We start from the raw sequence: 57,671 nt of genomic DNA, 5'->3' as shown, positions 1-57,671 counted from the left end.
CCTACAGGTCATCGGGCAGTGGATTCCCGCATTCGCGGGAATGACGGCAGTTTTTATATCACACTAATTTTTAATTATAAAAATTCAAACAATAACACACCCTACGCTGTTTGTGTGAGAATCTGTTTTTCCAGCATTAAGGAATGATAACGATGATTAACCTGTTTGCCCGTTTGGGCGTGCGCCCCGATGCCGATGCCGCAGAAATCCAAAAAGCGATTACCCGCGCCGCCCAAAGACAAAGCGTGCCTTTGGAAGAACTGCAAAAATGCAAAGAATGGCTGCTGAATCCCAAAACCCGCGCGCAATATACGCAAAGACTCTATGCGGAAAATCCCGAAGTGCTGACCGGTTTGATAACCGAAATCGCCCGCGAAGTCGCCACCCAAGCGGTTGCGGAAGCATTGGCACAGCCAAACCAAGTTGAAACGGGTGCATCACGCCGCAGCACCCGCCGCAAAAACAAGCTCTCTGATGATTTGTACTGTGGTTTCCGATTGAAAAAACTGATTATTTTGGGGTTGTCGCTGATTGGTGCCTTGTCTATTTTTCTGCCGTGGTACAGCATGCCGATTGTCGGCAGCTTAAATGGTTCACAAAACAAGCAGGCGTGGTTTTCTTTCGTTGCATTTGCATCAATCGCGCTATCCATGTTTCTTACCCGCGCATCTGCCTTTGACGGACGCACCAAAACCGGCATGGCTGTTTTGGCTTTGTCAAGTTTGGGCGGCAATATTGCGGTGCGCCAAAAAATTTACAGCAAATTTAACGAACACACCGGTTTGGCGGATTTGGGCAATTTGGCTTCCGCGATACTGAAAACCGAATTCGGTTTTTATCTGAATGTCGGCGCGGGCATGGTTATGCTGTTGGTTTTATTTCTGATGAAAGAAGATTGATTTTTTGTTGTCCACCCGAACCACAAGCGTTGTGATAAAAAATACCGTCATTCCCGCGCAGGCGGGAATCCACGTTGAAACCACACAAACATTGTCGGAACACACGCTTGCTGATAAACAGTGATGGATTCCCGCCTGCGCGGGAATGACGGACGGCGGTTTTGCAATCAAGTGATAATATGTTTCAATCAGGCTTGGTCTGCTCCAACTCCGCCGCCGCCGCCAACAGCGACAACCGCGCCAACACGCCGTAAACATACAAACGGTTGCCGATGCTGTCGGGATTTTCCGGGTCGGGGCGCGGAATGCCCATCTCGTCCCATTGCGCGAACACGCGTTGGCAGGCAGCCTGCGTTTCCGCATCGGTGGCGCTGCCCGCCGAAGGAATGCTCTCGTTGAGCGGCACAAAGGTCATGCCGCCCGCGTTCAGGTTTTCATCGTTGCCGCGCCCCTCGTGTACGCGGAAAAATCCGCCGATGACAAACCTGTCCATCATATACACCACCGGTTCGCACACCGCACCGTTTAAAGTTTCGTGGCTGTAAATCCCTTCCTGAACAATCACTTCACTGACTTCCAAACCTTCTTTGACTTTCGCCATTTTATTGCGGTTTTTGCGGTTCAGCCCGCGCACCTCATCGGCGGATTTCACGCTCATCACGCCCATGCCGTAAGTGCCGGCATCGGCTTTGACAATCACAAATGGTTGGTCGCTAATGCCTTTTTCATCGTATTTGGCTTGGATTTTCGCCAACACGCGCCCAACGGCTTCCGCCAGCGCGTCTTCGCCCGCACGCTCGTGGAAATCCAGCCCGGCAATGCGTTCAAAATAAGGATTGATGTCCCACACGTCCACGCCGATGAGTTCGGCAAACTCGGCGGCCACGCCGTCATAAGCGGCAAAATGCGCGGTTTTGCGGCGGGTCGTCCAACCGCCGTGCAGGGGCGGCAGCACGGTTTGGGCGATGCCTTGCAGCATTTCCGGCACGCCGCCCGACAAGTCGTTGTTCAGCAAAACCAAACACGGTGAAAATCCGTCCGCCAGATGCACGCGGTCGCGGGTGCGGCGCACGGGTTCCAGCGTAACGGTGTCGCCCAAAGCGGTGGTCAGTTCGGTCGGTGCGCTGATTTCGGGGTTGAGCGTGCCGATGCGCACGGCAAAACCGGCGTTTTGCAAAATGCCCGCCAAAGCGTGAACATTCTGCAAATAGAAGGTGTTGCGGGTGTGGTTTTCGGGAATCAGCAGCACGGAACGGGCGTTTTCGCAGGCGCGTTCCACCGCGTCTTGGGCGGCGATGGCGGCGAGCGGGATAAAGTTGGGATTGAGGTTGTTGAAGCCGCCCGGAAACAAATTCATGTCAATCGAGGCGAGTTTGTAGCCCGCGTTGCGGATGTCCACCGAGCCGTAAAACGGCGGGCGGTGCGCGTGCCACTTGCGGCGGAACCACGATTCGATTTTGACTTGGTTTTCCAGAACAGTTTGTTCAAAACGGCGCAGTGCGGCGGCGCGTTCGGGGGCGATGTCGGGGAGAATCACGGCGTTTCCTTTCGGGTCGGCAGAAAAGGGCGATTATAGGGCAAATGGGGACGGCGTGGTTTTGATTTGTTAAAACAGTTTGTTATTTGCGATATGACGCTTTGTCGCACTGCGGGGGCAAAAAACGCTGGCATTCGGCTGTTATCTGTTGCAATATTGCCGTTTTGTTCAGCCATCTGGGGCGCGTTATCAATTAACCGAACAACCTTTGCACCGTTATTCCCGCACAATCGGGAAGCCAACGACAAATTGAAACAAACCTTGATAAACCATTGTTTGTCGGTCATTGTGCGGTGGATTCCCGCATTTGCGGGAATGGCGGTATGCTCAATTGATGACACGCTCCAAACCGAATCCCGCCATGACGACACACACCATCTTTATTGACGGCGCGGCCGGCACCACCGGTTTGCGGATTGAAGAACGCTTGGGTGCGGCAGACGACATCACCCTGCTGCGTCTGCCCGAAGCGCGGCGCAAAGACCCCGCCGCCCGCGCCGAAATGATGGCGCAAGCTGATTTGACCTTTTTGTGCCTGCCCGATGCCGCCGCCCGCGAAGCCGTGTCGCTTGCGCCCGCATCGGCACGGATTTGCGACACCTCCACCGCCCACCGCACCGCGCCCGATTGGGTGTACGGCTTCCCCGAACTGCACGGTCGGCGCGAAAAAATCCGTTCCGCCAAGCGCTTGGCAGTACCCGGCTGCCACGCAAGCGGGATTATCGCCCTGTTGAAACCCTTGCGCGAATGCGGTTTGTTGCCCGACACCGCGCAACCCGTCTGCCATTCGCTCACCGGCTATTCGGGCGGCGGCAAAACCATGATTGCCGACTACGCCGCGCCCGACCGCCCCGAAGCCTTGTCCGCGCCGCGCATCTACGGATTATCCTTGCAACACAAACATTTGCCCGAAATCCAAGCGCAATGCGGCTTGTCCGCACCGCCCGTGTTTACGCCCGTTGTGGCGGATTACTATTGCGGCATGTTGGTGAGCATTCCGTTTGCCGTCAAAGATTTGAACGGTGCAAACGGCGAAGCGGCGGCGAAACTGTTTGCCGATTATTACGCGGGCGAAGCAATGGTGCGCGTGCACCCGTTCAACACCGCGCAAGCGGACGGCATGCTCGCCGCCAACGCCCGCGCGGGCGAAGACGGCATGGAAATTTTTGTGTCGGGCAACGATGAACAGGTGCTGCTGTGCGCCCGTTTTGACAATCTCGGCAAGGGCGCATCGGGCGCGGCGGTGCAGTGTATGAATTTGATGCTGGGGCGCGAGGAAACGGCGGAGCTGGTGGTTCAGGCAGCGTGAACTTCTTCCGTCATTCCCGCGCAGGCGGGAATCCAAGTTTGAACCATCAAAACCATTTTTGCCATTGATTGAAATGGATTCCCGCCTGCGCGGGAATGACGACCTGATTAAGGAAAAACATGCTTTCCATATTAACCACTTACACCGCCACCGTGCTGCTGTTTCTGATTATCCCCGGCCCCGTCAATCTGGCGGTGGTGGACGCAGCATCGCGGCGCGGTTTGAAAGGCGCGTTGTGCGCGGTGGCGGGAACGAATGCCGCTTCGCTGTGCCTGATTGCGGCGGCGGGCGCGATGTTGGCGGGCATCGGCAGCGCGAATGCGCGGTTTTTGGATTATTTGGCGTTGGTGGGCAGTATTTATTTGATTTATTACGGTTTCCAACTGTGGCGCACCCGCCGCGACCACCACGCCGCCGCCCGCGCCGCACAGCCCGCACAATACGGTAAAATCTTTGCCAACGCCTTTGCGGTGGGGATTTCCAATCCGAAAGACGTTTTGTTTTTTATGACCTTTTTCCCGCCGTTTGTGAGCCGTTTGCAGATGGATTTGCTGCCTGCGATGCTGGTGCTAACGGCATTGTGGTGCGTGCTGGATTACGCGGTGCTGACCGCCTACGGTTTGGGCATCGCCAAGCTGATGACCCCGCCGCGCCAAACCGCCGTGCAAAGCCTGTGCGCCCTGTTGTTCGGCGGTTTCGGCGCGTATGCGCTGTGGCGCACGTCTGCCACTTTATTTATTGTTTAAAAAGGAAAAACCATGACCCACACCCCCATCAACGGCGGCGTTTGCGCCCCGCAAGGTTTCCGTGCCGCCGGCATTCATTGCGGTATCCGTAAAAATAAAAACAAACGCGATTTGGCTTTGATTGTCAGCGATTGCGCCGCCGCCACCGCCGCCGTTTACACCCGCAACAAAGTTCAGGGCGCACCGCTTGCCTTGACGCGCCGTCATTTGGCGGACGGTTTCAGCCGCGCCGTGCTGTGCAATAGCGGCAATGCCAACACCTGCAATCCCGATGGTTTGCAGATTGCCGAGCAATGTTGCGAACTGGCGGCGCGGGCGTTGGGCGTGCTGCCTGAAGAAATTGTGATTGCCTCAACGGGCGTGATTGGTCAGCCTTTGCCGCTTGCGCCATTTGAACAGGGCATTCCCGCCGCCGTGTCGGTATTGTCGGCAGACGGCGGCGCAGACGCTGCCGAAGCGGTGATGACCACCGACACCCGTCCGAAAAGCCACGCCCTTGCCTTTGATTTGGACGGCACGCCCTGCCGCATCGGCATCATCACCAAAGGAAGCGGCATGATTAACCCGAATATGGCGACCATGCTCACCTTTATCACCACCGATGCCGCCATCACCCCCGCCCTGCTGCAACGCGCCCTGTCCGCCACGGTGGACGATACTCTGAACCAAATCAATATTGACGGCGACACCTCCACCAACGACATGGCGGTGATTCAGGCCAACGGCATGGCGGGCAATGCCGAAATCAACGATGAAAACAGCGCCGCTTATGCCGCGTTTTGCGCCGCTTTGCACGCTGCCTGCGTGTGGGCGTGCCGCGAAATCGCCGCAGACGGCGAAGGCGCCACCAAGCTGCTGGAATGCACCGTGCAGGGCGCGCCCGATGCCCGCAGCGCCCGCGCCGTTGCCAAAAGCATTATTTCCAGCGACCTGCTGAAAGCGGCGATGTTCGGCGAAGATGCCAACTGGGGGCGCGTGTTGTGCGCCATCGGTTACACCGAAGGCGATTTTGCCGCCGACAAAGTGTCTTTAACGCTTGCCAGCGACAAGGGCAGCGTGAAAGTGTGTGAAAACTCGGCGTATTTTCCGTTTAGCGAAGACGAAGCCGCCGAAGTGCTGTCCGCCGCCGAAATCCGCATCAACGTGGATTTGCATGACGGCACGGCATCAGCACAGGCGTGGGGCTGCGATTTGAGCTATGATTATGTGAAGATTAACGGCGACTACCGCAGCTAGTTAATAAATTTAATAAACAAATCATCAAGATGCAACCAAACACCGTTATTCCTGCGCAAACGGAAATCCATTACCGCTTGTCAAAAACCAACGTGGATTCCCACCTGCGCGGGAATGACGGCATTGTTATTGAATGCAAACCCGAAACGCCCCGTTTCCCCCACCCACAGGACAAACACCATGCACCAATCCCAAATCCACGCCCTTGCCCGCGCCATGGGCGAAGCCGCGCCCTACATCAAAAAATACCAAAACCGCACCATCGTGGTGAAATACGGCGGCAACGCCATGATTAACGAAGAACTCAAACAAGCCGTGATGCAGGATTTGCTGCTGCTGAACCAAATCGGCATCCGCGTGGTGCTGGTGCACGGCGGCGGGCCGGAAATCGCGCAAGGCTTGAAACTGATTGGCAAAGAAAGCGTGTTTATTGACGGCTTGCGCGTTACCGACCGCGAAACCATGGACGTGGTGCAGCAGATGTTGGCGGGCAAAGTCAATAAAAGTCTGGTCGCGCTGCTGAAAGGGCGCGGCATCGGTTTGTGCGGCATTGACGGCGGCATGCTGCTGTGCGAAAAACGCACGGGCGCGGCGGATTGGGGCTTTGTGGGCGACATTGTGCGCGTGGACACACATTTGATTGAATTTTCACTGGATTCGGGTTTTATTCCCGTGATTGCCACCATCGGCGCGGACGAACACGGCACGCCCTACAACATCAACGCCGACACCGCCGCCGGACAAATCGCCGTTGCCCTGAACGCCGCCAAACTGGTGAGCATGACCGACACCGCCGGACTGCTGCGCGACCGCCACGATGAAAACACGCTGATGGAGCGCGTGTCGGTAAACGACATCGCCGCGCTCACCGAACAGGGCATTATCGCGGGCGGCATGATTCCGAAAGTGGAATGCTGTGCGGACGCGGTACGCGGCGGCGTGGACGAAGCGGCGATTATTGACGGGCGCGTGGCGCATTCCATTTTGCTGGAAATGTTCAGCCACAAGGGAAGCGGCACGTTGTTTTGCCGTTAAACGGCATTTCGGGCAGCCTGAAACGTCCGCACCGTCATGCCCGCCAATGCGGAAATCCAAAACAAACTCAAGCAAACGCCGCTTAAAACACCGCTTACCAAACATCGGGCAGTGGACTTTCGCATTCGCGGGCATAACGGCATTTTTTATATTTCATGAGCAAAACATACACACCGAAAAGGAATCCCGATGAACTTTGTTTATTATGAACAAGCCACACCGAAAATGATTGAAAAATACCGAATGTATGAAGAAAGGGAGATGACAATAAGCGGAGGTTATTTGTATGGTATTCGTACGGGTTTTACACGCAAATTTGCATTTGGTATCAGGGTGGGTTTCCGCGATATTTTTTTAGATGATGAAGCAGAATGTTATTTCAGAATAGGTTCGGTGCCCGGATATATGGGTGGCAAACACGTTCATAGCTTTTTGTTATATGTTGATGGCAGAAAAATCTTGTTTACCATTCATCAGGAAAATGATGAAGGAGAATATGATGAAGAAAATATTAAATTGGTCTGGATTTGGGACAAAGGGAAAAAAAAGATTGAGGAAATGACTGCTGTTTTGCCGGTAATCAAAGAGGCTGTTCAGGCTTATTTTTTACACGAATGGCTAGAACCAATTAATCTTACTTTTGATTTTTAAATAAGGATTTGTATTATGGAAAATTTAGACGCACGGTCTGCCCGAAACAAACCGAAAAGGAATCCCGATGAACTTTGTTTATTATGAACAAGCCACACCGGAAATGATTGAAAAATACCGAATGTATGAAGAAATGGAGATGAAGAAAAACGGAGGTTATTTGTATGGTGTTTATGTGTTTGGGTATTTTAATAAATTTTTTTCGTTTGGCAGTAGGGGAGGATTTCAAGATATTTTTTTAGATGATGAAGCAGAGTGTTATTTAAGAATGGGCTCTTATCCTGGATACATAGGTGGCAAACACGCCCATAGCTTTTTATTATATGTTGATGGCAGAAAAATCTTGTTTACCATTCATCAAGAAAACGATGACGGGGAATATGATAGGGAAAATATTAAATTGGTCTGGATTTGGGACAAAGGGAGAAAAAAGATTGAGGAAATGACAGCTGTTTTGCCGGTTATCAAAGAGGCTGTTCGTGCTTATTTTTTACACGAATGGCAAGGGCAAATTAATCCAACTTTTGATTTTTAAATAAGGACTCGTGTTATGGAAAATTTAGACGCACGGTCTGCCCGAAACAAACCGAAAAGGAACAAAATGAAAAAAAGTATTTTAACGGCCGTCCTGCTGTTGGCGGCTGCCCTGCCCGCTTGGGCGCACACCGTGCGGGAAACCCTTGCCAACGGCATGACCGTTGTCGTGCGCGAAGACAAACGCGCCCCCGTTGCCACCGTCCAGTTGTGGTACAAAGTCGGCTCGATTGACGAACACGCGGGCAAAAGCGGCTTGAGCCACGCGCTCGAACACATGATGTTCAAAGGCACGCCCGCCGTGCCTTCGGGCGAATTTGCCCGCCGCATCTCGGCAATGGGCGGCAACAACAACGCCTATACCGCCAACGGCGAAACCGTTTACCACCAAACCGTTGCCAAACAACACCTGCCCGAAGTGCTGCGTTTGGAAGCCGACCGCATGCGTAACCTCAACTTCAGCGATACCGAATTTACCAACGAAATGAAAGTAATACGCGAAGAACGCCGTGAACGCATCGACGACAACCCAATGGGCAGCCTCTACGAACAACTGCAATTGCGCGCCTTCGACAAACCCGCCAACCGCACCACCGTCATCGGCACGATGGCAGACCTGCACACCCTCACCGCCAACGACCTGCGCCGTTGGTACGCGCAATGGTATGCGCCCAACAACGCCCTGCTGGTGATTGTCGGCGATGTGGACGCGCACAGCACCATCGCCGAAGTCAAACGGCATTTTGCCGGCATCGCCCCGCGCCCGCTTCCCGCCCGTCATCAATTGGACGAAGCCCAAATCCGCCAAGCCACTTCCGCCCGCACCACCGGCAACACCAAACAGCCCATGTTCATGCTCGGCTACCGCGTCCCCCACTTGCACCAACTGGACGACAAACTGCCCTATGCCCTGAGCATGCTGACCGACATTCTGGACGGACACACCGCCGCCCGCTTCGACAAACACCTGATTCGCGGGCAACAACTGGCATTGGAAATCGCCACATCGTATTCCGTGTTCGGACGGCAACCACAACTGCTGACCATCGCCGCCATGCCTTCCGAACGCGCCACCGTTACCCGACTGCGCCAAGCCATTGAAGCGCAAATCGCCGACATCGCCGCCAACGGCGTGGGAGAAGACGAACTGCAAAGAGCGCGGATTCGCGAAGAATCTGCCGCCGTTTACGCCCGCGACAGCATCGAAGGGCAAGCAGGCTTAATCGCCACCCTCGAACATCACGGCTTCAACCACGCAGACGAACACGAAATCCGCCAACGCATCGCGGCGGTAACTTCCGCCGACATTCAAGCCGCCGCCAAGCTGCTCACCGACCCACGCCGGCAAGTGTTCGTCCGGCTTGACCCGCGCCCCGCCCCCAAAACCAAAAAACGCTAGGGCGTGCCATCAATTAAACTTTTCTACTATAAATCAGCACAATACCAAAACGCCGTCATTTCCGCGAATGCGGGAATCTACTGCCTGATGTTTGTGAAGCAAGCGTAGCTTGGGTTGAAACGAAGTGAAAACCCAACATTTTTCCGAAAATTTATGGATTTTATTGGGTTTGTGCTTCGCGCCAACCCAAGCTACACCTGCGCGGGAATGACGGTGCAGAGGTTTTCCGGTCAATTGACGACACGCCCTAAAGCCCTAAAAAAACACACCATCTGCTTTCAAACAGATGGTGTGCTGATGCAGAACCCCGCAGATGCCGATTCGGCTGAGTCCGCTTGAACCTTGTAAACAAGGCGGTCGTCTCGGGCAGCTTCGGGTACATTCCGCAAGCGGAACGCGCGCACCTGCTGCAGCTCCCGACAACCTGAAGCAAACTTTATTGGTTCAAAGGAATGTATGCCTTCACGAACACCGCAGGGAAAAACTTATTTGAGCGCACTGTCGCACAACTCAATCAGGGCGTCTATTTTACCGCCGATTTGCGTTTCTGCCAACGATTTATTTTCGTTAATCTGCTTGAGCAAATCGTGGGTGAGGTTCAGCGCCGCCATAATCACCACCTTATCGGTTTCCATATTGCGCCCTGCGGTTTGAATCGCCGTGATTTTCTGATTGAGCAAATCCACCGCCTGCAGCAAGGTGCCGCGCTCCGCTTCGGGCGTGCCGATGGTAAAACGGCGGTTCAAAATGGAAACGTTGATTTGTTCGATGTTCATGGCTCACTCCCTTCCGACACGTCGTCTTGCACGGGCAGACGCGCCAGCAACTTGCGGATGTCGCCCGCACTTTGCAAAAGCAGGCTGCGGTATTCCTGATTTTGGGTATTGAGTTTGAGCATTTGCGTTTGCAAAGCGGTTTTTTCGTTTTTAATCTGCTCGTTCAGGCTGCCGATTTGGCGGCTCAGGGTTTGGCTGACCGTGTTCATTTCCTGCTCGTGGCGTTCTTTAAGCTGCGCGGTTTCGCGCTTGTGCCGCTCGGACTGCTCCGCCAAACGCTCGTTCAAACGCGCCTGCTGGTGCTGTGCCTCGTCCAAACGGCGCTGCGTTTTTTCTTCGTGCAATTGCAGCTCGTTTTCTTTTTCTGCCAACTCTTTACGCAGATTGTCCATTTGCTCGCCGTTGCGGTTGAGTTTTTCCGCCCACGCCGTTTCGGTGTCTTTCGCCGCCTGTTGCGCCGCTTTGAGCTCATCGCGCAGCGCCGTCATTTGTTTGTCTGCCGCATCTTTGCTGTCTTGCAGGCGGAAACCGAATTCCTTGCGTTCGTGTTCCAGCAAGTCCTGCGTTTCGAGCAAGTCGTTTTGCAGTTCTTTGACTTTATTTTGCAGCTCTTTGATGTGGCGGTCGGCGGCTTTTTCGGCAACATAAAGCTTGGCTTCAAATTCCTGCGATTCTTTTTCGGCGGTGTGCAGCTTGTCCGCCCATTCTTTGCGCTGCGTTTCCGCTTCGTCGCGGGCGGTTTGCAGCTTGTGTGCCAAATCGCCGATTTCGTGTTCGGCGCGGCTTTCGGTTTCGGAAAGCTGAAGCTGCAGGGATTTCACCCGCTCGTCCGCGTGCTTTTGTGTGGCTTGTAATTGTTTGTGCAGGCGTTCGTTTTCATCGGCGGCATGGTTTTCCACCGTTTTGATTTTTTCGTGCCATTCGCGCAGTTGTTTTTCGGCACGGCGTTCGGCGGCGCGAAGGGCGTCTTCCAATTCGCGGTAGCGGCGTTCGGCTGCCGACTGGCTTTCCGACAGGCGCTCCTGCCACTCGCGTTCCCTGCCTTGCGCGTTCAGGTCGCGCTCGTGTGCCAGTGCTTCCCAGTGCGCTTCTTTTTCCTGAAGCAATTGGGCACTTTCGCGGCAACGGTCGTCCAGTTGTTGGCGTTTGTCTTCCCACGCGCTTTGGGCGTTGTCGAATTTTTGCTGCCAATCTTGTTCGCATTTGTGCAGGTTGTTTTGCAAAAAGGTGATTTGGTCGCGCAAATTGACGCGCTCTTTTTCCAATAATTCAATCTGCTGTTCGTGAAAGGCGAGTTTGTCTTCCAGCTCGCCGATGAATTTTTGGGCGGCGGCGTCGCCCGGTTTTTTCTTGCGCTCGGCTTCCAGTTCGGCAGCTTGTGCCGCCAATTCGCCGTGCAGCCGTCCGACTTCTTCTTGTGCTTGGCGGCGCGATTCGTCCAATTCGCTCGCCAAACGGTCGCAGTCGGCCTGTTTGGTGCCGATTGTGCCAATCAGCTCGCGCAGTTTGTTTTCAAGTTGTTCTAAGTTGCGGTTCATAGTGGCTTTATTTCTCTGAAATTTGTGCGGGGGCGCGGGTGTGTTCGCCGGTGGGTTCGCGCCGCATCAGGCGGGCGGCGATGTCGGCGGCGGCGGTGCGTCCTTCAAACAGGTCAAACAGGGCTTGGCTGACGGGCATGTCGATTCGGTAGTGCCGTGCGGCGCGGCACACTTCGGCAACGGCAGGCACGCCTTCGGCAACGTGTCTGAGCGCGGCAAGCGCCTGCGGCAGGGTTTGCCCTTGTGCCAGCGCCAAGCCCACTTGACGGTTGCGCGAGAGTGCGCCGGTGCAGGTGAGCAGCAAATCGCCCATGCCCGACAAACCCATCATGGTGGTTTCCTGTGCGCCCATCGCCACCGCCAAGCGGTTCATTTCCGCCAAACCGCGCGTCATCAGGGCGGCACGGGCGTTCATGCCCAAGCCCAAGCCGTCGCTCAAGCCGGCGGCAATCGCCATCACGTTTTTGACCGCGCCGCCGACACACACGCCGACAACGTCTTCATTGGCATACAGGCGCATCACGGCGGTATTCAGTTCGGCAGACAGGGCGCGTATCCACGCCGCATCGTTGCCTGCCAAACACACGGCACAAGGCAGTTGCCGCGCCAATTCCTGCGCGAAGCTCGGGCCGGAGAGCACGCCGGTTTTGCCGTTGTCGGGCAACACCTGCGCCAGCACCTGAAACGGCAGCAAACCGCTTTGCGGCTCAAAGCCCTTGCACGCCGCCAGCACGGGAATACCCGCCCCGCCCGCACCGCGTACCGCTTCCATGCAGCCGCGCAACGCCGCCACCGGCACGACCGCCAACAACAATTCGCAACCGCGCAACGCGTCTGCCAACTCGCTGTGCGGCGACAATTGCGCCGGCAGCGCGACATCGGGCAGATAGCGGCGGTTTTCACGGTGCAGACGCATTTGGGCGGCATGCTCGGGATTGCGCGTCCACAAAGCCGTGCGATGACCGTGTACGGCAAAATGCACCGCCAGCGCCGTTCCCCACGCGCCCGCCCCCAAAACGGTGATATTCATGCAGACTCCTTCACGCCGCCGCCCCTTACGGACGGCAAGACGGCAATTCTAACACAACACTTACAAAATGCTAAAAAATATCCGTTTGCACACGCCTTAAGCCGCAAGCTGCGCCACCGCACGGAACGCCTGTTCCACCGCGTCCTGCAAATACGGCTTCCACGCCACGTCCGTCCCCGCCATCACGATATTGCCCACACGCTTTTGCATTTGCGCGGTGGCGCGTGCGGCGGCTTCGTCAGAGTCCCACAACGGCACCTGCTCATAGCTGTAGCCGTGCGACCAACGGTTGAAGGTGATGCCCGCCAGCACATCGTCCAAAGACTCACCCGCCAAACGGTACAGCCCCGCCAACTGCCCGCGCAATTCCGCTTCCAAAGCCGCCAAGTCCTGCCCCGCCAAACGCGCCCGTCCGCCGCGATACATGGCGCGCGCGTCCGCGCCGTCAAAAGCGGTGGCGATGCGGACGGCGTGCAGCACGATGGGTTCGTCCGGCGTGGCGGCGTGGCGGTAGCTGCCGATGTTTACGGGGTCGTCCAGTTGCAGCAAACAATACGGCGCATCGGGCGCATACAGCGAATACACGCCCAATTTTTTGAACGCACGGGCGTTTTTCAGCGCCACTTTGGCATACACCATCGGAATTTTCACATTGCTTTTCATCGCGTTTTGCTGCGCTTGCGGCATTTGCGGCACAATCCGCGCCGCCAAAGCAGCGTGTCCGGCAAACACGCACTGCCGCGCCGACACCCGTTTGAGTGCGCCGTCCTTGCCGACATACAGCGCCGCCACCGCGCCATCGCGGTTTTCCAAATGCACGGCGGTGCTGTTCAAGCGCAAACGGACACGATGCTCGGGCTTGTCCAATTGCGCGTAGTCAAACGGCGCGGTAACGATGTCTTCCATCGTGCTGCCCGAAGCGGCGGCGGGAATCAGCTTGCGTACCAGCAAACGGGCAATCGAAGCATTGCCGTCCGGAAAATGGTAGATGTAGGGTTCTTTCGCTGCTTTTTCCACAGGCAACGCCAGTTTTTGCGTTCCCGGATAGCCGTTTTCCGCCGCTTCGCCCACAGAAACGGCGTTAATGGCATGTCCCCAGTATTCGGAACTGATGTTGGCAAGAAAGCGTAAGGCATGGTGCGGCAGCTTCACCGTGTCGCGCAAAAAAGCATAATAATCGGTTTTTTCGGCAAAATATTGCCTTTGCTTGCGTGATTTGCCGCGCAAATAGTCTTTGGGGCGCGTGTACAGTTCGGTGAGCGCGGCGCGGTCGGCTTCGGGAAGCGGAAAACGCGCAATCGCGGCGGCGGCGGTTGTCGGGTCGTTCAGATCGCCCGCCACCACCATATCTTGCCCGAACGATGCCGCGCCAAACAACACGCCTTTGCTCAAGCCCCATTGTTTCGCATACAAATCTTTTTGAAAATATTGATGAAATTTTCGGTAGTCCACGCCCAATTCTTTCAGCAGCGCGTGGGCGTTTTTGGAAAAGCTGCTTTCGGGCGCGTCCAGCGACTCGCTGCCGCCGTAGGTAATCAGGGTTTTGCCGTCCACCACAAATTCGTTGCGCTTGGCATGGCCGCCGAAATCGTCGTGGTTGTCGAGAATCAGGATTTGGGCATCGGGTTTGGCTTTGCGGTAGAGATAGGCGGCGGTCAGCCCACTGATGCCCGCGCCCACCACCAGCAAATCGCATTGTTCGCCCCCATCTTCGGGCAAAGCATGGCGTTTGCCGCCCAAAGCAACGCCGTGTGCGGCGTGTTGGCTGCCGTCGTGGTCGCCGCGCAAGCCCGACAAAGACGGCGGATAATACGGCAAAGCGGAAGCATCGCTTTCGGGCAAGCGGTAAGCGGCGGGGTTGGTGCAAGACGCCGCCAGCAACGCGGCACTGCCGCCCAAAAAACGGCGGCGGGTAAAACGGACACTCATAAAGTACAACAAAACAACAACTGCAAACACCAAATTATAGACCAAGCCGCCGCCGCCCTGCCGCCAAAACACCACCAAACAAACGGTTTTGTGGCATAATCGCCCCACTCCGCGCCCCGTATTGCCGCGAAAAACCCGATAAATTTCAAACCGCAGCGCATCATTTGCCGTTGCCCCGCAACCCGACACCGCAAGGAAACAGCATGACCGCCACCCCCAAACGCAAAATCCTCGTAACCTCCGCCCTGCCCTACGCCAACGGTTCCATTCACTTGGGACACATGGTCGAGCATATCCAAACCGATATTTGGGTGCGCTTTCAAAAACTGCGCGGCCACACCTGCCACTACTGCTGCGCCGACGACGCGCACGGCACGCCCGTGATGCTCGCCGCCGAAAAACAAGGCATCGCCCCCGAAGACATGATTGCCCGCGTGCGCGAAGAACACTTGGCGGACTTCACCGGCTTCCACATCGGCTACGACAATTATTACAGCACCCACTCCCCTGAAAACAAACAGTTTTCCGAACAGATTTACCGCGCCCTCAAAGCCAACGGCAAAATTGAAAGCCGCGTGATTGAACAACTGTTTGACCCCGAAAAACAAATGTTCCTGCCCGACCGTTTCGTCAAAGGCGAATGCCCCAAATGCCGCGCCCAAGACCAATACGGCGACAACTGCGAAGCCTGCGGCGCGACTTACACCCCCGCCGAACTGATTAACCCCTATTCCGCCGTCTCCGGCGCGAAACCCGAACTGCGCGAATCCGAACATTTCTTTTTCAAATTAGGCGAATGCGCCGACTACCTGCGCGAATGGACGGCAGGCAGCACCACGCTGGCAAACGGGCGCGTGCAAGCCCACCTCCAGCCCGAAGCCCTGAACAAAATGAAAGAATGGTTGGGCGAAAACGGCGACAACACCTTGTCGGATTGGGATATTTCCCGCGATGCGCCCTATTTCGGCTTTGAAATTCCCGATGCGCCCGGCAAATACTTTTATGTGTGGCTGGACGCGCCCGTAGGCTATATGGCTTCGTTTCAAAATCTGTGCGAACGCATCGGCTTGAATTTTGACGATTATTTCCGCGCCGACAGCGATGCGGAAATGTATCATTTCATCGGCAAAGACATTTTGTATTTCCACGCCCTGTTTTGGCCGGCGATGCTGAAATTTAGCGGCCACCGCGCGCCCACCGCCGTGTTTGCACACGGATTTTTGACGGTGGACGGCGCGAAAATGTCCAAATCGCGCGGCACGTTTATCACCGCAAAATCGTATTTGGAACAAGGTCTGAATCCCGAATGGATGCGCTACTACATCGCCGCCAAGCTCAACAGCAAAATTGAAGACATTGATTTGAATTTAAACGATTTTATCGGTCGCGTAAACAGCGATTTGGTCGGCAAATACGTCAATATCGCGGCGCGGGCGGCGGGCTTTGTCGCCAAACGTTTTGACGGGCGTTTGCGGGACGTTTCAGGCAGCCCGTTGATTAATCAACTGGTTGAACAATCGGAACAAATCGCCGCCGATTACGAAAACCGCGAATACGCCAAAGCCATGCGCGACATCATGACGCTGGCGGACGCGGTGAACGAATACACCGATGCCAACAAGCCTTGGGAGCTGGCGAAGCAGCCCGAACAGGCGGCGCGTTTGCACGAGGTGTGCAGCGAATTGATTAACGCTTTTAAAATCTTGTCGGTGTATTTGTCGCCCGTGCTGCCGAAAGTGGCACAACAGGCCGCCGCGTTTTTGAATGTGGACACGCTGACGTGGCAGGATAGCACGCGCACGCTGTCTGAAAACCACATCATCAATCCCTACAAACACTTAATGCACAGAATCGAGGAAAAACAAGTGAACGATTTGATTGAAGCCAACAAAGCCGCCGCGCCCGCGCCCGAACAAAACGAAGCCCAATCATCGGCTTACGAGCCGGTTGCCGCGCAATGTTCGTTTGACGACTTTTTGAAGGTGGATATGCGCGTGGCAAAGGTGCTGAACTGCGAAGCGGTGGAAGGCAGCAGCAAGTTGTTGAAATTCAGCTTGGATTTCGGTTTTGAACAGCGCACGATTTTTTCGGGCATCGCCGCCAGCTATCCCGAACCTGCGGTTTTGATTGGCAAAACGGTGATTGCGGTGGCGAATTTCGCGCCGCGTAAAATGGCGAAATTCGGCGTGTCGGAGGGCATGATTTTGTCGGCGGCGGGCGCGGACGGCAAGTTGCATTTGCTGGAAGCGCACGCGGGGGCGCAGGCGGGCGATAAGGTCGGCTAGGCGTGTCATCATTCAAATTCTTACTGAAAATCAGTGCAATATAAAAATACGCCGTTATGCCCGCGTAGGCGGGAATCCACTGTGCAATGCTTGGCAAGCGATGTTTTATCAAGGTTTGTCGTGCTTTGACTCGGATTCCCGCGCAGGTGGAAATGACAGCACAGCGTTTTTTCAGTCAATTGATGATATATAGTTGATAAAAATAAAAACGAGACAAGGCGGCAACGCCCGCCGTGTACGGGTAGTACATAAGGGCGTTGGCAACGCCGTATCGTTACGATTTTAATCAACTATAGTTGAAATGATTGATTTTTCAGACAAGGCGGCAAGCCGCAGACAGTATGGATAATACGGCAAGGCAAGCCAACGCCGTATGGAAAACCATACGACCCAAGCGCGATGATTCGGGCAGCTTGTGCAGGTGTGCGCGGGCTGCCCGAATTTTTTTGCTACAAGGGCTTGCGCTGCCACCATTTGCGGGGGTGCGCCACACGCCCGATGCCGTCCGCACCAAACACCAGCACCGCCGCGCCGTCGTGGTCGGTACGCAGCAGTTCGATTTGCCGTGCTTCAAGTCTGGCAACCACTTCGGGGTGGGGGTGGCGGAAGGCGTTGGCAAAGCCGTTGGCGGCGATGGCGGTTTCCGGCTCGACCGTGTCCAAAAATGCTTCGGCTGTCGAGGTTTTGCTGCCGTGATGCCCCAACACCAGCACGTTGCTGTAGAGTGCGCTGCCGTATTTTGCCATTATGGCGCGTTCGCCCGCCACGCCCAAGTCGCCGGTAATCAAGATGGCGCGTCCGTTGGCAATCACGCGCAGTACGCAGCTTTTTTCGTTGTCTTTGGCGTTGGCGGCGGGCGGCGGGGTGAGAAATTCAAAGACGGTGCCGCCGCTTTGCCAACGGGTGCCGTCCGCGCAATGCTGCGCCCGCGCTTGGGGATAGTGTTCGGGCTGACCTGCCCACAGTTTTTTGATTTTCAGGGCTTTGGCAAGGGCGGGATAGCCGCCGTCGTGGTCGTCGTCGTGGTGCGACAATATCAGGGCATCGAGTTTACCGATGCCCAAGGCGCGCAGGTTGGGCAGCAGTGCCATTTCGGCGGCGGCGGGCGTGCCGGTGTCGAACAGGACGTTTTGGGACGGGGTTTGCAGCAGTACCGACAGGCCTTGTCCCACGTCCCACACGCGCACGGTCAAAGGGGCTTGCGGTGCGGGCGGGCGGTAGAGCAAAAACACGGCGATGGCACAACACGCCAACGGCCGCCATCTTCCGCCCTGCGGCAGCAGCAGCAAAAATGCGCCCGCCAATGCCGTCAGCAATACCGGCGCAGGTGCTTGTGCCAGTGCCATGTCGGGCAAACGCGCCCCCAGCCACAGCAATGCCGTGCTGACCCATTCGCCCAACACCGCCGCCCAGTCGCGCACAAAATCAAACGGCGACACCGACGACAACAACGCCACCGGCACCAGCACCCACGAAAACAAGGGAATCGCCACCGCGTTCACGGGCAGGCTGAACACGGGCAAAGTGCCGAAAAAATGCGCCGCACCGATACCCCCCACCAAAGTCGCCGCCCATTGTCCGCGCACCGCCTGCCACCATTTGTGTTCGGGCAAGCGGTTTGCCAATGTCCACAACAGCGTTGCCACCAAGCCGAACGACAACCAAAAGCCCGCCGTCAGTACCGCCGCAGGTTGCAGCAGCAGCACGCCCGCCAACGCCGTCCACCACACCTGCCACGCCGTTTGCGTGCCGCGCCGCGCCCATGCCCATGCAAACACGCACAGCATCAACAGGCTGCGCAGGGCGGGAATCTCAAAGCCCGCCAAACCCGTGTACACTGCCGCCGCCGCCACGCCCGCGCCCAACTGCCACAAACGCGGTCGCGCCGGCACGCGCCGCAGCCGCCGCATCAGCCAACGGCACAGCAAACCCGCCATCACCGCCACCATCGAAATGTGCAAACCCGAAATGCTCACCAAATGGTTCAAGCCCAAAGGACGGAACGCCGCCCACACATCGTGCGGCAAGCCCGAACGGTCGCCCACCGACAACGCCCGCATCAAACCCGCCCCGTTGGACACGCCCGCACCGGTGCGCCGCCACGCCGCCGCGATTTTCGCCCGCCAATGCCCGATGTCTGCCCACGCCCACGCACCGGAGGGCAACGCCGTACGCTCCTTTCCCAACGATGCCAAACCGTCAATGCCGTTTGCCAATGCCCACGCTTCGCGGTCAAATCCCGCCGGATTACGCATGCCCAAAGGCGCACGCACCCTTGCCCGCACCCGCCAACGCTCGCCCGTTTGCCACACCCGCCCCGAATAATCGTAAAACAACAAACGGTATTCGCGCCCGTCTTCCGTCCGCGCATCGGCAACAAAACGGCTGCTTTTGTCGGCACGCTCGGGCAAACCGCGCACCCGAATATCCAATTGCACCGACTGCGGCGACTGCGCCACCGCCCATTGCGCGTCCAAAGCAAGCTGCGTGCGCCACAAAGCATACACCATGCCCGACACCGCACAAAACAGCCCCAACATCACCGCCAAACCCGTCCGCCGCCCCGCGTAAAACGCCCATGCCGAACCCGCCGCCGCCGCAAACCACAACCCCGCCCACACCGTCCAACTGCCGCGCACGGGCAGAAAAAACGCCGCCACCGCGCCCGCACAAAATGCCGGCAACACACATCTGCGCCACATATCCGCACCACCTTGTCATCATCAAGCCGCAAAACCGAAAGCAGGTCGGGCAAACACACCCGACCTGCCGTTACAAGCCAACCTTCACATCATGCTTTAGGGCGTGTCGTCATTTACTTATGCGGCGGTATTTTCAGCTAAAATCCGCACCTGCCGTGTTGAAAATCCCTGCAAGGTGTCCGACCTTGCGCGGATTTTCGCCTTGCATCTGCGGATTTTTGCTTGAAAAACCGCTTTGCAAAGCAATTGATGACACGCCCTAAACGTGCGCCGCAAACGACACAATCACCCCGCAGCCCTCTGCCGCCGCATCACGGTAAAAAGCGCACAACTTGCCGAACCAGTCCCGCATTTCCGCCACACGCTCCGGCGCATCGCAAGCTTCAAATTCTTCGCTGCCCTGCAAACGGAAGGCTTCGTCAAACGCCGCCAAATCGCTTTCCGATACCCCTTCCGCCGACTGCTTGAGCGATTGGGCAAACACCTGCCAACGGCTGTCGAAATCCACCTGCGCCAACACACGGGCAATGTCTGCCGTGTCTGCCGCACCGATGTACGCCGCGCCCATGTCGCTCCAGCCGTCCAAATATTCCACGCCGTCTATCGCGGCAATCAGCTTATCGTTGTCGGGCGTGTCGGCACCGGTAAACACCGCTTGCAACACGCGCCAAAGCTGCGGCACTTTCAAATGGCGGCGGCTGCCCTCATCGGGCAGACCGAAACGGTGCAACACATCGTCCTTGCTGCCGCGCCGGCCGTTGAGCGTATCGGCGATTTCGCGCAAATCGGCTTCGGGATAAGCGGTATAAACAAGATTCGTCATGTATTTTCCCCTTCTCTCAAACGGAACGGCACAAGTGTAAACCACAACGCCTGTCAAGTCCATCCATATCAGATTGAAATTAATCAATACTTAAATATATAGTTAAATTTAAAAATTTCTAACTTTCTAGTAATTAAAAGTCCCCATACTGGTAAATATAGGGACTTTTAAAAAACTTAAATATTCATTTATGGCACAGATAACTGCTAATTTCTCAACAACTCTTATTCCGTCCGCAAGTAAAAATTTCTATAGGACTATTACCCCCATACTTTTCTTCTAACTGACTAAGAGATAAATTTCTATGACAATCTATAACACTACCTTTATCAGGATAAATATAAAGTGTTAATCCTGCGCCATCATAATCCATAAAATTAAAAATAACCTTGCCACCCGATTTGTTTTCTCCACTCAATGTTTTTAAATAACTACCCCACTTAATTTTAAATTTAACTTCATTATTTTTTGGTTCAAATGCACAAGAAATAATGCCACTTTGATTTGTTTGACGGTAGCTCTTTGCTCCAGCAGGTGCAACACAAGCAAAAACCCATACTGCCGCCAACAATGCACGGTTAAATTGCTTCAATTTTTTCATAATCATCTCCATGTATTTACGAAATTTTTCGAAAATTTACCCCCCCTGCATCCTTGTCAAGATTTTTTTAAAGAAAAATTTTAAATATATGATTTATTTATAAATAAAAATCAAGAAACACATAACTCAATACCTTTGTTAAAATTAAGTATTCACACAAAATTTATAAAATAATTTAAATGAAATACAAAGATTTACGAGAATTTATCGCCCAATTGGAACAACAGGGCGAACTCAAACGCATCGCCGCGCCCGTTTCCCCGCATTTGCAGATGACCGAAATCGCCGACCGCGTATTGCGGCAGGGCGACGCGGCGTTGTTGTTTGAAAACGCGGTGCGGCAAGACGGCACGCGCTACGAATTTCCCGTCCTCGCCAACCTGTTCGGCACGACCGCGCGGGTGGCGGCGGGCATGGGCGCGGACAGCCCCGCCAAACTGCGCGAAATCGGTCAAACGCTCGCCTACCTGAAAGAACCCGAACCGCCCAAAGGCATCAAAGACGCGTTTGCCAAACTGCCTTTGCTGAAGGACATTTGGAGCATGTCGCCGAACATCGTCAAAAACGCGCCTTGCCAACAAATTGTTTGGGAAGGGGAAAACGTGGATTTGACCCGCCTGCCGATTCAACATTGCTGGGCGGGCGACGTTGCGCCTTTGATTACTTGGGGTTTGACCGTTACGCGCGGCCCGCACAAAAAACGTCAAAATTTAGGTATTTACCGCCAACAGCTTATCGGCAAAAATAAATTGATTATGCGCTGGCTGGCGCATCGCGGCGGCGCATTGGATTTTCAGGCGCACAAGAAATTGCACCCCGACACGCCTTATCCCGTTGCGGTGGTGTTGGGCTGCGACCCTGCCACCATTCTCGGCGCGGTAACGCCCGTTCCCGACACTTTGAGCGAATACCAGTTTGCGGGCTTGCTGCGCGGGGCGCGGACGGAGTTGGTAAAGTGCATCGGCAACGATTTGCACGTTCCCGCCCGCGCCGAAATCGTGTTGGAAGGCGTGATTCACCCCGATGAAACCGCGCTGGAAGGGCCCTACGGCGACCACACCGGCTATTACAACGAGCAAGACCGTTTCCCCGTGCTGACGGTGGAACGCATCACCATGCGCGAAAATCCGATTTACCACAGCACCTACACCGGCAAACCGCCTGACGAACCGGCGGTGTTGGGCGTGGCGTTAAACGAAGTGTTTGTGCCTTTGCTGCAAAAACAGTTTCCCGAAATTGTGGATTTTTACCTGCCGCCCGAAGGCTGTTCCTACCGCATGGCGGTGGTTTCCATTAAAAAACAGTATGCGGGACACGCCAAACGGGTGATGATGGGCTGTTGGTCGTTTTTGCGCCAGTTTATGTACACCAAATTCATCATTGTGGTGGACGATGATATTGACTGCCGCGACTGGAAAGAAGTGATTTGGGCGGTAACCACGCGCATGGATCCCGTGCGCGACACGGTTTTGATGGAAAACACGCCGATTGATTATTTGGATTTTGCCAGTCCCGTGAGCGGTTTGGGCGGAAAAATGGGCTTGGACGCGACCCACAAATGGGCGGGCGAAACGCAGCGCGAATGGGGGCGCGTGATTGAGCGCGATGCGGCAACGGTGAAGCAGGTTGATGAAATGTGGGATAAATTGGGATTGTGAACGCAGCACCATAAAGCACCGTCATTCCTGCGTTTGCGGGAATAACGGTGTTTTGCATACTAGGCGTGTCATCAATTGACTGAAAAAACACCACACCGTCGTTCCCGCGCAGGCGGGAATCCAAGTCGAAGCACGACAAACCTTGATACAACATGGCTTGCCAAGCATCGGGCATTGGATTCCCGCCTGCGCGGGAATGACGGTATTTTTGTATTATGTTGATTTTCAGTAGAAAACGCGCTCTGCCTACTTGCCCGCTTTCAAGCCCTGCCACAGCTTGGTTTGCAGCTTAATCGCTTCGGGCGATTTGGGCAGAATCACAAAGCTGTTGGCACGGGTTTGCTCGCTGGGGAAGATGGACGGGTCTTGCGAAAATTCGGGCTTCATCAGTTCGCGTGCCTGTTTGGCGCCGGGCGCGTAGGTAACAAAATCGCCGTTTTGCGCCGCCACTTTGGGGTTCAGGGTGTGGTTGATGTATTTGTGCGCGTTGGCAACGTTTTTCGCGTCTTTGGGAATCATGAACGAGTCAATCCATACGCCCACGCCGGTTTTCGGGGTGAGTACGGCGATGTCGATGTTGCCGCCCGATTCTTTGGCACGGCGTTTGGCGATGTTCAGGTCGCCGCCGTAGCCGATGGCAACGCACAATTCGCCTTTGGCGATGTTGTCAATGTAGCCGGACGAGCTGAAGCGTTTGATGTCGCCGCGCACGGTTTTCATCAGTGCGGCCGCCGCTTCCAAGTCTTCGGGCTTTTCGCTGTTGGGGTCTTTGCCCAAGTATTTGAGCGCGAGCGGAAATTGCTCTACGGGGCTGTCGATGAAGCTGATGCCGCAGCTTTTGAGTTTGGAGGTGTATTCGGGTTTGAATACCAAGTCCCATTCGTTTTCGGGCAGTTGGTCGCTGCCCAGTGCTTTTGCCACTTGGGCGGTGTTGATGGCAAGGGTGTTGATGCCCCAGAAATACGGTACGGCGTATTTGTTGCCGGGGTCGACCTGCTCCATCATTTTCAGCATTTCGGGGTCGAGGTTGTTGTAGTTGGGGATTTGGCTTTTGTCGATGGGCTGGTATGCGCCCGCTTTGATTTGGCGGCCGACGTTGGAAATGGACGGGGCAACCAAGTCAAAGCCCGATTTGCCGGTCAGGATTTTGGCTTCCAATACTTCGTTGCTGTCGTAAAAGGCTTCATTGACTTTCACGCCGTTTTCTTTGCCGAAGGCGGCAACGGTGGCGGGGTCTACGTAGTCCGACCAGTTGTAGATGTTCAGTTCGGCGGTGGCGGGCAGGGCGGCGGGTGCGGGGCTGCTGCCGGAAGCGGCGGGCGTTTGGGCTTCGCCGCTTTGTTGTTGTCCGCCACCGCCGCAAGCGGCAGCAAACAGGGCGGCAAGGGTGCAGGCAAGCAGATTTTTTGTGTTCATTGAATCACTTCCTTTTATTGTTCAAACAAGATACCTGATTTGCCGTTCGGAACACACCGAGTCCCAAAACACGCTTGGACGGCAGGCGCGATTAAACGAAAAATCCGCCGCCGATGCAAGACCGAAGCCGCGATTTCTTAACGAAAAAAGTGTAAAGTTTTTCAAACCGCGCCCAAGCTGCCACGTTGCGGCAAATTGTGTTAAAGTCTGCCCCGCAAAATGTAAACGCGCCTGCCGCACCACCATTCACCACAAGGAAACCCCATGATGCAAACTTGGCAGCTTCCCGAACACATCGCCGACATTCTGCCCCGCCGCGCCCGCCATCTCGAAGAGCGCAAACAAAGCATATTGGCACTGTTCCGTCTGCACGGCTACGAGCCTGTTTATCCGCCGCTTTTGGAATACGGCGATGCGCTGCTGACCCATATCGACCAAGGTTTGTCGTTAAAAACCATACGCCTGCTCGACCCGATTAGCGGCAGGCAGTTGGGCATTCGCGCCGACATCACCCCGCAGGTTGCCCGCATCGACGCCCACCTGCTCGCCGCCAATCAGGGCATCAACCGCCTGTGTTACGCCGCGCCCGTGCTGCACGCCAAGCCCGACGGTTTCCTCACCACCCGCGAGCCGTTTCAAACAGGCGCGGAGCTGTACGGCTGCGCGGATTTGGCTGCCGACATCGAGCTGATTGATTTGATGTTGAAATCATTGGCATTGGTGTGCCACGAACCGGTGATGCTGGCATTGGGACACATCGGCATTTTCCGCGCCCTTGCCCGCGCCGCCGCGCTCGACCAAGCCCAAAGCCACAGCCTGTTGGCGCAATTGCAAAACAAAGACCGCGCCGCCGTTGCCGCGCTTGCCGCCGAATGGCGTTTGGACAACATTTGGGCGCAAGCCTTTGCCGCACTGACGGAATTGTACGGCGGACGCGACGTGCCGCGCCACGCCCGCCAACGTTTGCCGCAACTGGCAGCCGTCTCCCAAGCCATTGACGAGCTGGAACAAATCTGCCAATCCTTCCCCGAGCAAGACCTGCACATCGATTTGGCGGAAGTGCGCGTGGACCACTACCACACGGGTTTGCTCTACGCCGCCTACACCCGCGAACACCACGATGCGGTGGCGCGGGGCGGACGCTATGACGGCTTGGGCGCGTATTTCGGACGGGCGCGTCCGGCAACGGGCTTCAGCTTCGATTTGCGCCGTTTTGCCGGCGAATTGTCGGACGGCACACCGCAAACCGTTGCCGTTGCCCACACCGACCTTGCCGCCGCCCGCCGCGAAATCGAACGTTTGCGCGGCGAAGGCGTGTGCGTGGTGGTGGACTACGGGCTGCCCGACAACGGCGGCGCAAGGCAGGGGCGTTTGCGGTGCGAAAACGGCGAATGGGTGGTGCGGGCAGACTGAAGACTTTATCAATCCAAACAAGGAAACAAAACATGAGCATTTACCGTTGCCCCCATTGCAAACACTTGGGCGAACATACCGCGCCCGCCGGTGCGGGACATTGCGCCCGATGCGGCGGCGAAACCAAACTTTACGATGCCGTCCACTTCATCAACCAGATTCTCGCCCGCTACACCGCCGCCCTGCGCGAGCTGGACGTGCTGCGCGAAGCGTCTGCAGACGGCGTACCCCCCCGAAAAATTGCAATAACCCATTGAACAACATAAAATTTTCAAACACCGACACCCTCACCACCGCCGCGCAGCACCAAGCCTTGAAAACATGGTTTGCCCAAAAAACATCCGCGCCGAATTTGACTACGGCGCGGTGGACATGAGCGGCTATTATGACGAAGCCGCCGCCGCCATCGGCAAACACCACGACCTGTTTCAAGACATCATCGGCAAAATTGCTTGGGCATACCACAACAAACATAGCGGCGTGAATTTTGATTTGAAAAAATACAGCCAAAAAGACGCGCAAAACCTCAACCGCATCTGCCGCGAGTTTTACAGCCACACCCTGTTTTCCGGCTACCGCTACCAAAAAACCGACAAACTGCTGCATCTGAAACTGCAAAACGCCGCGCCCGTACGCCAGTTTTTCCAAGGCGGCTGGCTGGAATGGTTTGCTTTGGGCGTGCTGCTGGAACACGCCGCCAAGCGCGGCAAACAATACGGCTTTTCCTGCGCCCGTTCCGTCAAAATCCGTTTCCACAACCAAGATTTGCACGAATTGGACGTGGTGTTTCTGGCGGCGGGGCGCGAACCGCTCGTGATTGAATGCAAAAGCGGCGAATACCGCCGCGAACTGGACAAATATTTGAATTTGCGCAAACGTTTGGGCATCGCCGCCGACCGTTTTCTGCTGCTGGTTACCGACATTGACGAAAACCAAGCCAAATCGCTGCGGGCGATGTATGGCTTGGTTTTCGTTACGCCGCAAACGCTGGCAGCGTATTTGCGGGACGTGATTTGATGCCCTTCACTTTCCAGAATGTGTCATCTAATTAAACTTTTCTACTGACGGCACGCCCCGACTTGGGGCAAACGCGCCGCGCCCGTGTTCCGTCCATTCGCTGTGCTGCGGGCGCAGGGACTGCTCGAGTATGCGCCGCGCCGCGTGCAGGCGCAGTTGCCCGCACACAAACACATCGGCAGCCGCAAAGCCGTGTTCGGGCCAAGTATGAATGCTGATGTGCGATTCCGCCAGCAGCAATACGCCGGTTACGCCGCCCGCGCCGCCAAAGGTGTGAAAGTGCGCCCACAGGACGGTTGCGCCCGCCGCTTGCGCCGCCGTTTGCAAGACGGTTTGCAGGGCGGAAGCATCGCGCAGCAGGTCGGGCGGACAGCCGTAGGCGTCCAACAAGCCGTGCCGGTTCACTTGTGTCCGCCGCCGAAGCCGCCGCCGATAAACGCGCCACCACCGCCATGGCTGCGCGAACCGCCGTCATCATCGTCCACCAGCAGACCATAGTTAAACAGCGTCCCCAAGGCGATGGCAAAGACGGCAATACACAAATAAACGGCTTTATGCATGATGATGTTCCTTTGTTTGACGGGATTTTACAGCGAATCCAGCACCGCGTCTGCCGCCCGCACCCCCCAATACGCCGCTTCTTCAAACACCGAATAGCCGCTCAAATCGCTGTGGGCAAACACGATGCGCGAGCGGTGCGCCCGCAGCGCGGTCAAATCGGCACGGTGCAGATACCCCGGCTGCGGCACGGTCATGGCGTGGGCGCGGACGGTCAAATCGATGTGCGAAACGCATTGCCAAAAGGCTTTGCCGTATACGGTCAGCAAATCGGCGGCGGCGGGTTCAATCAGGGCTTGGGCATCGGCATCGAGCAGACGGCGGCGCATGTTTGCGGGGGTATCACCGTTCATGGCGCGGTAGGCGGTAAACACGGTGTGCGCGGGCTTGGCGGCGCGGATAAGCTGATGTGTGGCAACCACATAGCCCAAGCCGGACGAGCCGTGTACCACATTGTCCCATGCCAGTTCGCTTTTGCCCGCTTCCTGCGGGAAACGGTGCAGCACGAAATTGCCCACCAGCCAAGGCGCGTATTCGGGCAGGGTGCCGCCAAAGCCGTAGCGCGGCGCACCGGCGATGATGCGGGCGGCCATCAGAAGCGGCATGGCGCACACCACCCGTTCCGCTTCCACCGCCACCGTCTGCCCCGATGCGGTGTGGCGCAGTGTTACCGTTACCCCGCGTTCGTGTTCGCGCACGGCAAGGGCAACGGCGGCGCACGCGGCGGGCGGGTTGCCGTGCCAATGCGTGCCTGCGGGAAAATGCGGCAGCTCGCGTAAACCGATGCGGCGGCGCAGCTTTTCGGCAAGGTGGTTCAAGCCGTCCTGCCAAGTGAGTACCGCATCGTTGGGGTTGGCGCGGGCGGCGAAGTAGTGCAAGCCCGCAAATGCGGACACTCGGGCAATGCCCTGACCGTAGTCGTCGCGGCAGCAGTAGTCCAAATAATGCAGCAAATCGGGGTGCTTGAAGCGGTTGCGCCCGAGCCATGCGGCAAAGGTGTCGGTGTCCAAACGCCGCCACGCCTCATCGGCAGACGATTCGACAATCGGTATGGCAAAGGCTTTGCGCCCGTCTGCGCCACGCGCCTGTTTGAGCTTGGCAACCAAGCGCAGAAAACGGCGCGAATCGGGGTTGTCGGGCAGCAAGCCGTCGTGCCATTGTCCGCGATACCACAGGCGTTCGGCGGGGGCGTGTACCAAATCGGTGTCGCGGTAGCGCGGCTGTGCGCCGTTTTGTGCCATGATGCCCAAGTCGGCGAGCATATCGCGCACGGCGGTGCTTTCGGCAGACGGCTGGGCAAGGTAGTGTGCGCCTGTGGGGGCAGTCAAGTCCGCACCGGCATGAAAGGCGGCGGCGTTGCCGTTGCGCTCGAAGCCTTCTGCCAAAACGAAATCGCGACGGCCGCGCCGCGCCAGTTGCCAAGCGGCACTCAAGCCCGCCACGCCGCCGCCCAAAATCAATACGCGGCAACGGTGTTGCGATTGCGGGGCTTGGTGCAGTGCGCCGTCCCGCAGCAGGTGGGCGAGCGGCAAGCCGACTTTGTTCAGGCTGATGCTTGGCGGACGGTTCAGGTGGCGGTAGCCCAGCCATGCGGCGGGCACGCCCGCGCCCAATGCCAACGTGGCGGCAAGAAAATCCCTGCGTTGCATCACCCTGCTCCGACCGCTCGGGCGATGGCGGCGGCGGTGCGGTCTGCCGCACCTTGATGCGCGGCAACAAAAGCGGCGGCGTTTGCCCGCATCGGGGCGCAGCTTTCGGGATTGTCCAGCCATGCGGCGGCGGTTTGCACCAATTCCGCCGCACTGCCGATTTGCCGCGCCGCGCCCGCCGCCAGTGCCTTGTCGCAAGCGTCTTGAAAATTGTAGGTGGAAGTGCCGAACAACACCGCTTTGCCGCAAGCGAGCGGCTCGATGATGTTCTGGCAGCCCGTGTCTGCCAAGCTGCCGCCGACAAACACCACATCTGCCGCCAAATAATAGGCAAACAATTCCCCCATGCTGTCGCCCACCCACACCCGCGTGCCGGCGCACACGGGCGCATGGTCGCTGCGCCGTTGCACCGGCAAACCCAGTTGCGCTGCCGTTTCGCATACCGCGTCAAAACGCTCGGGGTGGCGCGGCACGACCACCAACAAATCCTGCGGCGCGGCATATTGCCGCCACGCCCGCAAAATTTCCGCCGCCTCGTCATAGGTTTCGGTGTGGCGCGTGCTGCCCGCCACCAGCACCCTGCGTGCGCCGATGCGTTGGCGAAAGGTTTGTGCCAACGCATACGCCGCATCGGGCGGAGCAATATCGAATTTGGTGTTGCCCGCCACCGCCGTCCGCAACACGCCGATGTCGCGCAAACGCGCCTCGTCCGCTTCGCTTTGCGCGTAACAGCCCGCCAAAGTGGCAAGGGCAGGACGCAGCAACGCCCCGATACGCGCATAACCGCGCTGCGAACGCGCCGACAAACGCGCATTCGCCAAAAAAAGCGGCACGCCCGCAGCCGCACACGCGTGCATCAGATTCGGCCACAGCTCCGTTTCCATCAAAATCCCCACACGCGGACGGTGTTCCGCCACAAAACGGCGCACCCAATCCTCACGGTCATAGGGCAGATAACGGCATTGCGCGTGCGGGAACAAGGCTTGCGCCGTTGCCCGTCCGGTCGGCGTCATCTGCGTGAGCAGCAACGGCGCATCGGGAAAATACCGCCGCAACGCCGCCGCCAAAGGCTGCGCCGCCCGCGTTTCCCCCACCGACACCGCATGAATCCACAAAGCATCACGCACAGGCTGCGGGTGCGCCGCACCGAAGCGTTCGCCCCAATGTTCCGCATAAGCGGGCGCGGCACGGGCGCGGCGGCGCAGATAACGGCGCAACAAAGGCGCGGCGGGATACCAAAGAGCATTGTACAAATGGCGAATCATCATGCCCCATTTTAACCGATTTTTTCCCGCACGCCGTTTTTGTAAAAAAACTTGACAAATCCGCACGGCGCATTACAGAATAATTTACAAAACAAAACAAAACAAAACAAAACAAAACAAAACAAAACAAAACAAAACAAAACTTCGTTTACGTTTTTTTTACCGTGTAGCCGCTTGTCGGCTGCGGGAAAACCGCTTACAGTGCGCACGCTTCGGCACACCCTTGTCCGAAAAACACAACAACCACTCCGGTACACACACATGAAAAGCCACCTCCGCGCCCTGCTGGCCGCACTCGCACTTGCCGCTTCGGCAGCTTCCGCACAACAACTCATCCCCACCAACGTCCGCCTGCACGAAGACCTTAACTGGCTTGCCAACCGCAACATCATCAAAATCAACCTCTCCACCTGGCCCTTGAGCGCCGATGAAATCCGCCACGCACTCGACAACGCCCAACCCGCCACCGTCAATGATGCGGAAATCGTCCAAAAAGTGCGCCAATACATCGATGCCGACAACAACCGCCTGAAACTGTCGGCGCACATCACCGCGCAAAACCGTGGCGAACGCCCCCTGCTGCCCATCGGCATGAACCAGCCCCGCGACCAATACGGCGTGGCGGCGGGCGGACACTTCGGCACGGAAAAATTCGACCTGAACGTCCAAGCGGCGGGCGTCGGCGGCGACACCTTGGGGCGCAACAGCCATTTGGATTTGTCCGAAACCTATGCCGGCTTGAAAATCGGCAACCAATGGTTGAGCTTGGGACAGCAATCGCGCTACTGGGGGCCCGCCCACGAAGGCAGCTTGATTTTGGGCGATTCCGCCCGCCCCTTTGTCGCCCTCAACCTGCAACGCGGCGTACAAAAACCCTTCCAAAGCAAATGGCTCTCATGGCTGGGCAAATGGAACTACCAAATGTTTGTCGGACAACAGCTCGACAAAGAAAACATGCGCTCGCCCCGCCACACCAAGCTGATGGGCATGCGCGTTACCCTGTCGCCCACCGACTATCTCGATTTGGGCTTATCGCGCACCGCACAATGGGGCGGACAAGGCCGTCCGCAAAACTGGAAAGCCTTGGGCAACGCGATTCTTGCGCGTGGCGACAATACTTACACCGCCGAAGAACGCCGCAAAGAGCCGGGCAACCAACTGGCTGGCTTTGACGTCAAACTGAAATTACAACCCTTGGTGGGTGCACCCGTATCCGTGTACGGGCAAATGATTGGCGAAGACGAAGCCAACAAAATGCCGTCCAAAAACTTCTTTTTGGCGGGGATTGACGGCAGCCACAAAGTTTCCGAACAACAAACGCTCAACTGGCATTTGGAAGGCGCGGACACCAGCACCAAATTCGGCAAGCTGGTTGGCGTAACCTACCGCCACCACCTCTATCAGGACGGCTACTACCAACAAAACCTGCCTTTGGGACACCCTTTGGGCGGCGACGTGCGCTCGGTGGTGCTGGGCATCAACTCCAGCGTGTTCCACAACGACAACAAAAAATGGTTTAAAACCCACCACTTCGGCGGCAAGCTGATGCACGCGCAAACCGTACGCAAAAACAAAGACCAACAAACATCGGTACAGGGTGCGTCTGTGGCGTGGGAGGGCGATGTCAATACCAAAAACCGCATGAACATGCGTGTGGGCGCAAACGGCTGGTATGCCAAGCCCGAACAGGGCAAGGTGCAATCGGGCGTGGGCGTAAAAACCAGCTTGTCTTTTTAAAATCAAATCAGTAAAAAGATTCCGTCATGTCCGCACAAGCAGGCATGACGACCACACTGCCATGCCGTGCCGTTTGCTGCGGGACGGCTTTTTTGCGGCTGCCCATTGCGCCGTGCCTGCGTTATAATCCCGCCGTTACCAACGCCCCACAACAAACATCATGGACACGCCCCTGCTCGACACCGTCAACCTGCCCGCCGACCTGCGCGCGCTCGCCCCCGACCAACTGCCGCAACTGGCCGCCGAACTGCGCCAATTTTTATTGGAAAGCGTGGGCAAAACGGGCGGACATTTTGCCAGCAATCTCGGCGCGGTGGAGCTGACCATTGCCCTGCATTATGTGTACGACACCCCGCGCGACCATCTGGTGTGGGACGTGGGACACCAAAGCTACCCGCACAAAATCCTCACGGGGCGCAAACACCGCATGCACACCATGCGCCAATACGGCGGCTTGGCGGGCTTTCCCAAGCGCGGCGAAAGCGAGTATGACGATTTCGGCGTGGGACACTCGTCCACCTCCATCGGCGCGGCGCTGGGCATGGCGGTGGCCGACAAACTTTCAGGCAGCCCCGCCCGCAGCGTCGCCATTATCGGCGACGGCGCCATGACCGCCGGACAAGCCTTTGAAGCTCTGAATAATGCCGGCGACATGGACATTGATTTGCTGGTGATTCTCAACGACAACGAAATGTCCATCTCCCCCAATGTCGGCGCACTGCCCAAATATCTGGCGCGGCGCGTGGTACACGGCGAAATGCGCGGCGTGCTGCACAACATCAAACACCAGTCCGCCCCCATTTTGGACAAACTGCTGCCAACCGCCGTCAAAGACTTGGCGGAAAAAGCCGAACAAAAACTCAAAACCGTTGCCAACGAAAGCGAACACGTCAAACAATCGCTGTCGCTGTTTGAAAACTTCGGCTTCGCCTACACCGGCGCGGTGGACGGCCACAACGTTACCGAACTCGTCCACATCCTGCGCGAACTCAAGCAGCGCAAAGGCCCGCAACTGCTTCATGTGATTACCAAAAAAGGACAAGGCTACAAATTGGCGGAAAATGACCCCGTCAAATACCACGCCATCGGCAAAACCCCGTCTGCCGAGCCCGCCAAGCCCGCCGCCGCACCGCGCCCCACCTACACCCAGATTTTCGGACGCTGGCTGATTGAGCAAGCCCGCGCCGACAAACGGCTGGTTGCGATTACCCCCGCCATGCGCGAAGGAAGCGGACTGGTTGAATTTGAACAACAATTCCCCGAACGCTATTTTGATGTCGGCATCGCCGAGCAACACGCGGTAACTTTTGCGGCGGGCTTGGCGTGCTGCGGCGTCAAACCTGTGGTCGCCATTTACTCCACCTTTCTGCAACGCGCCTACGACCAGCTTGTCCACGACGTTGCCCTGCAAAACCTGCCCGTGCTGTTTGCGATTGACCGTGCGGGGATTGTCGGCGCGGACGGGCCCACCCACGCGGGCGCGTATGATTTGAGCTTTTTGCGCTGCGTGCCGAATATGGTCATCGCCGCGCCGTCCGATGAAAACGAATGCCGACTTTTATTATCAACGTGTTACGCATTGGACGTGCCGACAGCCGTGCGTTATCCTCGCGGTGCGGGCAGGGGCGCGGCGGTTTCAGACAGCCTCGACACCGTACCGGTGGGCAAAGGCGTGTTGCGGCGCAAAGGCGCGGGCAACACCGCATTTGTCGCTTTCGGCAGCATGGTCGCGCCCGCATTGGCGGCGGCGGAAAATCTGGACGCAAGCGTGGCGGACATGCGTTTTGTCAAACCGTTAGACCTTGATTTATTGGCACAACTGGCGCGGGAACACGATTATCTCGTTTGCGTGGAAGAAAACGCGGCGGCGGGCGGCGCGGGCGGCGCGGTGCTGGAGGCTTTGGCGCAGATGAATATCGTCAAACCCGTATTGCTGCTGGGCATTCCCGACACCGTAACCGGACACGGCGATGCGGATAAATTGTTGGCGGAAATGGATTTGTGCGCGGCAGGCTTGGAACAACGGGTACGCGCTTGGCAGGACGTGTGAAGTAAATTGTGCAATAAAACCAAAATCATCAACAGCACAAACCCGCCGCAATGATTGGTGAACGGTGCGCTGCCGTTCGCAAATCCGGCGGGCATGCCTTTCCTTTGGGTGCGTGTCATCAATTGACTGGAAAAGTACGGTGTCGTCCTTCCCGCGCAGACGGGAATCCGACCATAACTTCAAACAAACTTGGATAAAACATGGCTTGCAGGTCATCGGGCAGTGGATTCCCGCATTCGCGGGCATGACGGAAATTTTTGTATTTCACTGATTTTCAGTGAAAAATTTAAATGACGGCACACCCCGAGCAAGGGCGTCAAAGCCGATGATGCGCCTGACGGCATCGGGCGATAAAGTCTGCCATTTTGTGCGGGCATTTGATGCCTGCCGCCGCTTCCACGCCACTGGACACGTCCACCGCCGCCGCACCGGTTTGCGCCAGTGCGGCGGTGATGTTGTGCGGATTCAGCCCGCCCGACAAAATCCAATTGCCCGCCAAATCCTGCGGCAGCAGCGACCAATCGAAACACTGCCCCGTGCCGCCGTATTCGCCGGCAACGTGCGCGTCCAGCAGCACGCCCCGCGCATCGGCGTAATCGCGCAGGGCGCGGCAAACGTCGTCTGCATGGCGCACCCGCACGGCTTTCAGATAGGGGCGGCGGAATTGGCGGCAAAATTCGGGCGTTTCGTCGCCGTGAAACTGCAAAACATCCAAAGGCACTTGCGCGAGTATGTCGCCGATGCGTTCGGCGGATTCATTGACGAACAAGCCCACCGTGCCGACAAAGGGCGGCAGCGCGGACACGATTTCGGCTGCCTGTGGCGGCAGTACGCGGCGTTTGCTGGCGTGGTAAAACACCAAACCGACCGCGTCCGCGCCAAAGCGGGCGGCGCAAACCGCGTCTTCGGGGCGGGTGATGCCGCAAATTTTGATGCGGATGTGTTGTTGCATGGCTGTTCCTTACAATGCGCCAAAGTTTTTCAAATTTTCCTGCAACACCGCCAAATCAAACCATTGCATGCCGACAAACAGCGACAGCAGCAATGCGCCGGCAAACAGGCTTGCCAGCAGGTAGGCAAGGTAGCCGAGCAGGATTTTGAACACGCCTTGTTTGCCCAAATGGTAAAAGCCGATGCACTGCACCCAAAACGTCCACGCCGACCAAAACACAAATACGGGCGCGAAACTTTCGGGCAGGTAAAAAATCAGCACGGACGGCAAAATCAGCGCTTCGGTCAGAACGCAGTAGCCGAACAGGGGCAGTTTTTCGCTGCCGAAATAATGCAGTACCGCCGACATGGTTTTTGCCAGCAAGATGCAGCGCAGCACCGACAGCAAAATAATAAACGCTGCGGTTGCATCGCCGCCGCCGAAAATCGGCACGGCACCGGGCGTTTGCACCGCACCCACCGCCACCAGCACCGCCAAACATACGGGCAAAGGATAGCGGTATTCGGCGGCGGCACGGTAGCGCAAACGCAGCACCTGCCCCGCATCGTTAAGTAATTGGCTGATGTTCATCAAAATTCCTTTACTGTGCCGTCGTTTTCGCCTGCGCGTGCATGACGGCAATTTTTATACAACACTGATTTTCAGTGAAAAAACAAAAATAATGATGCACCCTAGCGTGTCATCAATTGACCGATAAAACCCTGCCCGTGATTCGCGGGAATGACGGCATTTTTCTACCATGCTGATTTTCAATAGAAAGATTTAAATAATAACGCGCCCTAAACATCGGTTTCCACACGGTCGCCCTCCGCTTCCATCCACGCCCGCCGCGCCGCCGCTTCGCCCTTGCCCATCAGTTTCACAAACACCGCTTCGGTGTCCGCCACTTGGTCAATGTCCACCCGCAACAGGCGGCGGGTGTCGGGGTGCATGGCGGTGTCTTTGAGCTGGTCGGGGTTCATCTCGCCCAAGCCTTTGAAACGGCTGACGGAATAAGCGTTTTCTTTTACGCCCTCTTTGTGCAGTTTGGCGATGATACCGTCCAACTCAGCTTGGTCGAGCGCGTACAATTTGCGGGCGGGACGTTTCTTGCCCTGCGCGTTCACGTCCACGCGGAAAAGCGGCGGTTGCGCCACAAAAATATGCCCGTTTTCAATCAGTTTGGGGAAATGGCGGTAAAACAGCGTCAGCAGCAGCACCTGAATATGCGCCCCGTCCACATCGGCATCGGACAAAATGGCGATTTTGCCGTAGCGCAAACCGCCCAAATCGGGATTATCGTCCGCGCCGTGCGGGTCCACGCCCACCGCTACGGCAATATCGTGGATTTCCGCGTTGCCGAAAAGCTGGTCGCGGTGCACTTCAAAACTGTTCAACACTTTGCCGCGCAAGGGCAAAATGGCTTGGGTGGCTTTGTCGCGGGCGAGTTTTGCCGAGCCGCCCGCCGAGTCGCCTTCCACCAAAAACAATTCGTTTTCGCGAATATCTTCGCTTTCGCAGTCGGTGAGTTTGCCGGGCAGCACCGCCACGCCACTGCTTTTTTTCTTTTCAATTTTTTTGGCGGAACGCAGCCGCGCCTGCGCTTGGCTGATGGCGAGTTCGGCGATTTTTTTGCCGTAGGCGACGTTTTGGTTGAGCCTCAGTTCAAGCGGGTCGGCGCAGGCGGCGGACACCAGTTTCAGGGCATCGCGGCTGGTGAGTTTGTCTTTGGTTTGTCCTTGAAACTGCGGGTCGAGCAGCCGCGCCGACAGCACGAATGCGGCGCGGGCGAACACGTCTTCGCTTTGCAGTTTCACGCCGCGCGGCAGCAGCCCGTGATGTTGGACGAAGTTGGACACGGCGTGGAACGCGGCTTGGCGCAAGCCTGCTTCGTGGGTGCCGCCCAAGGGGGTGGGAATGAGATTGACGTAGCTTTCGCCCGCGCCCGCGCCGTCTTCCAGCCACGTTATCGCAAACGCCGCGCCTTCGCCGGCGTTGTCGTGCTGGCTGCCTGAAAGATAGTTTTCGGCGGCAAATACGGGGACGGCGGCTTCGGCATTGGTAAGCAAACTGTCCAAATAGCCGCGCAAACCGTCCGGATAATGCCATGTTTGCGTTTCAGGCAGCCCTTTGACGGGGCGGGTGAGCCGCACGGTCAGCCCTTGCAGCAGCACGGCTTTGGCGCGGAGCAGGCGTTCCAGTTCGGCAAGATTGTAGTTGGGGCTGTCAAAATAGCGCGGGTCGGGATAAACGCGCACTTCCGTGCCGGTGTCTTTGGCAGGACAACGCCCGATTTCGCTTAAAGGTTCAATCACTTCGCCATCGGCAAACACGATGCGCCACACTTTGCCGCCGCGCCGCACCGTAACTTCCAAACGCCGCGACAGCGCATTGGTAACCGACACGCCCACGCCGTGCAACCCGCCGGAAAAGGCATACGCGCCGCCGCCCGATTGTTTGTCAAACTTGCCGCCCGCGTGCAGACGGGTGAACACCAGCTCCACCACCGGCATATTCTCTTCGGGGTGCATGCCGACCGGAATGCCGCGCCCGTTGTCGCGCACCGACAGCGAACCATCGGCATGAATTTCCACATCAATGGTGTCGGCAAAACCGCCCAGCGCTTCATCGGCGGCGTTGTCGATGACTTCTTGGCAGATGTGGGTGGGGCTGTCGGTGCGGGTGTACATGCCCGGACGCTGTTTGACGGGTTCCAGCCCTTTGAGGACTTGAATGCTGGCTTCGGAGTAATTCGATTTCATCGGCAATGTCGGCATTTTGGCACGAAACCGCGTATTCTACGGCAAAACGGACTTGCAAGCAGCCCCGCACCGCCGCCGCGAGCCGTACCGTGCGCACAGTTGCCCGCAAAAACAAGAATCGGCAGAGAAACGGCATCTGTATTTGCGATGCCGACTCTCGGGCGCGTCATCAATGAACCGAAAAAACACCGCACCGTCATGCCCGCACAGGTGTAGCTTGCTTCACAAACATCAGGCAGTGGATTCCCGCATTCGCGGGCATGACGGCGTTTTGGTATTCTAATGATTTATAGTAGAAAATTTTAATTGATGACACGCCCTAGCCATAACGTACCAAATCCGGCTGCACCGTCAATTTTTGCTGCAAACGGTACGTTTTCCCACCGTCCGTCAGCGTGGTGCTGATTTCCGCATACGCCACTTCACGGCAAGAACCATTGTAAAACAAGGTCAGCGTATAATAACCGCCGCGCCTGAACAAACGGTATTGGGCAGCATTTTTATCCTGTGCAGACCCGCCATAGTCAAGGGCAAATTTGCTTTCTTTCAAATAAAAGCGGTAACGGTTCTTGCCCAAAGCACGAATACGCACAGGGTTGTATTTACTATGCAATGGTTTAACCTAAAAGCCTTGTTTATTGACAATAATATCGCTAACGGGAAAAAACGGCTGGTCGGGCGCACTTAATATCAAATCTTGGTATTTGTGTCGGGTGAAATTAATCTTGCGCCAATCACAGGATTGGGCGTGTGCCAGCATGGGCAAACAGATAAACAGTAAGCAGATTTTTGTTTTCATTTGCACTCCATGCATGGGAATCAAATTTCTTTGGAATGTGTATTATTTTAATGGAAATTGCTTGTGCCACAACAAGGCAATTGGAACAGTTTGTCGGTGCATGGCATGTTTCCTTATTCCGCCAACATTTTTTGCAGTTCGTTCGGGTGGTGCATATGGGCAAAAAAGCCTTCAATATCGTAGGGAATATGGTTTGGTTGGTCGATATGGCGGCGGTTTTCCGCCGCCGCATCGCGCAAAGTTTGTATCAGCAGCTTGGCACGGTCGCGACAGGCTTTGTCCCACATATCGGGCAGGGGGACGGGGCGCGGCGGCGATGCCTGCACCACAACGGGCGCATCGGCAACAATCTGCCGCGCTTGCTCAAGCAACCATGCGCGGACGGTCGGCATACCGGCGGGTGGCGAGTATGCGGGGTGAATAGTAAGCAGCTTTTCGGTTTCAAATATTTGAAACCGCATCAAATCGGCACTGCCTGTTTCGGAATAAGCCCGTTTGAGACAAGCGGGCTGGAATCCGCCGGTAATCACCACTTGAGATTGTGCTGCAAGTGGCAGTAATAATATGGAAAATAAAATTTTTTTCATATGACTCAAAGCACCTTTATCTACGATTTACGCAATCAATAAAACTCAAAATACCTTGTTAAAATCGGATAAACGGGCGATTGCTTGCTCAAATGCTGCTCAATGATAACGGGAAACACTTTTTTCGCACCAAAATACTTTTGCCTTGTGAAATTGCGCTGATACATCTGTTGCCATAAACGGATAATATGACCCAATAAAACCAAATTTTCTTGTTGTCGTACCGCCAAATCATTCACAGCTTGGTTTTTTGCTGCCCACTGCCGCAAAAAATATTCGGTTTCTTGCAAAAACTGTTCGCAGGATTGCACGTGGTGCGGATGATTGACAGTTTGAAGCATGTCGCTTGGCTGCCAATCGGGGGGTATTGCCCAATCCAAATCTTGCAGCAAATGCAACATGCGTATGGAAAACGCATCGCGTGCCGCGTATTGTGTCGGGTTTAAGGGTAAAGCACCGCATTTGGGTGTGTAATGGATTTCAGAAATCCGAATCACTTCGGCATGCACGGTGTGAATCAAACATACTATCGGAATGAATATTAATTGTTTTCTCATAATATTATTTCATAGCCGTTTTGCAACGGCTATGTCCTGAAGTTGATATTAATTACAAGAAACTATCGTTCTCGAAAGAGTCGCCCTTATTGAAATTGCGTGAGAAGTTTCCTTTGGAAATAGTCATGCTGCCATTTTTATATAAAAAAATTGATTGCTTAACAGTCTGCAAATTATTCCAAATATTTGATTCATTTAATTTCCATTGAATGGGAATATTGACAATCATGGAACTGCTATGGGGCAGATTGTTTAATCGTTGGGTATCATTTTCTCCACCGCCCACCCTATCATATTCACCAACCAAATTATGTTTATTACCGATGGTATTAACATCATGTGGTGTATGGGTAACACATTTCCCATTGACAGGTGCTGAACGGCTATGACAATGAATATCGCCTGTTTTAAAGATTCCCGAATCCTTGCTTGCAGCATCGAGTTCACGAACTGTTAAGTTGTCAAAATTAACAGTAGTAGGCAATAAAGTAACGCTCAACCCTACAACAGATACCGCTAAATCTTTGGGATGATATACCATTGGCTCTTGTGAATTTGGATAAAAACTTTGGCTGTAAGACACTCCACTGGGGGCAATAATGGAAAATGTCATGCTTTTGGTATCATGTTCGGTTTTGGCGGTTACGGTTACGCTGCCCGTTTTGTCCAAAGCGGTAATCAGGATTTTTTGGCTGTCTTGTTTGCCCACCGTTACCAAATTTGACGATACCTGCCACGTTACATCAATATTGGCAGACACGATGACTGCTTCTCCTACGCCGATGGTGGTACGGGCGCGGTTGGCGGGCAGGGTAAACACGGTTTCCGAAGTCAATTCGATTTTCGGCGGCGTGTCGTGGGTTTCGTAGTAATAGCTGTATTCCGCACCTTCGGGATTGCAATTGAAATAGTTGCATGAAGGCAGGTAGCAAACGTCTTCCGAATCCGATACCCGCGCAAAGCGTCCGCCGCCGCGTTTGGCAATCAGGTTTTCGCAGTGCTGTTTCGGGGTCATGCCCTGCAAAACGGAAAGGGGCAGCTTGTCCCGTCCGGCAGCTGAGCGTCCGCCATAGATTTCTTTCAGCTTGCCTCTGTATTTTTAGCCATAATCATGTACTCCTGTGGTTAAGGTTGGCTTGTTGTTGGAAGTAGCAATTATGGTTTTGCAGCGTGCAAACGTCAATGTAGTTTGCTGTAAATTTGGCTAAATTTCCTGTTGTTTCATATTATTTGTTGTAATGAATATTAATATTCAATTACTTGAATCGTGTCCGTTGCCGTCATCGTCTTTCACGCGCACCGCCATCAGCGTGTGCAGACGGCGGTTGTCGGCGCGGGCAACGGTAAACAGCAAACCGCCGAGCTGCACTTTGTCGCCGCGTACGGGCAAACGTCCGAGCTGCTGAATCACCAGCCCGCCGATGGTGTCGGCTTCTTCGTTGCTGAATGCCGTGCCGAAAAAGGCGTTGATATCGGCGATTTCGGTGGCGGCGTGAATGCGCCAACGCTCGGACGACACGGGGAAAATATGGTCGGCACTGTCGTCTTCGTCAAACTCGTCTTCAATTTTGCCGACAATTTGTTCAATCACGTCTTCAAAGGTTACCAAGCCGGAAACGCCGCCGTATTCGTCCACCACCACCGCCATGTGATTGCGCTGCGCCTGAAAATCTTTCAGCAATCCCGTCAAGGATTTGCCCTCCGGAACAAACACGGCGGGGCGCAACACGCCGTCCAAGCGGAAGGCTTCGGGGTTGGTGGTGAATTTGAGCAGGTCTTTGGCGTGGAGAATGCCGAGAATTTGGTCTTTGTCCTCGCCAATCACGGGGAAGCGCGAATGGGCGGTTTCGGCAACGTAGGCGATGATGCGCTCAAGGCTGTCGGTGCTTTTGACCACGTTCATTTGGGCGCGGGTCATCATGGCATCGCGCACGGCAAGCTGCTGAAAAGCCAGCAGCGATTCAATGCGTTGCAGGGTATCGCTGTCGCACAGGGCGGGATTTTGGCGCAGCAGGGCGGAAAGTTCGGCGGCGGTTTGCGGGGCGCGGCTGCCTGAAAACAGGTTTTTCAGGGCTTGGAAGCAGGTTTTAATCATGTTGCGGTTGGGTATCGGGTCTATCGGGAACGGGTTCAAGCAGTTTGCAGATGGCGGCGATGCCGAGCAGCAGGAGGGAAGCTGCCCATATCCAAGCACCGAATTGCAGGTGGGGAAGCAGGTTTTCCCTATAGATAAAGGCAATCAGAAACAACAGGCAGATGGATGCAAAATAGCAGGCGATGACGGCTTTGATTTTGGCAAACGGTTTGCCTGTGCCAAGCCATGTCATCAAGGGCAGTGCGAAAACGTTGGCATAAGGAAGCAGCAGGGCGGGGTCATTCCACGCCCAAGCCCACAACAGTACGGGCATCACCAGATGACACAGCCAACCCCACGCTCCTTCGTAATGGGGCGGTATCATCGAAAACAGCCACAGCCAGAATGCGGCGCGTGCCAAGATTCGGCTTGCCGTCCGTGTTTTGTTCGGCTTGGTCATACGGCTTCGCTTTGGTAGGGATTGGCATAGCCCATTTGCGCCAAGATTTGGATTTCCAAAGCTTCCATCGCTTCGGCTTCATCGTCTTGCACATGGTCGTGTCCCATCAGGTGCAGTGCGCCGTGTACGGCAAGGTGGGCGAAATGGGCTTCGGCGGTTTTGCCCTGTTCGGCGGCTTCGCGCAAGACGACTTGCGGACACATCACCAAATCGCCGCGCAGGATTTCGCCGCCGTCCATGTCGTCAAACCAGCTTTCCCGCGCCACTTCAAAACTCAACACGTTGGTGGCGTAGTCTTTGCCGCGATAATCGCGGTTGCAGGCGCGGGCGGCAGCTTCGTCAAACAGCATCAAAGTCAGTTCGGCGCGGCGGTAGCGGGTTTTCACCGCCTGCCACAGCCAACGGTAAAAGTCGGCTTCACACGGCGCGGCGATGCCGCTTTCGTTGGCAAAATGCAGGGTAAAGCGTTGGCGTTGCACACGCAAAAAGGGAAAATCGCGGTTACGTTTGGGGAGGGGTCGGCGGAACATTTTCAGGCTGCCTGAACGGGGAAAACGGGCATGATTGTTACAAATATTCGGGCAATCGTCTATAATCGCCGCCATTTTCCCTTTTTTTATTCAGGGCAAAGCATGGGGCTATGTTGCTTTATGTGCAGCCTCTGTGAGTTGAAATATGAACGCATCTTCCGACACGCCGCCGCGCAGTATCCGCTCTTTCGTATTGCGGCAGGGACACATGACCGCCGCCCAACAACGCGCCATTGACGAATATTGGGCGCGTTTCGGCGTGGATTACCGTGCCGAAATCATTGATTTGAATGCCGTATTCGGACGCAACGCGCCGAAAGTGCTGGAAATCGGTTTCGGCATGGGCGCGGCCACCACCGAAATCGCGCGCAGGCTGCCTGAAAGCGATTTTTTGGCGATTGACGTACACGGGCCCGGCGTGGGCAATTTGTGCAAACTGCTTGCCGAACAAGGGCTGGAAAACGTCAAAATCATGCGCCACGATGCGGTGGACGTGGTGGAAAATATGCTGGCGGACGGCAGTTTGCACGGCATTCATATTTTTTTCCCCGACCCTTGGCACAAAAAACGCCACCACAAACGCCGTCTGATTCAAGCCCCGTTTGTCGCCAAGCTGCTGCCCAAGCTGCAAAGCGGCGGCTACATCCATTTGGCGACCGATTGGGAAGAATACGCCGTGCAAATGCTGGAAGTATTGAACGGTTTTCCCGAATTGGCAAACACGGCGGACGGTTTCGCCGCCACGCCCGCCTACCGCCCCGAAACCAAGTTTGAAGCACGCGGCAAACGGCTCGGACACGGCGTGTGGGACATTATCTTTATCAAAAAATGTTTCAACGCACAGGGCTGCACATAAAGCACAGCCCTGATTCGGACGGGCTTGCGCCCCGCCCGAATAAAAAAAGATTTTACCGCCGCAAACGGCGGGGTTTCAAACCGAAAAGGCATTTTGATGAACAAATTGGCAAAAAAAGTCGGGCGTTATGCCTTATTGGGCGGGTCTGCCGCGCTGTTGGCGGGCTGTTTTTGGGGCGGGGGCGCGAGCCGTCCGCAAACGGGCGGCGGACATGTCGAGCCGCCAGTCGGGCAAACCGCACCGCTCGGACACGTGCGCCACGGCACGGGCGGCGCCGCCTACCGCGTGGTTTCCTATCACGATTTGCCCGAATGGCACAACCAGCCGTTTGCCGCGCCTTTGGACGCCTTCCGCAAAAGCTGCACCAAATTGCACAATCATCCCGAATGGCAGGGCGTGTGCCGACAAGCCGCCGCCACGCCGTCCGACCACCGCGCCGCCAAAGCCTTTTTCGAGCGTTATTTCACGCCGTGGCAGGTGAGCCAGAACGGACAGACGCAGGGCTTGTTTACCGGCTACTACGAACCCGTGCTCAACGGCGACGTGCGCCCGAGTGCGCGTTCGCGTTTCCCGATTTACGGCATACCCGCCGATTTTGTGTCCGTGCCTTTGCCCGCGCATTTGAAAGGCAGCCGCGCCACCGTCCGCATCAACCCCACCGCGCCCAATAGCGGCGCGATTGTGCCGAACGGCGCATATGTGGCGGATTTGTCGCAATTCTCGCCCGTAACCAACAGCACCCATCTGAAAGGGCGTTTTGAAGGCAACCGCTTTGTGCCGTATTACACCCGCCACCAAATCAACGGCGGCGCACTGGACGGCCGCGCCCCGATTTTGGCGTATGCCGATGACCCTGTGGAACTGTTTTTCCTGCACATTCAAGGCTCGGGGCGCGTGCGCACACCGGACGGGCGTTTTATCCGGCTGGGCTATGCCGACAAAAACGCCCATTCCTACGTTTCCATCGGCAAATACATGGCACAACGCGGCTACCTGCCGCTTGCACAAACCTCCATGCAAAACATCAAAGCGTGGCTTGCCGCCAATCCGCAGCGTTTGGCGGAAGTGTTGGGGCAAAACCCCAGCTACGTGTTTTTCCGCCCGCTTGACGGCGCACCCCACGAAGGTCCCATCGGCGCATTGGGCGTGCCTTTGAGCGGCGGCTTTTCGGCGGCGGTGGACAGACAGTTCATCACTTTGGGCGCACCGCTTTTTGTCGCCACCACCCACCCCGACAGCCGCGCCGGCTTGAACCGCCTGATTGTCGCCCAAGACACCGGCGGCGCGATTAAAGGCGCGGTGCGTGTGGACTATTTTTGGGGCTTTGGCGATGCGGCAGGGCAAACGGCAGGGAAAATGAAATACCCGGGCTATGTGTGGCAGCTCCTGCCCAACGGCGTGGTACCGCGTTAGCGCGTGCCATCATCTAAATTTTCCCACTGAAAATCATTGCAATATAAAAAGTCCCGTCATTCCCGCGAATGCGGGAATCCACTTTTCGATGACCAGTAAGCAATGTTTTTTCAAGGTTGGTTTGACTTGGTTGTCGGATTCCCGCCGGCGCGGGAATGACGGTGAAACGGTTTTGCAACCAATTGATTACGCAGCTTGGCGAAAAGCCGATTAATTATTTCAACGCACAGGGCCGGACACAAAGCGCAGCCCCATGCCTTGCCCTGATTCGGACGGGCTTACGCCCCGCCCGAACGGAATTTATAGTTGATTAAAACCGCAACGATACGGCGTTGCCAACGCCCTTGTCTCGTTTTTATTTTTATCAACCATATTTTACCGCCGTAAACGGCGGGGTTTCAAACCGAAAAGGAATTTTGATGAACATCTTGGTAACGGGCGGAACGGGCTTTATCGGCGCACATACCGTTGTGGCGCTGACGGCGGCGGGGCATACCCCCATTATTGTGGACAATTTGTCCAACTCATCGCCCAAAGTGGTGAACCGTTTGGCGGAGATTTGCGGGCGCGCGCCCGTGTTTTATCAGGGCGACATCCGCGACCGTGCTTTGTTGCGGCGCGTGTTTGCCGAACACGCCATCGATGGCGTAATGCATTTTGCCGCGCTCAAAGCGGTGGGCGAGAGCGTGCAAAAGCCGCTCGAATACTACGACAACAATGTGGGCGGCAGCCTGATTTTGCTGGAAGAAATGCAAAAAGCGGGCGTGTACGGCATCGTGTTCAGCTCGTCCGCCACCGTGTACGGCGACCCGCAGCGCGTGCCGATTGACGAATCCGCCCCCACCGGCGCAACCACCAATCCCTACGGCACCTCCAAACACACGGTTGAGCGCATCATGAGCGATTTGGCGGCGGCCGATGCGCGTTGGCGGGTGATTTTGTTGCGCTATTTCAACCCTGTGGGCGCACACGAAAGCGGACGCATCGGCGAAATGCCCAACGGCATTCCAAACAATCTGTTGCCCTACGTTTGCCAAGTGGCGGCGGGGAAATTGGCGCAATTGTCGGTGTTCGGCAGCGACTATCCCACGCCGGACGGCACGGGCGTGCGCGATTACATTCATGTGGCGGATTTGGCGCGCGGACACGTTTGCGCTTGGGAAGCGAAAGGCGCACAAGCGGGGGTGCATGTGTACAATTTGGGCACGGGGCGCGGTTATTCGGTGTTGGAGATTGTGCGGGCATTTGAAGCGGCGTCGGGACAACGTGTGCCGTACGCGCTCAAACCGCGCCGTGCGGGCGACATTGCCGCGTGCTATGCCGACCCCGCCAAAGCCGCCGCCGAAATCGGCTGGACGGCACAGCGCGGTTTGGACGAGATGATGCGCGATGCGTGGCGTTGGCAAAGCGCCAATCCGAACGGTTATGATTGACGGCAAAAACCGTCTGCCTGATTTCGGGGCAGACGGTTTTTGCCGATATGCCGTTTGGGGCGTGTCATCAATTGCACCGTCATTCCTGCGCCGGCGGGCATGACGGAATTTTTTTATATTTCACTGATTTTCAGTAGAAAAATTTAAATGATGACGCGCCCTAAGCAAACGGATGCTGAATCACAATCGTTTCTTCGCGGTCGGGGCCGGTGGACACCATCGCAACCGGCGCACCGCACACTTCCTCAATCCGCTTCAAATAACGCTTGGCGTTTTCAGGCAGCTTGTCGTAGCTTTTCACGCCGAAAGTCGGCTCTTTCCAGCCCGCCATCGTTTCGTAAACGGGCGTACAGCCCGCCACCGCGTCCGCGCCGAAAGGCAGAATGTCACTGTGCGAACCGTCCGCCAGCGTGTAGCCCGTGCAGATTTTCACTTCGTCCATGCCGTCCATCACGTCCAATTTGGTGATGCACATGCCGGTGATGCCGTTGATTTGAATGGAACGTTTCAACGCCGCCGCGTCAAACCAGCCGCAACGCCGCGCCCGTCCCGTTACCGAGCCGAACTCATGACCGCGTTCCGCCAAGCCAGCGCCGATGTCGTCAAACAATTCGGTCGGGAACGGCCCCGAACCCACGCGCGTGGTGTAGGCTTTGACGATGCCCAAAACATAATTCAGCATCTGCGGCGGCACGCCCGCGCCCGCCGATGCCGCGCCCGCCAAACAATTTGATGAAGTAACAAAGGGATAAGTGCCGTAATCAATGTCCAGCAAGGTGCCTTGTGCGCCTTCAAACAGCAGTTTTTCGCCCTTGCGGTTTTTTTCGTAAAGCGTGTTGGCGACATCGTGCAGCATCGGCAAAACGCGGTCGCGGAAGCTGCGGATTTTGTCCATCACCTCATCAAAATCAACGGTTTGTGCGCCGTGCAAATGTTTGAGCTGGACATTGTACAGGGCAAGGTTGGTTTTGACTTTTTCCGCCACTTTGTCCAAATCCGCCAAGTCGCCCGCGCGCACGGAACGCCGCGCCACTTTGTCTTCGTAGGCGGGGCCGATGCCGCGACCAGTGGTGCCGATTTTGCCTGCGCCGCGCGAGGCTTCGCGGGCTTGGTCAAGGGCGATGTGGTAGGGCAGGATAAGCGGGCAGGTGGGGGCGATTTTCAGGCGTTGTTCCACGTTTTTCACGCCGGCGGCGACCAGCTCGTCAATTTCGCCGAGCAGGGCTTCGGGGGAAACCACCACGCCCGAACCGATGTAGCAGGTGAGGTTTTCGTGCAGAATGCCGCTCGGAATCAGGCGCAAAACGGTTTTTTTGCCGCCCACCACCAGCGTGTGTCCGGCGTTGTGTCCGCCTTGGAAACGCACCACGCCGCCGGTTTGCTCGGCGAGCCAATCAACGATTTTGCCTTTGCCTTCATCGCCCCATTGCGAGCCGATGACCACGATGTTTTGTGCCATAGGGTTGTTGCCTTCAAAAATCAGGTTGGGAAATGGGCTTTATTGTAACAGGATATGCCGCGTTTCAGGCTGCCCGAGCCGCAGAAATTGCCTGTACGGTTTGACACAAGGTATCGGAAAACACAAGCCCGCAATACGTTTGCATTGTGGGGGCATCACGACAAACGCGGTGCGGGATATTTCAAGCGTGTCGTCATGTTTCAACTCACAGGGCTACACATAAAGCACAGCCCTATGCCTTGCTCTGATTCGGACGGGCTTACACCCCACCCCATTTTACCGCCGTGAACGGCGGGGTTTCAAACCGAAAAGAAACAAGATGAACCCGACACGCTTGATGACGATTGGTACATATGGTCAATGTGCCTTGCTTTTTATGCGGCAGAAAAACGATAAAAAGGCTTATTTCTTATTTCTTTTTCTTGCGCGATTTTTTGTCGGACTTGGGCGCCGCTTCTGCCTGTTGCGCCGCTTCGCCGCGAAGCCGGGATAAAACGGCACGAAGTTGTGTTTTGCGGGCATTGTTCAACCAATGCGGTTGCCGTTTTTCCAGCTTTGTCAGGGAAAAGTCCGCAGCACATTGCTGTGTTTCCGGCAAGGTGAAAACCGTACATACCCGATTCAACATAGCAATGAACGCATCAAAATCAGCTTGATGACGTTCAGCCGAGAGAATTTCCCGTTCTTTGCCAAACAAGCTGTTTTGCCATTGTTGCCATTCCGCTTCCAATTCGGTGCGCTCCAGTGCCGTGCGCTCTTCTGCGGACAATGATGCCCGAGCAGCCTGTTCGCGCGCTTTGTCTTGCTGTTCGCGCTTTTGACGGTGTATTTCCGCTACCGGCATACGGATTCTCTGCACATACGCACAATTCTTCTTCGCAAAATAGCCGTAGCCCGAAGCCGTTTTCGCGCCCATGCCTTGCTGCGCCAACATTTCGCCCAGCAGTTGCCGCGCAAATTCCGCCCACGCCGTTGCACCCTCACCCGCTTCCACCACAAAATAAAAGCTGCCTTGCGTGGCGATTTGCTGGTTCGGCACGGGGCTTTCCATTTCATCGGCTTCGGTTTTGCCGTCTTTACCCCGATAGTAGTCTTGATGATGCACAGTAACCACTTCGCCGACAAACGGTTTTTCGGACGGCACGGGAATCCACCACGCATCGTGCCACACCAGCGCACCGGCAACGCCGTCGTCGCCGTCATCACCGCCAAACAAAACCTTGCAAATGTTTTCAGGCAGCCCGACATTTTCGGCGTAATGACGCACCGCTCCTTTGACGCTTGAACCCGGCAAAAACGGCATGCCGTAGCTGTGTTGCGTGCAAATGCCGGTTTCCAATGCGCCCGCGCTGTTCAGCCCGATGTACAGCCGCCCGACAATTTCGGCACATAAAAAGGTAAAACGGTTTTCATCGGCGGTGGCGCGTACCCAGCGATTGAACGCCAGCTTGTACACTTCGGACGGCGATACGCTCGCTACCCTATCCAGCAATTTTTCTTTTGCGAGCTTCTGGTTTTCCTCTTGCTTTACCTTTCTCTGTTGTTTGTTTTCCCGTTCCTGCAAACCGCGCTGCAACAGCAAGCCCGCATGGGCATCGCGGCAGGATTTTGTCAATTCGCGCAAACTTTCGCGCATCAATTCACACATGTTTGTCCCCATCATTATCTTTTGGCAACAGGGCTTGGGTGTAACGCTTCAGCCATGAAGCGGCTTCCAAAGTGTTGCGGGTGAGCAGTTGGTATTTGTCCAAATCACATTCTAAAATGTGTTTATGGAAAGCGTCAGTCTTGTCATTATCGTTCAGCAATAAAGCATCAGTCTCGTCATTATCGTTCAGCAATTTGGTTAAATGCTTTAACAATAAAACAAAATGTGCATTTTTCTCGGATTTTTTACCATTTTCGTCATCTTCCGTGCCCTTTGCCAGCAAAAAACCCACTGCCTGACACAAGCCCGATTGCAATATCATATTGGGAAAGTTCAACGCCAAGGTACGGTAGCCTTCCGCCAATTCTTTTTTTCCCTGTTCTTTTTCAATTTTGACATTTTTAACCAAATCATAGGCTGTTAAAGCGTATTGTTGCGAACGGATGCGGCTCATGCTTGTTCTCCCGCTTGGGTGTCAGCCGCAATCAGCAGACGGCACAAGCCGCGCCCCACCGTGTGTTTGCCGCCGATTTGAATGGCGGTTTCGCCCGCAGGGATTTTGGCGGACAAGCCGGCAGCACTTTGTTTTTGTTTGCTTTTGTCGCGGGCGTTGCCGATGCCCATCACGCCCCACAGCACGCTTTCGGCGGGCAGGTTTTCTTCCGACCACAATGCGCCTCTTTCTTTATCTACCATGCGGGTTTCGCGGTTAATGCGGATACGCATGCGGATTTCGGTGGCGGTGTCTGCCAAAAAGGAAAATACATTGTCGGGTAGCAACACCAAGCGTTGTTTCAGTTGTTCGCGCCATGCTTCGGCATCTTCGCAGGTGTCGGGATAGAGTTGCGCGGCAAGGGTGTCGCCCCACGCGTTCATTTCATCGCATTCCTTGGCTTGCAAATCCAAATCTTCCAGTGCGATTTTTTCGCCGCTCACTTTTAATTTACTGTTTTTGCACAATAGTGCTTCGGCTTCGGTATCGGGAACGGCGTGCTTGGCGGCGGTGTCGCGGGCATAACGGCGCAGCACAAAAGGGCAAGTGGCATACGCCACCGTTCCGGCAAAGGAACGCACGGGCAGCAGCAGCAAATGGGCATCGCCGAATGCGATTGCGCCTGCGTGCGGGTTTTCCTGCTGGCTTTCCGCGCCGAACAGGACGTTGATGTCGTCTTTCAAACCCCATTGTTTTTTGGCTTCATCGCGCAACACGCCTTTGAGTGCGGAACCCGGAATCAGGGGCAGGTTGGTGGCGCGGGAACGGGCAATCGGCAAATCCACCGTGCCGACACCCTGACCGGTGCCGATGTGCAGGGCGGAAAGGGCTTGCAAATGAAAAATGCGGGTGTTCATGTTTTTGTCCTTTGAAACAAATCGGAAATATTTTCAGGCAGCCTGCGGCGGCGTCCATGCGGCAAGGGCGGCGATGCCGAAACCGTCCAAACGGTCTTGCGGGTGGTCGGACAGGGCTTTGCCGGCCGCATCTGCCAACGCCGCCGCCCCGCCCGTTTCGCATTCCAGCCAATACACCGAACCGGCAGGCACAGCTTTGCGCATGGCTTTGGGTTGGTGCCGGTGCAAATCCCAGCCCGACACCGGCTGCCAGCGTTCCAAAGCGGCGGCGCGGAGCTTGACGCGCACATCGGTGTGCGGAAACGTGCCGCACAAAGTTTTTTCGTCCAACCAACCGGGCAGCCAGCCGTTTTTGAAAATCGCAGGTGTGAGCAAAGTCAGGCGCACACCCGCCGCATCAGACGGTGCGGCAAACGCCGCGCCCGCATCTTGCGCCAAAGCGTGCAGGCGCGACAAACGCCCCTCGCCGCCAAAGCACACCAAACCTTCCGCCAAATCCTGTTCCGTGCGAATCACAAAACCATAACGGTGCGGCTGCCAGCCGCCGCCCTCTTGCCGTTTTTTTGCAGCAGGGGAAAAATCGTAGGCGGTGGTTTGGAACAACTGCGCGTCTTTTGCCGCGCCGCTTTGCGCGTCCACCGCCGTGTGCGTGCGCGTTTCGGTGGGCAAATCGTTGGCACCGTTTTGTTTCACGGTGTCAAAACTCAAGGCTGCGCCGTTTTGCCATTTGGCAAAATCTTCCGCACACCAATACTTTGCGCCGCTTTGCGGTTTGCCGTTCAAATGTTCGTGTTCGGCAGACATGCGCACGGGCAGCAGTCCTGCGGGCAAATCGCTGCCGCAATCCGCGTCCGCCGCGCGTGGCGACAGGCGCACCAACAAGGTTTCCTGCGTGTCGGGGTGGCGCAGGTAGAGCGCGTCTGCGGGCTTGGGCAGCAGCAAAACGGTTTCGCCGTCTGCCCGTTGCCGCGCCAAAAACAAACCGTGCGCGGCGATGCGGTTCAATTGCGCCGATTGTTCGTTGCTCAAATCGTGCCAACCGTTTTGCCGCATCACGCAGGTACGCACCAAGCCCGCTGCCGCAGACGGCAGGGGAAAGGCAATATCGTGCGTGTCCGACTGCGCCCCAAACGGCTTGCCGCTCCGAAACACCAACGGCGACAAGGCATCAATCCAATAATTCCGCATTATTCGTCCCCTTTCCAAGCCAAATCGCGCTGCGTTTTGGCGCTCAGCCAGCGTGCCACAATCAGTTCGGTGGCCATTTTCTGCAAATCGTTCACCTGTTCAAAGCGTTGCAGCAAACGTTCTTTTAAACCCGCATCCAGCTCGCCGCCGTTCGGAGAACGGGCTTTTTCCAACATCCGTTTGAATTCGGCGGCACGGATTTTTTTCAAATCCTCATTGTTTTTTTTCAAATCCGCATCGCTTGGCGGGCTGTCTGAAAGCATGGGAAAATCGGTGTGGATAAAAATCTGGCGGCAATCGTAGGCAATGCGGCTGCTCAAAATGCCCTTGCCGTAATCTTCCACCCACCGCGTGATAGCGTCCAACGACGCATCTTGGTCGTCCCAACGCGCCCGCCAATCCAGCGTGCTGCCGGAACGCACCGCCAGCGTGATGCCCAAAGCGTTGCGTTGCACATTTTCGGCGCAATCATCGCCTTTGGCGGTTTTTTCGGCGCGTTTGGCAAGGGCGCGGACGTTGCCCAAAGGCGTTTGAATATGGCAGATTGCCAAGCCCACCGATAAAGACGGAGATTTGTCTGCTGCCACGCCCAAATTTTCTGCCACGCCCGCCAGTTTTTCAGCAAACGCATCTTTCAACACTTCGGCGCATTTCACCGCATCGCGCAAAGACAGCAAACCCAGCACGTCATCGCCGCCCGCGTAAATGCAATGCCCGTGATGTTCGCGCAAGGTTTCCGGCACGCTGCCGGCAAATTCCGACAGCTTTTCCGTGATTTCTTGGTGTTGCGCCATGGTTTCGGCTTTGTCCAGCAACGCGCCCATGCGGTCGCCGTCCGCCAGCAGCATCACCCAATAGGGGCAGGGTTCGCCGTGCGTTTCCCAAACGGTTTTGACGGTTTTTTCAAAGCTCTGTAAATCTGCCCGCTCGCTTGCAAAATCCTGTTTTTCAGCAGCATCATCGCTGCTTTTCTCGCCTTTTTTGGCGTTGGCGATGGCAGCGTCCAAACGGGAACGGTATAAAAATTGTCCGTCATAGGGAAAATCTTGATACACGCCTTGATTGCCGCGCACCCGCGTTGCCAAACCGTTTGCCACCAAAGGTTCGTAGGCTTCGCGCAAAGTTTTCAACACATCTTTGGGTAATTCGCGCAACCAACTGTCCGCCGCCACGCGGGTAATCGGGGTAAATTGTTCGCTGTCGCCGCCCATGCGTTTGACCACACCCGCGCAATCAAGCTGTTCGGAAAATTTCAAGCCCAGTTTCTGCCGCAGACTTCTGCTGATTTGTTTTTCTTTGGGCAATGTGGTTTGTTTTTCTTTGAGCAAGACGGTTTCGCGGGCGCCGTCCAAAGAGGATTTGGGCAGCATATACCGTTCATCATCGGCACTGCGGGCAAACGCGGGCGCAAAATCACGCGTGGCTTTGCGCCCCACCAGCAGACGGGCGGCTTTTTGACAGGCTTCGCGGTAATCGCCGTTTTCCCGCGCCCACGCGAATTGCACTTCCACATAATCGTCAAGCTGTTGCGCCCAAAGCTCCGAACGCAGTTTGTCGGCGTCTTTACCCAGTTTTTTCAGCGCATCGGCGGCAAGGTTGCGGAAACGCCGTTTGGCGGCTGCGGCAGCCGCATTGCCCAGCGCGGTAACGGCATCGCCATCGGCGCATTCGCAGCGCACTTGGATTTTGTTGCCCACCGAAAAGTCCGAACCTTCGTTCAGGCAGCCCGCATCATGGCTGACGGACGGAAAAATCATTTCCGCGCCCGCATCTTGCAAATGTTTGGCGGCGGCTTTGGCGATTTCCGACAGCAGCCACGAACCGCACCACAAATCGCGGCTGCGGCGGGCGGCGGCGATAAAGCCCTGCACAGGTCCCACCGACAGAATTAAAATATATTGATTCACGGATTAACCTTTTTGAAAAAAATTCAAAAAAACCGATAAGGGGTCGCCGGGGTCGCCGGGGTTGCCGCCGCCGTTTTCCCGCAAGGGGCGGATGTCGGCATCTTTACCGTTTTGCCAAATGTCCACAGTATGGCTGCCGCATAGTTCGCCGCCTTTGACTTCCGCTTTCATGCTCAACAGGTGCTTGTACGGCAGCAGCAATGCGCCCGCCTGCCACTGTCCGTCCGCATTTCTCATCGGGCGGATAATCAAGGGGCTGGACATGCGTTCTTTCGCCGGCGATTTCGGGTCGGGCTTTGGCAGCAACTGGATATTTTTGCCGGGGTCGCCCGCATCTTTAAACGTGATGATAATCGGCATACCAAACAAACCGCGCGGAAACAGATTGCCCGCCGTATGTTCGGGCTCGTGCCAATGACCGGGTTCTTTGCTAAATTCCCCGCTCAAGCGGCGCAAGGCATCAGGTTCCGGCCAACGGCTGCGTCCCGGAATAGGCGGGTTGTCTCCCTTATTGCGCCCGATTTCTTCTGCCTGACGGAAATCACGCAATTTCGCCACCGCTTTTTTCCAGCTTTCCACCGGTTTGGAAGACGTATCCGCTTGCCGCACCAAACGGCAGCCCGCCGCTTCTACATCTTTTTCTGTCAAGGGCTTGATGATTTCGTCAAGGCTGCATTCGCTTGCTTCAAACGCCCCGCAGCCGCGCCGCGTCCGTGCGCCGATACCGCCGAAATTCGCCCACCAGCGCAAAGTTTCGTGGACTTGGTGTTTTTGTTCGTCCGTAATACGGGTTTCGTCAAAACGCCATTGCAGCGTCCATTGCGAACCTTCGTCAATTAACTTGGTCTTTTCCTCTTCATCCACATTATCCATTGCAAACAGAACATAAGAACACGCGGATAATTTGTCATTTTTGTTCTGATGTTTAATACGCTCACTCTTATTTTTACGCCATTCCTTAAAATATGAAATAACTTTTGGGGAAGTAACGTCCGACACTTTTAAAAACACCAACCCCGCCTGACCGTTGCCGTCCATGCCACCCCAAAGCGCAAATTCCGCTTTGCGCAAGGCTTTTTCCTGTTCCTGTTCCTGTTCCTGTTCCTGTAATTTCCATTTGTATTTCGCCAACAAACGCCACCAAAAACGCAGTTGCCCGCGTATCGCCGCCGCACGGACGGGCATTGCGGTGTCCGGCTCGGCGGATTTCGTGCCGCCGCCGTACATCGGCGTAACCAAACGGCAGCGCATACTCTGCCATTTTGTTTTTTCTTGGATTTTTGATTTCCACTCGTCCCAAACGGGTGCGGATTCTGTGATTTCTCGTAATGCCATATTCTTTTCCTTTTTTCGGATTATGGTGTGCCGCCAATTGAACTTTTTCACTGAAAATCAGTGCAGGATAAAAAATGCCGTCATTCCCGCACATGCGGGAATACACTGCCCGATGCTTGGCAAGCGATGTTGCATCAAAGCTTGTTGTGCTTCGACTGGGATTCCCGTTTGCACGGGAATGACGGTGCAGAGCTTTTCCAGTCAATTGATGACATGCATTAGTCGGGCTGCCATTGCCCAATCGTGCGAACGGCATCGCTTAATTCGCGGCGGAGTGTTTCGGAATCTTTTAAGGCTGCCTGAACGCGCCGGTTATTGCGTCCCGGTTGCGTACCGTGTGCCAGCGCATTGCGGATATGGTTCAAGCAATCGAAATCCGCTTTTTGTGCGGCAGACATTTTTGCCGTGAAATGGTTTTCTGCCTGCTCGCGGTCATGATAATTTGCCATATCGCCTTTATAGGCGTAAGTCATTTTGGACAGCCACGCTTCATACGCCAACACCGTTGCCCGCAAATAATCGCCTTTGTCCAAATGCAGCTTGGCGTTTTCCAACTGGCGGCGGGCGTAATCATTGTGCTTTGCCCACCCCGTACGTTTGTCCAATTCAGGTTTGAACAGTCCGATTAAAGGATTGTCAGGCAAAACCAAATGGTGAAAGCTGTCCAATTTGCCACGCGCCTGATGGATTTGGTTGGTGTTTTCATAAAACGCGGCGTTTTCCAAACATTCCGCAGCTTCGCTTGCCTGTTCGCGGCGGAACAGCCCGGCAAATTCGTGGTAGCTGCCGTTGTGGTTGTACACTGCCAGCGCGTCCACCCAATCCAGCATTTTCAACATGCCCGACAATTCAATTACGGGATTGCCGTCCGGCATATTCAATGCGCCGTAGCAAATATGGCGGGTGGCAATGTTTTTGACTTTGCCCAAAAAGCGCGATGCCACCAGCGCCAGCATCGGCAGATGACGGAAAGAATGGGTTACATCAATGGAAATGCTGTCGTTTTCGTTCAGCTCATCGGCAATGCGCTGAAGCAGGCTGATTTGCTCGGCTTCGGTGCGGGCGTATTCAATGATGATGAACTTGACTTCGCAGCCGAATTTTTCCCGCATTTTGGGTAGGCAGGGCTGCAACAATGCTTCCGTTACCGCTTTCTTTTCTACGGCATCCATCAATGCCGTAATATCTTTGTCATTGGCAACATCTTGCAACAGCACGTCCCACATACTGCCTGCCGTGCCAACCAGCAGCAATTGCTGCGGCTGCAATATCTGCGTCAAACCGGCGCCGATAAACTTCGTTTTAAATTTTTCACCGTTAAAGTCATATTCCGTTTCCACATAACCTTTTTGTGCAAAACCCAAAAAACTAATCAAAGTGTGCATCGCGTTCTCCCAAAAACAATCACTATACGGCGCGGCGAAATCATACGCCATAGGGGGGGTAAATCAAGATGATTAATCAAAATAATCAACGTCCATGCCGCGCATCATACCCCGCGCCGCGCCAAACGGCAGCAAGCACAAATTTGTGGTGCGTTTTTCAGGCTGCCCGAATGCGGTACGCCCCCAAGCCGAACACGGTTTCCTTGCCGATGTGCAGCCATTGCCCCAAATCCAACAACGCCGCCCATTGCGGCGGCACGTTTTCCAAGTGCCATTGCCCCATCAGCCCGCCCAAAGGCACGGCGCGTTGCTGGCGGTTGGAATAGCGTTTGAAATCACGCCAATGCAGTTGCGGCACGCTGCGAATGGCGGCGGCATCGCCCATCAAGCCGTGATAGTCGGCGGCAAAATCCTGCGGCCAATACAGCGCCGACACCCCGCGCACCCGCCGAAACAGTTGCCGCAACAAAACATCGCGGTCGAGCGCGGCGGCACGAAGCGGCTTGCCGTTGCGGACAACGCGCAGGGGCGTTATCAAATCCAAAGTCAGGTTTTTCGGATAATCGTTTTTCAGAACAAAACGTTGCTGATGCGGCGGCAGCGTACCCGACACGGGCAGGCTCTGCCAAACGCCGTTTTGCCACACCGCCAAATCAAACAGGCTACCTGAAACCGCCGCCGCGCCCACGCCTTTGGCAAACGCCCGCCGCCACGCCGCCGTTACCATCGGCAGCAACAAACGCGCCTGTCCGAACAGGCGGATTTCAAAAGAAAAAAGCCCGTCCGCAGGACAAATTTCCTTGCGGACGGGGGCAAACAAAACATAGGGTTGCGGCGGCGTTTGCTGCTGGCTTTTGTTCAGCCGCGCATCGGCGGGCGCTTCAAACAGGCTGCGGTAGGGGCAATCGGGCGCGTGAACGGCGCGATTGGGCGGGCAGGTACACGCCAATTCCAGCAGTGCATGACCGAACACGCCGCGCAAGCAAGAACCCGCCGGCACGGGCGGACGCCAAGCGCGGTGCAGGCGGAAAGTATAACGGTAACGCGCCAAAGGCAGCGTATCAGAAAGATTTAAGTGATTGAATTTCATTCATTATCCCCTAATGATGGGGCGGGGTTTTCGGCAAACGATTGAATTACGCAGCCGCCCGATTAGGCGTCTTAATCCCCTAATGACGGGGCGGGGTTTCCGGCATGTATACTC

The 57,671-nt window shown here is 55.9% G+C and carries 52 protein-coding genes and 1 other RNA gene; 18 read left to right on the top strand and 35 right to left on the bottom strand.

Annotation, left to right across the window (positions count from 1 at the left end; genetic code table 11):
• Positions 1–152: 152 nt before the first annotated feature.
• Positions 153–899 (top strand): J domain-containing protein, encoded by a 747-nt coding sequence (locus G392_RS0110280; RefSeq protein WP_027010139.1) that lies wholly within the window; start codon positions 153–155, stop codon positions 897–899.
• A gap of 184 nt (positions 900–1,083) precedes the next feature.
• Here the strand turns inward: G392_RS0110280 and gshA are convergent, their stop codons facing one another.
• Together gshA and G392_RS13810 are read right to left on the bottom strand one after the other, a co-directional pair.
• On the bottom strand, positions 1,084–2,436 hold the full coding sequence (gene gshA, locus G392_RS0110275; protein WP_027010138.1) for a glutamate--cysteine ligase: 1,353 nt from the start codon (positions 2,434–2,436) through the stop codon (positions 1,084–1,086).
• On the bottom strand, positions 2,433–2,723 hold the full coding sequence (locus G392_RS13810) for a hypothetical protein (protein WP_156900915.1): 291 nt from the start codon (positions 2,721–2,723) through the stop codon (positions 2,433–2,435). Before G392_RS13810 ends, gshA begins: the two co-directional genes overlap by 4 nt.
• A gap of 74 nt (positions 2,724–2,797) precedes the next feature.
• Between G392_RS13810 and argC the strand changes: the two genes are divergently transcribed.
• From argC to G392_RS0110230, 7 genes are all read left to right on the top strand, one after another.
• Positions 2,798–3,745, top strand: a complete 948-nt coding sequence (argC, locus tag G392_RS0110270; protein ID WP_027010137.1) for an N-acetyl-gamma-glutamyl-phosphate reductase — start codon at positions 2,798–2,800, stop codon at positions 3,743–3,745.
• A 119-nt stretch (positions 3,746–3,864) separates the two neighbouring features.
• Positions 3,865–4,491 (top strand): LysE family translocator, encoded by a 627-nt coding sequence (locus tag G392_RS12800; protein WP_084165983.1) that lies wholly within the window; start codon positions 3,865–3,867, stop codon positions 4,489–4,491.
• 12 nt (positions 4,492–4,503) lie between these two features.
• Positions 4,504–5,727: a bifunctional glutamate N-acetyltransferase/amino-acid acetyltransferase ArgJ gene (gene argJ / locus G392_RS0110260; RefSeq protein ID WP_027010136.1), complete on the top strand. Its 1,224-nt coding sequence runs from the start codon at positions 4,504–4,506 to the stop codon at positions 5,725–5,727.
• A gap of 180 nt (positions 5,728–5,907) precedes the next feature.
• Complete coding sequence (gene argB / locus G392_RS0110250; RefSeq protein ID WP_027010135.1) at positions 5,908–6,762, top strand: acetylglutamate kinase; 855 nt, start codon at positions 5,908–5,910, stop codon at positions 6,760–6,762.
• A 189-nt stretch (positions 6,763–6,951) separates the two neighbouring features.
• The gene (locus G392_RS0110240) at positions 6,952–7,413 is read left to right on the top strand and encodes a hypothetical protein (protein ID WP_027010134.1); all 462 of its coding nucleotides are present in this window, start codon (positions 6,952–6,954) and stop codon (positions 7,411–7,413) included.
• Positions 7,414–7,480: 67 nt separating this feature from the next.
• A complete protein-coding gene (locus G392_RS0110235; protein ID WP_156900914.1) occupies positions 7,481–7,948 on the top strand; it encodes a hypothetical protein in 468 nt (155 codons plus the stop codon).
• Between the two features lie 66 nt (positions 7,949–8,014).
• A complete protein-coding gene (locus tag G392_RS0110230) occupies positions 8,015–9,346 on the top strand; it encodes a M16 family metallopeptidase (protein WP_027010132.1) in 1,332 nt (443 codons plus the stop codon).
• Between the two features lie 300 nt (positions 9,347–9,646).
• Here the strand turns inward: G392_RS0110230 and ssrS are convergent.
• The 5 genes from ssrS to G392_RS0110205 all read right to left on the bottom strand — a co-directional run bounded on the left by ssrS (position 9,647) and on the right by G392_RS0110205 (position 14,727).
• A non-coding RNA gene (gene ssrS, locus G392_RS13395) (6S RNA) lies at positions 9,647–9,829 on the bottom strand.
• A 2-nt stretch (positions 9,830–9,831) separates the two neighbouring features.
• Complete coding sequence (locus G392_RS0110220; protein ID WP_027010130.1) at positions 9,832–10,122, bottom strand: cell division protein ZapA; 291 nt, start codon at positions 10,120–10,122, stop codon at positions 9,832–9,834.
• Complete coding sequence (locus tag G392_RS0110215) at positions 10,119–11,660, bottom strand: coiled-coil domain-containing protein (RefSeq protein WP_027010129.1); 1,542 nt, start codon at positions 11,658–11,660, stop codon at positions 10,119–10,121. Before G392_RS0110215 ends, G392_RS0110220 begins: the two co-directional genes overlap by 4 nt.
• Positions 11,661–11,667: 7 nt before the next feature.
• Complete coding sequence (locus G392_RS12795) at positions 11,668–12,690, bottom strand: NAD(P)H-dependent glycerol-3-phosphate dehydrogenase (protein ID WP_051255692.1); 1,023 nt, start codon at positions 12,688–12,690, stop codon at positions 11,668–11,670.
• 96 nt (positions 12,691–12,786) lie between these two features.
• Positions 12,787–14,727: an NAD(P)-binding protein gene (locus G392_RS0110205; RefSeq protein ID WP_342663321.1), complete on the bottom strand. Its 1,941-nt coding sequence runs from the start codon at positions 14,725–14,727 to the stop codon at positions 12,787–12,789.
• A 95-nt stretch (positions 14,728–14,822) separates the two neighbouring features.
• Between G392_RS0110205 and metG the strand changes: the two genes are divergently transcribed.
• Positions 14,823–16,904 carry a methionine--tRNA ligase gene (gene metG, locus G392_RS0110200; protein ID WP_027010127.1) on the top strand — a complete coding sequence of 694 codons (2,082 nt, stop codon included), beginning with the start codon at positions 14,823–14,825 and terminating at the stop codon, positions 16,902–16,904.
• A gap of 449 nt (positions 16,905–17,353) precedes the next feature.
• Here metG and G392_RS0110195 read toward each other — a convergent pair whose 3' ends face one another.
• The 3 genes from G392_RS0110195 to G392_RS13805 all read right to left on the bottom strand — a co-directional run bounded on the left by G392_RS0110195 (position 17,354) and on the right by G392_RS13805 (position 21,030).
• The gene (locus G392_RS0110195; protein ID WP_027010126.1) at positions 17,354–19,606 is read right to left on the bottom strand and encodes a DNA internalization-related competence protein ComEC/Rec2; all 2,253 of its coding nucleotides are present in this window, start codon (positions 19,604–19,606) and stop codon (positions 17,354–17,356) included.
• A 259-nt stretch (positions 19,607–19,865) separates the two neighbouring features.
• Positions 19,866–20,429, bottom strand: coding sequence for a DUF1877 family protein (locus G392_RS0110185; RefSeq protein WP_027010125.1), 564 nt, complete (start codon positions 20,427–20,429; stop codon positions 19,866–19,868).
• A gap of 214 nt (positions 20,430–20,643) precedes the next feature.
• Complete coding sequence (locus G392_RS13805) at positions 20,644–21,030, bottom strand: hypothetical protein (RefSeq protein WP_156900912.1); 387 nt, start codon at positions 21,028–21,030, stop codon at positions 20,644–20,646.
• A 179-nt stretch (positions 21,031–21,209) separates the two neighbouring features.
• Between G392_RS13805 and ubiD the strand changes: the two genes are divergently transcribed.
• Positions 21,210–22,688 carry a 4-hydroxy-3-polyprenylbenzoate decarboxylase gene (ubiD, locus tag G392_RS0110180; protein WP_027010124.1) on the top strand — a complete coding sequence of 493 codons (1,479 nt, stop codon included), beginning with the start codon at positions 21,210–21,212 and terminating at the stop codon, positions 22,686–22,688.
• Between the two features lie 246 nt (positions 22,689–22,934).
• Here the strand turns inward: ubiD and G392_RS0110175 are convergent, their stop codons facing one another.
• Positions 22,935–24,104 (bottom strand): polyamine ABC transporter substrate-binding protein, encoded by a 1,170-nt coding sequence (locus tag G392_RS0110175; protein WP_027010123.1) that lies wholly within the window; start codon positions 24,102–24,104, stop codon positions 22,935–22,937.
• Positions 24,105–24,371: 267 nt separating this feature from the next.
• Between G392_RS0110175 and G392_RS0110170 the strand changes: the two genes are divergently transcribed.
• The 3 genes from G392_RS0110170 to G392_RS12790 all read left to right on the top strand — a co-directional run bounded on the left by G392_RS0110170 (position 24,372) and on the right by G392_RS12790 (position 26,534).
• Positions 24,372–25,517 carry an ATP phosphoribosyltransferase regulatory subunit gene (locus G392_RS0110170; protein ID WP_027010122.1) on the top strand — a complete coding sequence of 382 codons (1,146 nt, stop codon included), beginning with the start codon at positions 24,372–24,374 and terminating at the stop codon, positions 25,515–25,517.
• A 32-nt stretch (positions 25,518–25,549) separates the two neighbouring features.
• Entirely contained in the window at positions 25,550–25,774 is a 225-nt protein-coding gene (locus G392_RS14245) for a hypothetical protein (protein ID WP_051255691.1), read from the top strand.
• A 64-nt stretch (positions 25,775–25,838) separates the two neighbouring features.
• Positions 25,839–26,534, top strand: coding sequence for a PDDEXK family nuclease (locus G392_RS12790; RefSeq protein ID WP_051255690.1), 696 nt, complete (start codon positions 25,839–25,841; stop codon positions 26,532–26,534).
• Positions 26,535–26,561: 27 nt separating this feature from the next.
• Here the strand turns inward: G392_RS12790 and speD are convergent, their stop codons facing one another.
• The 4 genes from speD to waaA are packed head-to-tail and all read right to left on the bottom strand — an operon-like array spanning position 26,562 to position 30,006.
• Positions 26,562–26,939, bottom strand: coding sequence for an adenosylmethionine decarboxylase (gene speD, locus G392_RS12785; RefSeq protein ID WP_051255689.1), 378 nt, complete (start codon positions 26,937–26,939; stop codon positions 26,562–26,564).
• Positions 26,936–27,094, bottom strand: a complete 159-nt coding sequence (locus G392_RS13800; RefSeq protein WP_156900911.1) for a hypothetical protein — start codon at positions 27,092–27,094, stop codon at positions 26,936–26,938. The genes speD and G392_RS13800 overlap by 4 nt, the downstream gene beginning before the upstream one ends.
• A 27-nt stretch (positions 27,095–27,121) precedes the next feature.
• Positions 27,122–28,741, bottom strand: a complete 1,620-nt coding sequence (locus G392_RS0110150; protein ID WP_027010121.1) for an NAD(P)-binding protein — start codon at positions 28,739–28,741, stop codon at positions 27,122–27,124.
• Positions 28,741–30,006 (bottom strand): lipid IV(A) 3-deoxy-D-manno-octulosonic acid transferase, encoded by a 1,266-nt coding sequence (gene waaA / locus G392_RS0110145; protein ID WP_027010120.1) that lies wholly within the window; start codon positions 30,004–30,006, stop codon positions 28,741–28,743. The genes G392_RS0110150 and waaA overlap by 1 nt, the downstream gene beginning before the upstream one ends.
• A gap of 261 nt (positions 30,007–30,267) precedes the next feature.
• On the opposite strand from waaA, the gene G392_RS12780 reads away from it, so the two are divergent.
• Entirely contained in the window at positions 30,268–31,743 is a 1,476-nt protein-coding gene (locus G392_RS12780) for a capsule assembly Wzi family protein (RefSeq protein WP_051255688.1), read from the top strand.
• A gap of 157 nt (positions 31,744–31,900) precedes the next feature.
• Positions 31,901–33,793: a 1-deoxy-D-xylulose-5-phosphate synthase gene (gene dxs, locus G392_RS0110130; protein ID WP_156900910.1), complete on the top strand. Its 1,893-nt coding sequence runs from the start codon at positions 31,901–31,903 to the stop codon at positions 33,791–33,793.
• Between the two features lie 316 nt (positions 33,794–34,109).
• On the opposite strand, the gene G392_RS0110125 is transcribed toward dxs, so the two are convergent.
• The 11 genes from G392_RS0110125 to ybeY all read right to left on the bottom strand — a co-directional run bounded on the left by G392_RS0110125 (position 34,110) and on the right by ybeY (position 42,493).
• Positions 34,110–34,745 carry a phosphoribosylanthranilate isomerase gene (locus G392_RS0110125; protein WP_027010117.1) on the bottom strand — a complete coding sequence of 212 codons (636 nt, stop codon included), beginning with the start codon at positions 34,743–34,745 and terminating at the stop codon, positions 34,110–34,112.
• 9 nt (positions 34,746–34,754) lie between these two features.
• On the bottom strand, positions 34,755–35,315 hold the full coding sequence (locus tag G392_RS0110120; protein ID WP_051255687.1) for a hypothetical protein: 561 nt from the start codon (positions 35,313–35,315) through the stop codon (positions 34,755–34,757).
• Positions 35,316–35,524: 209 nt separating this feature from the next.
• Positions 35,525–37,486, bottom strand: coding sequence for a DNA topoisomerase IV subunit B (locus G392_RS0110115; protein ID WP_156900909.1), 1,962 nt, complete (start codon positions 37,484–37,486; stop codon positions 35,525–35,527).
• A 319-nt stretch (positions 37,487–37,805) separates the two neighbouring features.
• Entirely contained in the window at positions 37,806–38,078 is a 273-nt protein-coding gene (locus G392_RS0110110) for a hypothetical protein (protein WP_027010114.1), read from the bottom strand.
• Between the two features lie 30 nt (positions 38,079–38,108).
• Positions 38,109–38,285 (bottom strand): hypothetical protein, encoded by a 177-nt coding sequence (locus G392_RS13795; RefSeq protein ID WP_156900907.1) that lies wholly within the window; start codon positions 38,283–38,285, stop codon positions 38,109–38,111.
• A gap of 113 nt (positions 38,286–38,398) precedes the next feature.
• Positions 38,399–38,746: a hypothetical protein gene (locus tag G392_RS0110100; RefSeq protein ID WP_156900906.1), complete on the bottom strand. Its 348-nt coding sequence runs from the start codon at positions 38,744–38,746 to the stop codon at positions 38,399–38,401.
• Positions 38,747–38,907: 161 nt separating this feature from the next.
• Complete coding sequence (locus tag G392_RS0110095) at positions 38,908–39,429, bottom strand: hypothetical protein (RefSeq protein WP_211224369.1); 522 nt, start codon at positions 39,427–39,429, stop codon at positions 38,908–38,910.
• A 52-nt stretch (positions 39,430–39,481) separates the two neighbouring features.
• Positions 39,482–40,444: a hypothetical protein gene (locus G392_RS13790; RefSeq protein ID WP_156900905.1), complete on the bottom strand. Its 963-nt coding sequence runs from the start codon at positions 40,442–40,444 to the stop codon at positions 39,482–39,484.
• Positions 40,445–40,681: 237 nt separating this feature from the next.
• Complete coding sequence (locus G392_RS0110080; RefSeq protein ID WP_034335121.1) at positions 40,682–41,524, bottom strand: CorC family transporter; 843 nt, start codon at positions 41,522–41,524, stop codon at positions 40,682–40,684.
• Positions 41,517–41,963 carry a hypothetical protein gene (locus G392_RS0110075; protein ID WP_156900904.1) on the bottom strand — a complete coding sequence of 149 codons (447 nt, stop codon included), beginning with the start codon at positions 41,961–41,963 and terminating at the stop codon, positions 41,517–41,519. Before G392_RS0110075 ends, G392_RS0110080 begins: the two co-directional genes overlap by 8 nt.
• Positions 41,960–42,493, bottom strand: coding sequence for an rRNA maturation RNase YbeY (gene ybeY, locus G392_RS0110070; RefSeq protein ID WP_027010108.1), 534 nt, complete (start codon positions 42,491–42,493; stop codon positions 41,960–41,962). The genes G392_RS0110075 and ybeY overlap by 4 nt, the downstream gene beginning before the upstream one ends.
• Positions 42,494–42,638: 145 nt before the next feature.
• Between ybeY and trmB the strand changes: the two genes are divergently transcribed.
• The 3 genes from trmB to galE all read left to right on the top strand — a co-directional run bounded on the left by trmB (position 42,639) and on the right by galE (position 46,195).
• Positions 42,639–43,349, top strand: coding sequence for a tRNA (guanosine(46)-N7)-methyltransferase TrmB (gene trmB, locus G392_RS0110065; protein WP_027010107.1), 711 nt, complete (start codon positions 42,639–42,641; stop codon positions 43,347–43,349).
• A 105-nt stretch (positions 43,350–43,454) separates the two neighbouring features.
• Entirely contained in the window at positions 43,455–44,762 is a 1,308-nt protein-coding gene (mltA, locus tag G392_RS0110060; RefSeq protein WP_027010106.1) for a murein transglycosylase A, read from the top strand.
• 419 nt (positions 44,763–45,181) lie between these two features.
• Positions 45,182–46,195: a UDP-glucose 4-epimerase GalE gene (gene galE / locus G392_RS0110055; protein WP_027010105.1), complete on the top strand. Its 1,014-nt coding sequence runs from the start codon at positions 45,182–45,184 to the stop codon at positions 46,193–46,195.
• A 160-nt stretch (positions 46,196–46,355) separates the two neighbouring features.
• On the opposite strand, the gene G392_RS0110050 is transcribed toward galE, so the two are convergent.
• The 9 genes from G392_RS0110050 to cas6 all read right to left on the bottom strand — a co-directional run bounded on the left by G392_RS0110050 (position 46,356) and on the right by cas6 (position 57,557).
• Positions 46,356–47,654 carry an adenylosuccinate synthase gene (locus G392_RS0110050; RefSeq protein ID WP_027010104.1) on the bottom strand — a complete coding sequence of 433 codons (1,299 nt, stop codon included), beginning with the start codon at positions 47,652–47,654 and terminating at the stop codon, positions 46,356–46,358.
• A gap of 409 nt (positions 47,655–48,063) precedes the next feature.
• Positions 48,064–49,302 carry a type III-B CRISPR module RAMP protein Cmr6 gene (gene cmr6, locus G392_RS12775; RefSeq protein ID WP_051255686.1) on the bottom strand — a complete coding sequence of 413 codons (1,239 nt, stop codon included), beginning with the start codon at positions 49,300–49,302 and terminating at the stop codon, positions 48,064–48,066.
• A complete protein-coding gene (gene cmr5 / locus G392_RS0110040; RefSeq protein WP_027010103.1) occupies positions 49,295–49,756 on the bottom strand; it encodes a type III-B CRISPR module-associated protein Cmr5 in 462 nt (153 codons plus the stop codon). The genes cmr6 and cmr5 overlap by 8 nt, the downstream gene beginning before the upstream one ends.
• Complete coding sequence (cmr4, locus tag G392_RS0110035; RefSeq protein ID WP_027010102.1) at positions 49,753–50,652, bottom strand: type III-B CRISPR module RAMP protein Cmr4; 900 nt, start codon at positions 50,650–50,652, stop codon at positions 49,753–49,755. Before cmr4 ends, cmr5 begins: the two co-directional genes overlap by 4 nt.
• Before the next feature lie 33 nt (positions 50,653–50,685).
• On the bottom strand, positions 50,686–51,840 hold the full coding sequence (locus G392_RS0110030; RefSeq protein ID WP_027010101.1) for a type III-B CRISPR module-associated Cmr3 family protein: 1,155 nt from the start codon (positions 51,838–51,840) through the stop codon (positions 50,686–50,688).
• A complete protein-coding gene (gene cas10 / locus G392_RS0110025; RefSeq protein ID WP_027010100.1) occupies positions 51,840–53,747 on the bottom strand; it encodes a type III-B CRISPR-associated protein Cas10/Cmr2 in 1,908 nt (635 codons plus the stop codon). The genes G392_RS0110030 and cas10 overlap by 1 nt, the downstream gene beginning before the upstream one ends.
• Positions 53,748–53,750: 3 nt before the next feature.
• Positions 53,751–54,932 (bottom strand): type III-B CRISPR module RAMP protein Cmr1, encoded by a 1,182-nt coding sequence (gene cmr1 / locus G392_RS0110020; protein ID WP_245571962.1) that lies wholly within the window; start codon positions 54,930–54,932, stop codon positions 53,751–53,753.
• A 368-nt stretch (positions 54,933–55,300) separates the two neighbouring features.
• Positions 55,301–56,467, bottom strand: a complete 1,167-nt coding sequence (gene csx2 / locus G392_RS0110015) for a TIGR02221 family CRISPR-associated protein (RefSeq protein WP_027010098.1) — start codon at positions 56,465–56,467, stop codon at positions 55,301–55,303.
• A 157-nt stretch (positions 56,468–56,624) separates the two neighbouring features.
• Positions 56,625–57,557: a CRISPR system precrRNA processing endoribonuclease RAMP protein Cas6 gene (gene cas6 / locus G392_RS0110010; RefSeq protein WP_027010097.1), complete on the bottom strand. Its 933-nt coding sequence runs from the start codon at positions 57,555–57,557 to the stop codon at positions 56,625–56,627.
• Positions 57,558–57,671 lie beyond the last annotated feature (114 nt).

The sequence above is a fragment of the Conchiformibius kuhniae DSM 17694 genome, assembly GCF_000428785.1.
Classification (GTDB): domain Bacteria; phylum Pseudomonadota; class Gammaproteobacteria; order Burkholderiales; family Neisseriaceae; genus Conchiformibius; species Conchiformibius kuhniae.
The sequence above is the reverse complement of the archived record's forward strand: the minus strand, read 5'-3'. Positions and strand labels throughout refer to the sequence as shown.

Excerpts from the sequence above, each read along its gene's own strand:
- G392_RS0110195 (WP_027010126.1), bottom strand. The coding sequence starts at position 19,606 with ATGTGGCGCAGATGTGTGTTGCCGGCATTTTGTGCGGGCGCGGTGGCG.
- G392_RS0110220 (WP_027010130.1), bottom strand. The coding sequence starts at position 10,122 with ATGAACATCGAACAAATCAACGTTTCCATTTTGAACCGCCGTTTTACC.
- G392_RS0110075 (WP_156900904.1), bottom strand. The coding sequence starts at position 41,963 with ATGACCAAGCCGAACAAAACACGGACGGCAAGCCGAATCTTGGCACGC.
- ubiD (WP_027010124.1), top strand. The coding sequence starts at position 21,210 with ATGAAATACAAAGATTTACGAGAATTTATCGCCCAATTGGAACAACAG.
- cas6 (WP_027010097.1), bottom strand. The coding sequence starts at position 57,557 with ATGAAATTCAATCACTTAAATCTTTCTGATACGCTGCCTTTGGCGCGT.
- G392_RS0110080 (WP_034335121.1), bottom strand. The coding sequence starts at position 41,524 with ATGATTAAAACCTGCTTCCAAGCCCTGAAAAACCTGTTTTCAGGCAGC.
- G392_RS0110235 (WP_156900914.1), top strand. The coding sequence starts at position 7,481 with ATGAACTTTGTTTATTATGAACAAGCCACACCGGAAATGATTGAAAAA.
- G392_RS12790 (WP_051255690.1), top strand. The coding sequence starts at position 25,839 with ATGGTTTGCCCAAAAAACATCCGCGCCGAATTTGACTACGGCGCGGTG.
- waaA (WP_027010120.1), bottom strand. The coding sequence starts at position 30,006 with ATGATTCGCCATTTGTACAATGCTCTTTGGTATCCCGCCGCGCCTTTG.
- G392_RS0110240 (WP_027010134.1), top strand. The coding sequence starts at position 6,952 with ATGAACTTTGTTTATTATGAACAAGCCACACCGAAAATGATTGAAAAA.
- csx2 (WP_027010098.1), bottom strand. The coding sequence starts at position 56,467 with ATGCACACTTTGATTAGTTTTTTGGGTTTTGCACAAAAAGGTTATGTG.
- G392_RS0110100 (WP_156900906.1), bottom strand. The coding sequence starts at position 38,746 with ATGCGGTTTCAAATATTTGAAACCGAAAAGCTGCTTACTATTCACCCC.
- G392_RS0110120 (WP_051255687.1), bottom strand. The coding sequence starts at position 35,315 with ATGAACATCAGCCAATTACTTAACGATGCGGGGCAGGTGCTGCGTTTG.
- cmr6 (WP_051255686.1), bottom strand. The coding sequence starts at position 49,302 with ATGTGTGAATTGATGCGCGAAAGTTTGCGCGAATTGACAAAATCCTGC.
- G392_RS0110115 (WP_156900909.1), bottom strand. The coding sequence starts at position 37,486 with ATGAAATCGAATTACTCCGAAGCCAGCATTCAAGTCCTCAAAGGGCTG.
- ybeY (WP_027010108.1), bottom strand. The coding sequence starts at position 42,493 with ATGTTCCGCCGACCCCTCCCCAAACGTAACCGCGATTTTCCCTTTTTG.
- argC (WP_027010137.1), top strand. The coding sequence starts at position 2,798 with ATGACGACACACACCATCTTTATTGACGGCGCGGCCGGCACCACCGGT.
- G392_RS0110185 (WP_027010125.1), bottom strand. The coding sequence starts at position 20,429 with ATGACGAATCTTGTTTATACCGCTTATCCCGAAGCCGATTTGCGCGAA.
- G392_RS0110095 (WP_211224369.1), bottom strand. The coding sequence starts at position 39,429 with ATGAGAAAACAATTAATATTCATTCCGATAGTATGTTTGATTCACACC.
- G392_RS0110150 (WP_027010121.1), bottom strand. The coding sequence starts at position 28,741 with ATGCAACGCAGGGATTTTCTTGCCGCCACGTTGGCATTGGGCGCGGGC.
- G392_RS0110030 (WP_027010101.1), bottom strand. The coding sequence starts at position 51,840 with ATGCGGAATTATTGGATTGATGCCTTGTCGCCGTTGGTGTTTCGGAGC.
- G392_RS13795 (WP_156900907.1), bottom strand. The coding sequence starts at position 38,285 with ATGAAAACAAAAATCTGCTTACTGTTTATCTGTTTGCCCATGCTGGCA.
- G392_RS14245 (WP_051255691.1), top strand. The coding sequence starts at position 25,550 with ATGAGCATTTACCGTTGCCCCCATTGCAAACACTTGGGCGAACATACC.
- G392_RS0110280 (WP_027010139.1), top strand. The coding sequence starts at position 153 with ATGATTAACCTGTTTGCCCGTTTGGGCGTGCGCCCCGATGCCGATGCC.
- G392_RS0110170 (WP_027010122.1), top strand. The coding sequence starts at position 24,372 with ATGCAAACTTGGCAGCTTCCCGAACACATCGCCGACATTCTGCCCCGC.
- G392_RS12780 (WP_051255688.1), top strand. The coding sequence starts at position 30,268 with ATGAAAAGCCACCTCCGCGCCCTGCTGGCCGCACTCGCACTTGCCGCT.
- galE (WP_027010105.1), top strand. The coding sequence starts at position 45,182 with ATGAACATCTTGGTAACGGGCGGAACGGGCTTTATCGGCGCACATACC.
- argB (WP_027010135.1), top strand. The coding sequence starts at position 5,908 with ATGCACCAATCCCAAATCCACGCCCTTGCCCGCGCCATGGGCGAAGCC.
- G392_RS0110125 (WP_027010117.1), bottom strand. The coding sequence starts at position 34,745 with ATGCAACAACACATCCGCATCAAAATTTGCGGCATCACCCGCCCCGAA.
- argJ (WP_027010136.1), top strand. The coding sequence starts at position 4,504 with ATGACCCACACCCCCATCAACGGCGGCGTTTGCGCCCCGCAAGGTTTC.
- G392_RS0110175 (WP_027010123.1), bottom strand. The coding sequence starts at position 24,104 with ATGAACACAAAAAATCTGCTTGCCTGCACCCTTGCCGCCCTGTTTGCT.
- G392_RS0110050 (WP_027010104.1), bottom strand. The coding sequence starts at position 47,654 with ATGGCACAAAACATCGTGGTCATCGGCTCGCAATGGGGCGATGAAGGC.
- cmr1 (WP_245571962.1), bottom strand. The coding sequence starts at position 54,932 with ATGCCCGTCCGTGCGGCGGCGATACGCGGGCAACTGCGTTTTTGGTGG.
- G392_RS13805 (WP_156900912.1), bottom strand. The coding sequence starts at position 21,030 with ATGAAAAAATTGAAGCAATTTAACCGTGCATTGTTGGCGGCAGTATGG.
- G392_RS12800 (WP_084165983.1), top strand. The coding sequence starts at position 3,865 with ATGCTTTCCATATTAACCACTTACACCGCCACCGTGCTGCTGTTTCTG.
- G392_RS13790 (WP_156900905.1), bottom strand. The coding sequence starts at position 40,444 with ATGACCCCGAAACAGCACTGCGAAAACCTGATTGCCAAACGCGGCGGC.
- metG (WP_027010127.1), top strand. The coding sequence starts at position 14,823 with ATGACCGCCACCCCCAAACGCAAAATCCTCGTAACCTCCGCCCTGCCC.
- G392_RS13800 (WP_156900911.1), bottom strand. The coding sequence starts at position 27,094 with ATGCATAAAGCCGTTTATTTGTGTATTGCCGTCTTTGCCATCGCCTTG.
- G392_RS13810 (WP_156900915.1), bottom strand. The coding sequence starts at position 2,723 with ATGACCGACAAACAATGGTTTATCAAGGTTTGTTTCAATTTGTCGTTG.
- trmB (WP_027010107.1), top strand. The coding sequence starts at position 42,639 with ATGAACGCATCTTCCGACACGCCGCCGCGCAGTATCCGCTCTTTCGTA.
- cmr5 (WP_027010103.1), bottom strand. The coding sequence starts at position 49,756 with ATGAGCCGCATCCGTTCGCAACAATACGCTTTAACAGCCTATGATTTG.
- G392_RS0110230 (WP_027010132.1), top strand. The coding sequence starts at position 8,015 with ATGAAAAAAAGTATTTTAACGGCCGTCCTGCTGTTGGCGGCTGCCCTG.
- cmr4 (WP_027010102.1), bottom strand. The coding sequence starts at position 50,652 with ATGAACACCCGCATTTTTCATTTGCAAGCCCTTTCCGCCCTGCACATC.
- G392_RS0110215 (WP_027010129.1), bottom strand. The coding sequence starts at position 11,660 with ATGAACCGCAACTTAGAACAACTTGAAAACAAACTGCGCGAGCTGATT.
- G392_RS12795 (WP_051255692.1), bottom strand. The coding sequence starts at position 12,690 with ATGAATATCACCGTTTTGGGGGCGGGCGCGTGGGGAACGGCGCTGGCG.